Annotated in this window: 36 protein-coding genes; 16 read left to right on the top strand and 20 right to left on the bottom strand. The window is 67.6% G+C overall.

Going from position 1 to position 40,608, the window contains the following annotated elements; all coding sequences use genetic code 11:
- Nucleotides 1-1,606 (top strand): VWA domain-containing protein (locus V7702_RS06755; protein WP_335649376.1); only part of this gene is annotated, 1,606 nt, incomplete at its 5' end.
- On the top strand, nt 1,600-3,690 hold the full coding sequence (locus V7702_RS06750; protein ID WP_335649375.1) for a BatD family protein: 2,091 nt from the start codon (nt 1,600-1,602) through the stop codon (nt 3,688-3,690). The genes V7702_RS06755 and V7702_RS06750, both read left to right, overlap by 7 nt.
- A gap of 22 nt (nt 3,691-3,712) precedes the next feature.
- Here V7702_RS06750 and V7702_RS06745 read toward each other — a convergent pair whose 3' ends face one another.
- The 8 genes from V7702_RS06745 to V7702_RS06710 all read right to left on the bottom strand — a co-directional run bounded on the left by V7702_RS06745 (nt 3,713) and on the right by V7702_RS06710 (nt 11,636).
- Nucleotides 3,713-5,023: a dicarboxylate/amino acid:cation symporter gene (locus V7702_RS06745; protein WP_335649374.1), complete on the bottom strand. Its 1,311-nt coding sequence runs from the start codon at nt 5,021-5,023 to the stop codon at nt 3,713-3,715.
- A gap of 57 nt (nt 5,024-5,080) precedes the next feature.
- Complete coding sequence (gene dgcA / locus V7702_RS06740) at nt 5,081-6,094, bottom strand: N-acetyl-D-Glu racemase DgcA (protein ID WP_335649373.1); 1,014 nt, start codon at nt 6,092-6,094, stop codon at nt 5,081-5,083.
- Nucleotides 6,052-7,089: an N-acetyltransferase DgcN gene (dgcN, locus tag V7702_RS06735; protein ID WP_335649372.1), complete on the bottom strand. Its 1,038-nt coding sequence runs from the start codon at nt 7,087-7,089 to the stop codon at nt 6,052-6,054. The genes dgcA and dgcN overlap by 43 nt, the downstream gene beginning before the upstream one ends.
- An 85-nt stretch (nt 7,090-7,174) precedes the next feature.
- Nucleotides 7,175-8,113: a LysR family transcriptional regulator gene (locus V7702_RS06730; protein WP_335649371.1), complete on the bottom strand. Its 939-nt coding sequence runs from the start codon at nt 8,111-8,113 to the stop codon at nt 7,175-7,177.
- A gap of 45 nt (nt 8,114-8,158) precedes the next feature.
- A complete protein-coding gene (locus tag V7702_RS06725; protein ID WP_335649370.1) occupies nt 8,159-8,689 on the bottom strand; it encodes a cupin domain-containing protein in 531 nt (176 codons plus the stop codon).
- 20 nt (nt 8,690-8,709) lie between these two features.
- On the bottom strand, nt 8,710-9,930 hold the full coding sequence (locus V7702_RS06720) for an FAD-dependent oxidoreductase (protein WP_335649369.1): 1,221 nt from the start codon (nt 9,928-9,930) through the stop codon (nt 8,710-8,712).
- A gap of 93 nt (nt 9,931-10,023) precedes the next feature.
- Nucleotides 10,024-10,734 (bottom strand): GntR family transcriptional regulator, encoded by a 711-nt coding sequence (locus V7702_RS06715; protein WP_335649368.1) that lies wholly within the window; start codon nt 10,732-10,734, stop codon nt 10,024-10,026.
- An 80-nt stretch (nt 10,735-10,814) separates the two neighbouring features.
- Entirely contained in the window at nt 10,815-11,636 is an 822-nt protein-coding gene (locus V7702_RS06710; protein WP_335649367.1) for an aspartate dehydrogenase, read from the bottom strand.
- 102 nt (nt 11,637-11,738) lie between these two features.
- Between V7702_RS06710 and V7702_RS06705 the strand changes: the two genes are divergently transcribed.
- Genes V7702_RS06705 through V7702_RS06695 form a run of 3 tightly spaced genes read left to right on the top strand, consistent with a single transcriptional unit; the run spans nt 11,739 to nt 14,375 of the window.
- Entirely contained in the window at nt 11,739-12,692 is a 954-nt protein-coding gene (locus tag V7702_RS06705; RefSeq protein WP_335649366.1) for an acetaldehyde dehydrogenase (acetylating), read from the top strand.
- The gene (dmpG, locus tag V7702_RS06700) at nt 12,689-13,720 is read left to right on the top strand and encodes a 4-hydroxy-2-oxovalerate aldolase (RefSeq protein WP_335649365.1); all 1,032 of its coding nucleotides are present in this window, start codon (nt 12,689-12,691) and stop codon (nt 13,718-13,720) included. Before V7702_RS06705 ends, dmpG begins: the two co-directional genes overlap by 4 nt.
- A 52-nt stretch (nt 13,721-13,772) precedes the next feature.
- On the top strand, nt 13,773-14,375 hold the full coding sequence (locus V7702_RS06695; RefSeq protein ID WP_335649364.1) for a class I SAM-dependent DNA methyltransferase: 603 nt from the start codon (nt 13,773-13,775) through the stop codon (nt 14,373-14,375).
- A gap of 10 nt (nt 14,376-14,385) precedes the next feature.
- Here V7702_RS06695 and V7702_RS06690 read toward each other — a convergent pair whose 3' ends face one another.
- Nucleotides 14,386-15,051 (bottom strand): GntR family transcriptional regulator, encoded by a 666-nt coding sequence (locus V7702_RS06690; RefSeq protein WP_335649363.1) that lies wholly within the window; start codon nt 15,049-15,051, stop codon nt 14,386-14,388.
- Between the two features lie 198 nt (nt 15,052-15,249).
- Between V7702_RS06690 and V7702_RS06685 the strand changes: the two genes are divergently transcribed.
- Nucleotides 15,250-16,065, top strand: coding sequence for a TauD/TfdA dioxygenase family protein (locus V7702_RS06685; protein WP_335649362.1), 816 nt, complete (start codon nt 15,250-15,252; stop codon nt 16,063-16,065).
- Nucleotides 16,066-16,167: 102 nt separating this feature from the next.
- Here the strand turns inward: V7702_RS06685 and V7702_RS06680 are convergent, their stop codons facing one another.
- The gene (locus tag V7702_RS06680) at nt 16,168-17,436 is read right to left on the bottom strand and encodes an MFS transporter (RefSeq protein WP_335649361.1); all 1,269 of its coding nucleotides are present in this window, start codon (nt 17,434-17,436) and stop codon (nt 16,168-16,170) included.
- Nucleotides 17,433-18,779 (bottom strand): metal-dependent hydrolase family protein, encoded by a 1,347-nt coding sequence (locus tag V7702_RS06675; RefSeq protein ID WP_335649360.1) that lies wholly within the window; start codon nt 18,777-18,779, stop codon nt 17,433-17,435. The genes V7702_RS06680 and V7702_RS06675 overlap by 4 nt, the downstream gene beginning before the upstream one ends.
- Nucleotides 18,780-19,136: 357 nt before the next feature.
- Between V7702_RS06675 and kynB the strand changes: the two genes are divergently transcribed.
- Nucleotides 19,137-19,787, top strand: a complete 651-nt coding sequence (kynB, locus tag V7702_RS06670; RefSeq protein WP_335649359.1) for an arylformamidase — start codon at nt 19,137-19,139, stop codon at nt 19,785-19,787.
- A gap of 59 nt (nt 19,788-19,846) precedes the next feature.
- Here the strand turns inward: kynB and kynA are convergent, their stop codons facing one another.
- Both kynA and kynU read right to left on the bottom strand, forming a co-directional pair.
- A complete protein-coding gene (gene kynA / locus V7702_RS06665; protein ID WP_335649358.1) occupies nt 19,847-20,689 on the bottom strand; it encodes a tryptophan 2,3-dioxygenase in 843 nt (280 codons plus the stop codon).
- Entirely contained in the window at nt 20,686-21,927 is a 1,242-nt protein-coding gene (gene kynU, locus V7702_RS06660; RefSeq protein ID WP_335649357.1) for a kynureninase, read from the bottom strand. The genes kynA and kynU overlap by 4 nt, the downstream gene beginning before the upstream one ends.
- A 126-nt stretch (nt 21,928-22,053) precedes the next feature.
- Between kynU and V7702_RS06655 the strand changes: the two genes are divergently transcribed.
- The 5 genes from V7702_RS06655 to V7702_RS06635 are packed head-to-tail and all read left to right on the top strand — an operon-like array spanning nt 22,054 to nt 28,230.
- The gene (locus V7702_RS06655) at nt 22,054-23,685 is read left to right on the top strand and encodes an AMP-binding protein (protein ID WP_335649356.1); all 1,632 of its coding nucleotides are present in this window, start codon (nt 22,054-22,056) and stop codon (nt 23,683-23,685) included.
- Nucleotides 23,682-25,118, top strand: a complete 1,437-nt coding sequence (locus V7702_RS06650; RefSeq protein WP_335649355.1) for an amidohydrolase family protein — start codon at nt 23,682-23,684, stop codon at nt 25,116-25,118. The genes V7702_RS06655 and V7702_RS06650 overlap by 4 nt, the downstream gene beginning before the upstream one ends.
- Nucleotides 25,115-26,308 carry a dipeptidase gene (locus V7702_RS06645; RefSeq protein ID WP_335649354.1) on the top strand — a complete coding sequence of 398 codons (1,194 nt, stop codon included), beginning with the start codon at nt 25,115-25,117 and terminating at the stop codon, nt 26,306-26,308. Before V7702_RS06650 ends, V7702_RS06645 begins: the two co-directional genes overlap by 4 nt.
- A gap of 32 nt (nt 26,309-26,340) precedes the next feature.
- The gene (locus V7702_RS06640; protein WP_335649353.1) at nt 26,341-27,252 is read left to right on the top strand and encodes a bile acid:sodium symporter family protein; all 912 of its coding nucleotides are present in this window, start codon (nt 26,341-26,343) and stop codon (nt 27,250-27,252) included.
- Nucleotides 27,253-27,255: 3 nt separating this feature from the next.
- On the top strand, nt 27,256-28,230 hold the full coding sequence (locus V7702_RS06635) for an ornithine cyclodeaminase family protein (RefSeq protein WP_335649352.1): 975 nt from the start codon (nt 27,256-27,258) through the stop codon (nt 28,228-28,230).
- On the opposite strand, the gene V7702_RS06630 is transcribed toward V7702_RS06635, so the two are convergent.
- The gene (locus V7702_RS06630) at nt 28,227-29,549 is read right to left on the bottom strand and encodes an amidohydrolase family protein (RefSeq protein WP_335649351.1); all 1,323 of its coding nucleotides are present in this window, start codon (nt 29,547-29,549) and stop codon (nt 28,227-28,229) included. The genes V7702_RS06635 and V7702_RS06630 overlap by 4 nt on opposite strands.
- A 54-nt stretch (nt 29,550-29,603) precedes the next feature.
- Nucleotides 29,604-31,799 carry a TonB-dependent receptor gene (locus tag V7702_RS06625; RefSeq protein WP_335649350.1) on the bottom strand — a complete coding sequence of 732 codons (2,196 nt, stop codon included), beginning with the start codon at nt 31,797-31,799 and terminating at the stop codon, nt 29,604-29,606.
- A gap of 433 nt (nt 31,800-32,232) precedes the next feature.
- Here V7702_RS06625 and V7702_RS06620 point away from each other — a divergent pair, with 433 nt between their 5' ends.
- Nucleotides 32,233-33,030, top strand: coding sequence for an enoyl-CoA hydratase family protein (locus V7702_RS06620; protein WP_335649349.1), 798 nt, complete (start codon nt 32,233-32,235; stop codon nt 33,028-33,030).
- On the opposite strand, the gene V7702_RS06615 is transcribed toward V7702_RS06620, so the two are convergent.
- The 5 genes from V7702_RS06615 to V7702_RS06595 all read right to left on the bottom strand — a co-directional run bounded on the left by V7702_RS06615 (nt 33,017) and on the right by V7702_RS06595 (nt 37,601).
- The gene (locus V7702_RS06615; protein WP_335649348.1) at nt 33,017-33,466 is read right to left on the bottom strand and encodes a RidA family protein; all 450 of its coding nucleotides are present in this window, start codon (nt 33,464-33,466) and stop codon (nt 33,017-33,019) included. The genes V7702_RS06620 and V7702_RS06615 overlap by 14 nt on opposite strands.
- Nucleotides 33,463-33,918: an acyl-CoA thioesterase gene (locus V7702_RS06610; protein WP_335649347.1), complete on the bottom strand. Its 456-nt coding sequence runs from the start codon at nt 33,916-33,918 to the stop codon at nt 33,463-33,465. Before V7702_RS06610 ends, V7702_RS06615 begins: the two co-directional genes overlap by 4 nt.
- Nucleotides 33,915-34,415: a MarR family winged helix-turn-helix transcriptional regulator gene (locus V7702_RS06605; RefSeq protein WP_335649346.1), complete on the bottom strand. Its 501-nt coding sequence runs from the start codon at nt 34,413-34,415 to the stop codon at nt 33,915-33,917. The genes V7702_RS06610 and V7702_RS06605 overlap by 4 nt, the downstream gene beginning before the upstream one ends.
- A 2-nt stretch (nt 34,416-34,417) precedes the next feature.
- Nucleotides 34,418-35,179 carry an SDR family NAD(P)-dependent oxidoreductase gene (locus V7702_RS06600; protein ID WP_335649344.1) on the bottom strand — a complete coding sequence of 254 codons (762 nt, stop codon included), beginning with the start codon at nt 35,177-35,179 and terminating at the stop codon, nt 34,418-34,420.
- A gap of 100 nt (nt 35,180-35,279) precedes the next feature.
- On the bottom strand, nt 35,280-37,601 hold the full coding sequence (locus tag V7702_RS06595; protein ID WP_335649343.1) for a bifunctional salicylyl-CoA 5-hydroxylase/oxidoreductase: 2,322 nt from the start codon (nt 37,599-37,601) through the stop codon (nt 35,280-35,282).
- A gap of 156 nt (nt 37,602-37,757) precedes the next feature.
- On the opposite strand from V7702_RS06595, the gene V7702_RS06590 reads away from it, so the two are divergent.
- From V7702_RS06590 to V7702_RS06580, 3 genes are all read left to right on the top strand, one after another.
- On the top strand, nt 37,758-39,425 hold the full coding sequence (locus V7702_RS06590) for an amidohydrolase (RefSeq protein ID WP_335649342.1): 1,668 nt from the start codon (nt 37,758-37,760) through the stop codon (nt 39,423-39,425).
- On the top strand, nt 39,422-40,033 hold the full coding sequence (locus V7702_RS06585) for an FMN-binding negative transcriptional regulator (protein ID WP_335649341.1): 612 nt from the start codon (nt 39,422-39,424) through the stop codon (nt 40,031-40,033). Before V7702_RS06590 ends, V7702_RS06585 begins: the two co-directional genes overlap by 4 nt.
- Before the next feature lie 178 nt (nt 40,034-40,211).
- Nucleotides 40,212-40,608 (top strand): TonB-dependent receptor plug domain-containing protein (locus tag V7702_RS06580; protein WP_335649340.1); only part of this gene is annotated, 397 nt, incomplete at its 3' end.

The following is a 40,608-nucleotide window of genomic DNA, read 5'->3' as shown; positions in this document are numbered from 1 at the left end:
GCGGGGCGTGGCCGCGGGGGGGCGGGTGCGCTTCGATCATCGCCGACGCGGGGGCGCGCGGGTCGCCTGGCGCTTCTGGTTGGCGCTTCTGCTGCTGGTGCTCGCCCTGGCGCGACCGCAATGGGGCCAGGCGCCCCCGGCTGAGGGCGACCAGGCGCCCGGCGAGGTGATCATTGCGCTGGACCTCTCGCGCAGCATGCTGGCGGCCGATGTATCGCCAAGCCGGCTCGCCCGGGCGCGCAGCCTCGCCACCCGGCTGGCCGACGATCTGCCCGACCGGCGCATCGGCTTGATCGGCTTTGCGGGCACGGCCCACCTGCTGGCCCCGGTCAGCGAGGACCGGGCGATCCTGTCGGCCTATCTGCCGCAGATGGCGCCTGAGCATATGCCGGTCCCGGGTAGCGACTTTTCGGCCCTGCTCGACCTCGCCCTGGCCAGTTTCAGCGACGCCGACCAGGGCCGCGTCCTGGTGATCCTCACCGACGGCGAGGCCGAGCCCGGCGCTTGGCGCGAACGGCTCGCCGACCTGCGAGCCCGCCATGTGCGGGTCATCCCCGTGGGCCTGGGGACCGAGGCCGGCGCGACGCCGCCGGGGCCGGATGGCCAGCCCCTGGCCCTGCCCTCAGGCGCGCCAGTGGTTTCCCGCCTGACGCCGGCCGCCCTGAGTGACCTGGCCAGCGCGACGGGGGGCCAAGTGGTTCCCCTGGCCGAGGCCGCCGGCCTGACCGAGCTTGTCCGCACCGCGAGCCTCACCCCGCCCGACAGCGCCGGCGCCATCGAGGGCCGGCCCACAGCCAAGGCCGACCAGTTCGCCTGGTTTGTTCTGGGGGCGCTCGTCCTGCTCGTCTGGAGCGCAGCGGTGGAAGTTCCCGCCCGGCCCAGGTTGCGGCGACGGCGCGCCCTGGCCGTGGCGCAGGCGGCCCTGGTCGGCCTGCTGGCGCTGGCCCTCCTGCCCCCGGACCGCTCCCTGGCCCAGGCGCCCCTGCTGACCGAGGCCGACCTGCAGGGGGAAGAAGACCCGCTGGTGCAGATGCGCAACCTGGCCGAAGAACTGATCGCCAAGCCGCGGCTGGGCGCGCCCGACCATCTGCGTATCGCCGAGGTGGCCACCCGCTATGGCGAGATTCACCGGGGCCACGGCCACGCCCTGGAGGACGGCGTCATGCGCGACGGCTTGATGGCGGCCAGGCGCGGCCGCGCCCAGGACCCCGACCTCGCCGACTGGGCGGCCATCGAGGCCAAGCTGGAGCGCCTGCTGGTCCCGCCGCCGCCGGTCCCCATGGAGGATCCCGGTCCCGCCGACCCGGCCAATGAGCCCATGGGCGCCCAGGGCCAGCAGCCTGTGGCCGGCGAGGACGCCCGCGACAGCGGCGGCGACGGACCGCCGGAGGACGAGCAGGAGCCCACCGCCGGCGAGCAGGGCCTGCAGAATGTCGGCGGCTCTCAGGAGGACGTCTACGATCCGTCCGAATGGAGCAACCCGGCGCTCGTCCAGCCCCTCGATGAACTGCGCCGCCTGCGGGCCGCCGATTCCCCGGCCGAGCTTTTCCAGCGGCTGCGCAGCGCCACAGCCGAGCCCCGGCCGCCGGGAGCCCAGACATGGTGAGGCTCAAGCCCGCCGCCGCGCTCATGGCCCTGGCCGCCCTGTGGGCCGCCCCCGCCATGGGCCAGAGCGTCACCGGCGCCTTCGAGGCGCCCGACAAGCCGCTGTGGGCCGGGGAGGTGTTCGACCTGACCCTGGCCTGGACGGTGGACTGGGCGACCTTCGGCAATCTGGAGGGCGAGCTGGAATGGGCGTCCGAGCCCCTGGTCGCGGAGCCCTGGGGGGAGCCGGCGCTCCGTAACCCACCTGCGCCGGGCGCCTCCCGGGCGGTCATCGAATTCAAGACCCGCGCCATGGCGCTGCAGCCTGGCGAGATCAGCGTCGCACCGGCCAGCCAGGTCATGCGGCTGCAGACCGGGGTGGTGGACATGGACGAGTATCAGCGGGCCATCACCGAAACCCGCACCATCCAGAGCGCGCCTGGCCTCTTCAACATCCGCCCCCTGCCGCCTGCGCCGGAAGGCTTCACCGGCGCTGTCGGCCAGTTCACCGTCACCTCCGAGGTCGAGGCCGAGGAGATCCGGGTCGGCGAGAGCCTGACCTGGCGGGTCACGCTCTCCGGGACCGGCAACTGGCCGGCCATTCGCGGCCTCAGCCCCCGCCAGGTCTCCCGCGATTTCGAGGTTGTCGGCGCGCCCGAGCTTGAGGAGGCCGAGGGGGCGGGCCTGTTCGAGCGGGACCTGAGCGAGACCGTGACGCTGATCCCCCAGCGGGCCGGCCAATATGTGCTGAGCGACTTCGAGATGGTGGTGTTTGATCCGCAGGCCGGACGCTTTGAGCGGCTGCGGGCAGAGGCGATCACCCTGGACGTCCTGCCTGGCCCCAATGGCGACCTGCTTCCGCCCGAAGACACGACGCCCCATGAGGCCGAGGATGAGGCCCGCCTGCCCCCCATGCTGAAGGGCCAGGGTTCGGCCCTGGCCCCGCCGACCGGGGGCCTGTGGATCGGCGCCCTGTTGGCCCTCCCGCTCATGCTGGCGGCCCTGTGGGGCCTGCTGGCCCTGTGGCGCGCCCACCAGACCGACCCCGATCGCATTCCCCGGGCCGCCCATCGCCGGCTGACCGCCACCCTGTCCCGACTGGCCCTGAACCCCGAGACGCCCGAGCGCCGGCGCCTGGTGCGGGCCTGGCAGGCCGACGCCGCCCTGCGCTGGCGCCTTGGCCTGGCGGCGCCGGCCCCTGACGCCTTCCCCGATCCCCAATGGCGGGACCTGTGGGCGCAGGCCGACCAGTTCCTCTACGCCCGCTCCGGCGTGCTTGCTGACGACTGGACACAGCGCGCCCAGGCCGCCCTGGACGCGCTTGGCCCGCCCCCGCCCTTCAAGCCGGCCACGGCCCTGCGCCGCGGCAATCTGCTGCCCGCCGCCGCCATGGCGAGCCTCGCCCTGTTGGTGTTGAGCGGCCAGGCCGTGGCCCAGGACATGACGGCCGAGGCTCTGCGCCAGAGCGTGGCCGAAGCGCCCCTCGACTGGCGGGCCCGCCATAACCTGTCCATCGCGCTCGCCGCCCAGGACCAGTGGGAAGAGGCCGCCGGCCATGCGGCGATCGCCTGGGTGCACAACCCCGCCGATCCCCGGACCCGCCAGCTCTGGATGACCACCGGCGCCAAGGCCGGCTACAGCCTGGAGCCCGGCGCCAGCGTGCCTCGCCCCCGCGACTGGCGCGGCCGGGCCATCGCCATGGCTTCGCCGGCGACCTGGCGTTGGTTGCTGATCGGGTTCGCCTGGGTTGCAGCGGCGGGGCTCGCAGCCGCGCTCTACGCCCGCTACCGGCCAAGGCGCCACCTCGCCCGGGCGGGGCTCACCCTGGCGGGCGTGGCGGCGGTCGGCGTCTTGATCAGCGCCACGGCCCTGAGCGGCTATGGGGTTCTGGCCAGCGACAAGGCCGTGCTGGTTTGGGGCGCCGGTCCCTTGCGCCCCCTGCCGGTGGACACGCCGGCCGAAGAGGCCGAGATTCAGCTGGCGGGCGGCACGGCGGGGCGTGTCGACAAGGCCTATCTGGGCTGGCGGCGCGTGAGGCTGGCCGATGGCCGGTCCGGATGGACGCGGGCGGAACGGCTGCTGCCGGTCTGGGACAGCCCGAACTAGCCAGGCCCGGTGCGGCTCGCCCCTACTCGACCGGCTTGGCGCGGTAGGCGACCTCGTCCAGCTCGCCTTCCCACTTGGCCACGGTGACGGCCACCACCAGGTCGCTGGTGGCGTTGGGCACGGTGCGGGTCATGTCGAGGATACGGTCGAAGGGCAGGATGAAGCCGACCACCAGGGCGGTCTGCTCGGCGCTCAGGCCGATGACCTGCAGCACGGCGGCCAGCATGAACAGCGAGGCCGAGGGCACCGGCGCTGTGCCGACGGCCACGATCACGCAGACCAGACCGACCATGAAGTACTGGGCCACCGTCATGTCGACGCCGAAGGCCTGGGCCGAGAACACCGCCAGCAGCGCCACATAGAGGGCTGTGCCGTCCATGCTCAGCGTCGCCCCCAGCGGCAGGGTGGTGGAGGCCACGGTGTGGCTGACGCCCAGATTCTTCTCCGCCACCCGCATGGCCACGGGCAGGACTGCTGCGCTGGACGAGGTGGAGAAGGCGACGATCACCGCATCGGCGATGTCGCGGAAGAACGGGACCACCGGCAGGCGGGCGATCAGGCCGATGACGCCGCCGTGGACGATCAGGCTCTGGATCACGCAGCCCAGCACCAGGGCGCAGGCCAGCAGGAAGACGTGGACGAAGGTCTCCGGTCCCGAGGTCCCCATCACCCAGGCCACCAGGGCGAGAACCCCGAAGGGCGCCAGCTCCATGATCACCCGGACCAGGACGAGCATGATGTCGGAACCGATCTGGAACAGCCGCGCGACCGGCGCGGCCGGCTCGCCGATGATCAGCACGCCCATGCCGATCAGGATGGCGAAGAAGATCACCGCCGGAATGTCGCCATTGGTGAGGGCGGCGAACGGATTGAGCGGGATGATACTCATCAGATAGGCGCCGAGCGTCGGCGCCTCGCCCAGCACCTGGGGGATCGTGCCGGCGAAATCCATGCCGGCGCCGGGCTGGAAGAGCACCCCGAGCGAAAGCCCCACCGAGACCGCCACAGCCGTCAGGGCCAGGTACATGAACAGCGTCTTGGCGCCGATGGAGCCCAGCCGCTTCACATCACCCATGCCGGCGATGCCCGAAACGATGGAGAAGAAGACCAGCGGGGTGACGATCATGCGGATCAGCCGCACGAACACGTCGCCGATCCACTTGAGGCCCACGGCCTGCTCGCCGATCACCAGTCCGAGGATCGTGCCCAGGACCAGGCCCAGCAGGATCCGCTTCCACAGGGTGACCTCGAGCCAGTAGCGCCGGACGAAGCCGCCGACGCCCTTTCGGTCGGGCGTGGCGGGGGTCGCGGGCTCAGGCGCGAGGTCGCTCATCGGCAGATCTCCAGGACGAAATGGCGGGCGATCCTTTGGCGCGGCGACCCCTTGGGATCAGGCCTCGGTCTCCGGTGTCGCGGTGTCAGGCACGCCCCAAAGGGCCTCGGGCGGCAGCAGCTCAGCGCCACGCTGGACCGCGCCGCCGGCATAGTCATCAGCAATCCAGGTCGGGCCGTCGAGATCGACGAAGTCGGCGTGTCGGGCCACATGGAAGGCCGGCGCGATGGACATGGACGACGAGACCATGCAGCCGACCATGACCCCGAAGCCCATGCGCCGGGCCTCGGTCAGCAGGTCGAGAGCCTCGGTCAGGCCGCCCGTCTTGTCGAGCTTGATATTGACCACCTGATAGCGGTCCTTCAGCCCCGGCAGGTCGGCGGACACATGGCAGGACTCGTCAGCGCAGATCGGGGCGCAGCTTTCGAAGCCCAGCAGGTCGCTGTCCTCGTCGGCCGAGAGGGGCTGTTCGATCAGGGCGACCTTCAGGTCCCGCAGAACGGGCTGCAGCTGCGCCAGGGTCTCGATCGTCCAGCTCTCATTGGGATCGACGATCAGGGCGGCGTCCGGCGCGGTGGCGCGGACCGCCTCCAGGCAGGCGGCGGGATTCTTCCGGTCGACCTTGACCTTGATCAGGGTCACGCCGGTCATCCGTGCGGCCGCCTCACCCATCGCCTGTGGGGTATCCAGGCTCACGGTCAGCGCACTCACCAGGGGATGGAGCGGGGGCTGGCCGAGGGTGTCGGCGACCGCACGGCCGGCCAGGCGGGCTTCGAGATCCCACAGGGCGCAGTCGATAGCGTTGCGGGCGGCGCCCGGACCCAGCCGGCCGGCCAGGTCCGCGCGCGTCATCCCGTTGGCCAGTTCCGTCGACAGGCTGTTCACCTGTTCCAGGACCGACTCGATGGTTTCGCCGTAGCGGGCGTAGGGCACGCCCTCGCCGCGGCCCTGCCGCCCGTCCTGGACCAGGGTCACGGCGACCACGTCAGCGGCGGTCTTGACCCCGCGGGAGATGCGGAAGGGCGTGCTTAACGGCCAACGCTCTGCTCGGACTGCAACGGTGCGAAGCATTCAACTAACCTGTCGACGATCAGGTCCACGCCCATGGAGACGGGGTCCTGGCAAGGGAGGTTGAAACGCGCGGAGGTCTCGTCGCAGAGACGGCGCGCCTCATCGGGGGCGAGGTTGGAGGTGTTGAACGCAATCCCCACCGGCGTCACGCCCGGATTGGTCAGGGCGGCCGAGGCGAGATTGGCCTCCAGGCAGGCCTTCAGGTCCGGCAGGGTGCGGCCAGGAATCCCGCGCATGTGCGGCCGGCCAGGCTCGTGGCAGAGCACGATGGCGTCCGGCTGGGCGCCGTGCAGCAGGCCAAGCGACACACCGGCGAAGGACGGATGGAACAGGGAGCCCTGCCCCTCGACCAGGTCCCAGCCGCCATCAGTGCGGGCCGGGGTGATGGCTTCGATGCCGCCGGAGATGAAGTCGGCGATCACCGCGTCGATCGGCACGCCGGACTGGGCGATGAAGATGCCGGTCTGGCCGGTGGCGCGGAAGTCGGCGCGCAGGCCGCGGCCGCGCATCTCCCGCTCGATGGCCAGGGTCGTGTACATCTTGCCGACCGAGCAGTCGGTGCCGACGGTCAGCAGGCGATGGCCCGCGCGGGGTCGGCCATTGCCGACATCCATCTTCTTCGGCGGCTCGCGCACATCGAACAGGGACAGGCCGTTGCGCTGGGCGGCGGCGACGATCTCGGGATGCTCGGTCAGGCGCTCATGCAGGCCCGAGGCCACGTTCAGGCCGGCGTCCAGAGCCTTCACAGCGTCGGAGACGATCTTGGGGCCCAGCACACCGCCGGCGTTTGCGACGCCGATGATCAGGGTCTTGGCGCCCTTGGCGGCGGCCTCGGCGAAGTCCAGGTGCGGCAGGTTCAGGGTGACCGTGCACTCCGAACCCCGGTGCTCACCCAGGCTCCATTCGGGACGCCAGTAAGCCACCCCGCGGGAGGTCTTCACGGAAAGCTCGTTCTGGGAGTCCCCAAGATAGAGCAGGTAGGGCGGCGGGATCATAATGCCTCACTTCGGGCCGGCGCAGCGGTGTTGCGCAATCATCGCGCAACCAGGGCGCGCGCGAAGCTCGAAAGAAAGAGGAGTGTTATAGCCCGGGGTTATGCGCCTGCTGCTGGTCCTGGATATCGGCCTTCAACGTATTCACGAACGCCTTGGCGATCTTGGAAAGCGGGCGATCTTCCAGGTATATGCAATAGACGCCAAAGCTTACTGGATGCTCCAGGGGCCTGAAATCAAGATCAGGGCCGAGGTTCTCCCGAGCGGTGAACTCATCGACAATCGCCACGCCCGCGCCATGGCGCACCAGGGATGCGGCCACGTAATAGGTCTGCACGACGATGCCTTCGGGACCGCTGCGCTTTCCTTGCACCACCTCGCTGGCATAGAGGGCGCCCACGGGGCCGCTTCCGGTCAGGCTGATCAGTTCGTGGCCGGCGAAGCGGTCGAGGCTGACCCGGGGCGGCGCGTCGGGCAGATACTCGCGCCGGTAGAGCACCACCAGTTCGCCCGTGCCGATGCGGGTATGGGCCAGGCGGGGGTGGCGCGGGGCGTCATAGGCCACCGCCAGGTCGGCCTTGCGCTCATAGAGGGCGCGCAGCACGTCCTCGTCATGCAGGGTCTGCAGCCCGAAGGTGACGCCGGGATTCTTCTTGCGAAACTGGGCGACGGCCCGTGGCGCGACGCCGAGGCCCAGGGACGGCAGCACCGCCAGGCCGATATGGGCCGAGCCGCCCTTCAGCAGGTTGCGGGTCGTCTCCTTCAGCGACTCGATCTTGGTGTAGATCTCGTCCACGTCGCGGAAAAGGGCGTGGGCCTCCTCGGTCGGGGTCAGGCGGCCCTTGACCAGCCGGAACAGGGGAAAGCCCAGCCGCCCCTCGGCGTGCTTCAGCACCTTGCTGACCGAGGGTTGCGACACATAGAGGGCGCGGGCCGCAGCGCTGATCGAGCCCGCCCGATAGACCGCGTGGAAGACCTCGATATGCCGGAGGTTCATGGAGGGTAGGTTGGCGCCGGTCGGTTCCATGCCCTTCTCAGACCATACCGCCATTGGCGCCGCAAGCGGCCGGGATCAGCCGCCGCCCAGGTGCGCGTCCCGGCGCTCGAACAGGCTGGCGTCGGCGAAACCCGCAGTTTCCGGGCGCCCGCGGCCCAGCATCACCTGCAGGTAGCAGTCCTCCTCGGTCTCGTTGACATAGCCGTGGATGACGCCCGGCGGACACGAAATCATCTCCCAGGGACCCAGCTCCTGCGACAGGCGCCGGCCCTCCTCATCCTCGATGAACACCACGCAGCGGCCCTGCAGGATGAAGAACACCTCCTCCACCTCGTGGGTGTGGGGGGCGTTCCCCTGGCCTGGCGGCACCAGCATGATCGACAGGGTAAAGCCGGTGGCCGGGATCACACTGGCGTCGTCATGCTTGCCCGAGGCGCCAGCCCCGATGAAGCGGTGCTGGGCGCGGCGATAGCCTTCGATGCTGGCGTCGGAAAAGGCGTTCCAGTCGGGCGTGCGAGTTTCGAACCTGGCCACATAGCGGGCCATCAGGTCTTCGAGGGAGGCGTCGGCAAGTTCAGCGGGACGGGGATGTCGGGCGACGGACATGGGCGGTGTTCCTTAAGAGGCTAGAGGACGGCGTCGGCGACCTTGACGCTGTCGATCAGACAGGCGCGGCCGATGAAGGCGTCATGCAGGTCGGGATCGAGGCCGGCCTGGCGGATGGCTTCCAGGCCCTGGGCCCGGGCCTGTGGATCCTTTTCGCCGAGGGTCTTCTTGTTCTGGATGCTCTGGGCCTGGACGAAATCGGTCTGGGCCTTGCGCCGCTGGCGGGAGTAGCGGTCCAGCAGGGGTTGGGCCTCAGCGCCGCCGTTGAGGATGTCGTCCAGCTTGGCGGCCAGGTTGACCGCGTCGTGGATGCCGCCGTTCATCCCCATGCCGCCCACAGGGTTGTTCACATGGGCCGCGTCGCCGGCCAGCAGCACCCGGCCCTTGTTGAAGGTCGCCGCCACCCGCTGGTGCACCCGGTAGAGCGCCACCGTGGCGATCTCATAGGGGCCGTCCTTGGGGCAGAACTTCTGCAGGCGGGCCTCGATGGCGTCCGGCGAGAGAAGCTCCTCGTCGGTCTGTTCGGGCAGGGTCGGGCTGACCGCCCGCCACAGGCCGCCGCCATCCGGACCGCGGGCCTTGAACAGGTTCATCCACTCGTCGGGATCGGAGAAGTAGTTGCGGTTGCTGAGGTCGGGCCGCAGGGACATGAAGTCGAAATGGGTGTCGACCTTGAGGAAGCGCTCGGGCCAGGTGAAGCCCTCGAACTCGATCTCGGCCAGGCGGCGGACCGTGCTGCGGCCCCCGTCGCAGCCGACCAGATAGTCGCCCTCGATCTCGACCACGCCCTCGGCGGTTTCGAGCACGGCGCGAACCTTGTCGGCGTCCTGGATGATGTCGGTGAGGCGGGCGCCCATCATCACCTGACAGCCCGGATCTGCCTCCAGGCGCTCCAGGATGGTGGCGGAAATCTTGTACTGCTCCCACTGCAGCACATAGGGGTGCTCGGGCGGGATCTGCATTTCGCGGATGTCGAAGCGGGCGATCCGCTGGCCGGTCGGGCGGTCCATATAGTGGAAGACCGGCGAGACCAGGCCCTGCTCCAGGCCGGCCTCCAGCAGGTCCAGCTCGGCCAGCATGGCGATGGTCGGGGGATGGCAGGAGGCGGCGCGGCAGTCGATCTCCGGCGCCAGCAAGGCTTCCACCAGCACCACCGGCACGCCCCGGCGGCGAAGAGCGTAGGCGGCGATGGTCCCCACGGGGCCAGCCCCGACCACGATCACGTTCGACCCAGACGCCATGGTGCGCACTCCTCTTGAGAGGGGCGACGCTAGCGACCGCGAGTTTGTATGACAATATTAGATATTGGAGCTGAAGGCCCGTTTGACTGGCGCCTAGGAAGCAGCCTTCCGTTTCGATGAAGTGGCGGTTTTTTCATCGGCCTCCAGGCGCGCCACGATGGCCGCCCGGGCGTTGCGCAGGTGGACGGCCATGGCCTCGGCCGCGCGGTCGGCGTCGCCGGCCTGCACTGCATCCATCATGGCGTCCCATTCCTTGAGGCCGCCGTCGAGCCGGCCGGGCTCGGCCATGGAGCGGATGCGCAGATAGTTGACCCGCGCCAGCAGGGGCCGGGCCACCTCATAGATCACCCGGCTCTTGGCCCCGATCAGCACCCGCTCATAGAACTCGCTGGCGATGGCCGAGAGCTGGGCCATGTCGTTCTTGCTGAGCGCCTTGACCAGCCGCTTATGCACAGCGGCCAGAGCCTTGCGCTCAGCGTCGTCGGACAGGGCGACGAACCGGCGAATGGCCTGGGTCTCCAGCATTTCCCGGATCATGTAGATGTCGGCGGCGTCCTGGGCGGTGATCACCGCCACATTGATGCTGCGCCGCCGGCCCACCTCGACCAGGTTTTCGGACTGCAACTGGCGCAGGGCCTCGCGCACCGAGGTGCGGCTGACCCCCAGGGCCTCGCACAGTTCCCGCTCCACCAGACGCGCCCCGGGGGGATAGAGGCCAGAGCTGATGGCGTTGCGGAGCTTCGAGATCGCATGGTCGCGCACCAGCGACGGCGTATCGACAATCCTCAGGTCTTCGTATTCCAAGTCAGCCCCTTGTCACGCGGACCTCTGGTTCGCCGCGTCGCGATTCCGTGTCCGACAATCCTATCTGCGATTTGGCCCGGTCACGGCTCAGGAAACAAGCCCGCCTGCAGGCGCGAAGCCGGCAGGCCGATGCCCAGCCGGGCGCATTGCAGCAGGCTGTGGGCGGTCAGGGCCGAGGTCTTGGGGTTGTCCGGCGCGGCCACCGCGAACACTTCGAACAGGAACCGACCGAAGTCGCCCTCTGCGGTGATGACGCCCAGGGGGTCGGTCACCTTGCGCGAGGAGATCAGCCGCACCCGGGTACGGTCCAGCCCCAGCCCGGCCAGGGAGACGGCCACCGAGACATTGGCGTTCTTGGGATAGGCCGCCGCGGCCGCCCGGGCCGAGCCCTCGAAGAAGACCTGTTCCTCAGCCGGATCGTCCAGATCGATGGCCTGCGCGGCGGGCGTGGCTCGCCAGGCATGGGGCGGCTTGTGGGAGTTGTAAGTAACGGCGCTCAAGCCTGCGAGGCTCGCGGCCACGAGGCCGTCGAGGCCCGCTACCGCGCCAGCCGGAATCAGCAGCCGCCCGCCCCCGGCCTGCTCGGCGGCCAGCAGGCGCCGCGCCAGGTCGGCGTCCGTCAGGGCGCCGACAGAAGAGACCACCAGGTCGACGCCGGCCGCCAGGACCTGGACCCCGAATTCGCTCACCGCGCCATGGCCGGCGCATTCCAGCACCACGTCGGGGGACGCCGCCAGCAGGCCCGCCAGGTCATGGACGCAAGGGACCCCGGCGGCCTCGCGGCCTGGTCGCACCAGCACCGCGCAGACGTTGTCGTCCTCGCCCAGGCGCCCGGCCGCGGCGATGATTTCCTGGCCGATCGCCCCAAGGCCGATCAATCCAATGCGTTTGTCGCTCGCCATTCTCAAACTCCGCTGCGCGCCCTTGACTTATAATATTGTATGACAAGATTGCCACTCGAATTGAGGGCGCTTCGGGCGCCTGTGAACCTTAGGAGCAGCGCCGTGGAGTCCCCATCCTCGCCGGTCAAGGTGGCCATCATCGGCTCGGGCAATATCGGGTCGGACCTGATGATCAAGATCATGCGGCTGTCCAAGACCCTGGCCATGGGCGCCATGGTCGGCGTCGATCCGGCCTCCGATGGCCTGCAGCGGGCCCAGCGGATGGGCGTGGCCACCACCGCCGGCGGCATCGACGGCCTGGTGGCCATGCCGGAATTCCAGGACATCCAGATCGTCTTCGACGCCACCTCGGCCAGCGCCCACCAGCGGCATGACCAGGTGCTGCGCGCCCATGGCAAGACGGTGATCGACCTGACGCCGGCGGCCATCGGCCCCTATGTGATCCCGCCAGTGAACGGCGAGGCCAATCTCGAACAGCCGAACCTCAACATGGTGACCTGCGGCGGCCAGGCGACCATTCCCATCGTGGCGGCGGTCAACCGCGTTTCCCCGGTGATCTATGGCGAGATCGTCGCCTCCATCGCCTCCAAATCCGCCGGCCCCGGGACGCGGGCCAACATTGATGAGTTCACCGAGACCACCTCGCGGGCCATCGAGCAGGTCGGCGGCGCCCGGCGCGGCAAGGCGATCATCGTGCTCAATCCGGCCGAGCCGCCGCTGATCATGCGCGACACGGTCTATTGCCTCTGCGAGGGCGGCGATCCGGCCGCCATCGAGGCCTCCATCCTGGAGATGGTCGCCGAGGTGCAGACCTATGTGCCTGGCTATCGCCTGAAGCAGGCGGTGCAGTTCGAGCCCATCACCGACAACGCCCGCCTGCTGATCCCAGAAATGGACGAGGCCTTCACCGGCCTCAAGGTCAGCGTCTTCCTCGAGGTGGAGGGCGCGGCCCACTACCTGCCGGCCTATGCGGGCAATCTCGACATCATGACCTCGGCGGCCCTGCGCACCGCCGAGCGCATCGTGGAACGCCGCGGCGCAGGAGTTTCCGCATGAGCGCCCCCGCCCCCGCCCGCAAGCTCTACATCCAGGACGTCACCCTGCGCGACGGCATGCACGCCATCCGCCACCAGTATGGGCTGGACCAGGTCCGGGCCATCGCCCGCGCCCTGGACGAGGCCCGGGTGGACGCCATCGAGGTCTCCCACGGGGATGGCCTGTCGGGCTCGTCCTTCAACTACGGCTTCGGCGCCTGCACCGACTGGGCCTGGATCGAGGCGGTCGGCGAGGTGCTGGAGTACGCCGTCCTCACCACCCTGCTCCTGCCCGGCATCGGCACGGTGCATGACCTCAAGCGCGCCTATGAGCTGGGCGTCCGCTCGGTTCGCGTAGCCACCCACTGCACCGAGGCCGACGTCTCGCGCCAGCACATCGAAGCCGCCCGCAACCTCGGCATGGACGTCTCCGGCTTCCTGATGATGAGCCATATGAGCGCGCCCGAGGCCCTGGCGAGCCAAGCCCTGCTGATGGAAAGCTACGGCGCCCACTGCGTCTATGTCACCGATTCCGGCGGGGCCCTGACCATGGAGGGCGTGGCTGAACGGCTGCAGGCCTATGACTCCGTGCTGCGCCCCGAGACCGAGCGGGGCGTCCACGCCCACCACAACCTCTCGCTGGGCGTCGCCAACTCTATCGCTGCGGTCCAGAACGGGGCCATCCGGGTGGATGCATCGCTGGCCGGCATGGGCGCCGGGGCCGGCAATGCGCCGCTGGAGGTCTTCATCGCCGCGGCCGATGTCTATGGCTGGGACCACGGTTGCGATCTCTTCAAGCTGATGGACGCGGCCGAAGACCTGGTGCGACCGATCCAGGACCGTCCCGTCCGGGTGGACCGCGAGACCCTCAGCCTGGGCTATGCTGGGGTCTATTCCAGCTTCCTGCGCCACGCCGAAAAGGCCGCCGAGACCTACGGCCTCGACACCCGCGCCATCCTCATCGAGCTCGGCCGCCGCCGCATGGTCGGCGGCCAGGAAGACATGATCGTCGACGTCGCCCTCGACATGGTCCGCGCCCGGGAGGCGTGAGGGACCTTTGATTGTCATGAAGGCGTCGAAACCAAGTCGCTAGGCTGATGGCATGAACAGCAGCGCGCGCGATGTCATCGACCTCTACCAGCGCCACGCAGCCGCCTGGGTGCGCAACCGCGGCGACCGGCTGACCGAAGGCGTCTGGCTCGGCCGGTTTCTGGGGCTGCTACCGGAGGGCCGCCGCGTGCTCGATCTCGGCTGCGGGTCCGGAAGCCCGATCGCGCGCTACTTGATCGGCCAAGGGTGCGCAATGACCGGCGTCGATGGGTCTGCTGACCTGATCGCGGTCTGTGAAGCGGCCTTTCCCGAGCACGCCTGGGGCGTCGGGGACATGCGCCTCACGGACCTGGGCCAGAGGTTCGACGGCGTGCTCGCCTGGGACAGCCTGTTCCACCTGGATCACGAAGATCAGCGGCGCATGTTCGACGTGTTCCGGCGCCATTGCGGACCCTACGCCGCCCTGATGTTCAACAGCGGGCCGGCCCATGGCGAAGCGATCGGCGCCTTCGAGGGCGAGCCCCTCTATCACGCCAGCCTCGAGCCCTCCGAATACAGGTCCCTCCTGGCGGACCAAGGGTTCGAGGTGGTCCGGTTTACGCCGGAGGACCCGGAGTGCGGTGGACGTTCCGTCTGGCTGGCCAGGCTTCGCTGATTCCCCGCCCCTAAACCCGCGGCGGGTCGGCTTCGAAGTGGGCCAGGAGGGCGTCGATGAAGGCTTCGACGGCGGCCTCGGCGGCGTCGGGGTCGCGCTGCTCGAGGGCCTGCAGGATGCGGCCGTCACAGACGAGCGTCAGCTCGCGGTTGGCGGCGGTTTCGTGCAGGCGCCCGCGCATGGTCTGGAAGACGTCGTCCACCATGGCCGCGCAGCGCCGCAGCAGGGCGTTGCGGCAGGCCTCGCGCAGGGCGCTGCGGAACTCGCTGTTGCGCTCGACGAAGACCCGGGCGCGGCCGGCCTCGTGGGCGGCCCGCTGACGCTCCAGGGTTTTGCGCAGGGCGGCGATCTCGGCCTCGGTGGCTTCCAGGGCCGCATGGCGGGCGATGCGGGCGTCCAGCAGCCGGCGGACCTCCAGCCGGTCGACCACATCCTTCTGGGTGTCGACCGGGACCAGATAGCCCCGCTCCTGCGGAGTCAGCAGGCCTTCCCGGGCCAGTTGCAGCAGAACCTCGCGCACCGGGGTGCGGGAGACGCCATAGGCCTTGGCCAGTTGCAGCTCCACCAACCGGGCGCCCGGCTCCAGCAGGCCCGACTGCAGCTCTTCGCGCATGCGCCGATAGACCTGGTCGCGCAGGCGCTCGGTCGGGGCGACGGCTCGCGAACTTCCCGGCAAGGCGCTGGATTCCCTTAAGTGACGCAAGATCAGTCCGTCCCTCGACTAGGCCATAGATGCGCCCACCGCAACGGCGCCCCCTCAACGGGCGCCTGACAAGGAATACGGGATACTGTATACAATGATCTTGAAGCCGAGGCGCGCCTCCTTCCAGATGGCGCAGCGCTCGCGCACCTTGTTTCGATCAATGGGATTTCAATGTCGTACAGGACCCTCCAGGCCCAGCCGCTTACCCCCACCATCGGCGCCGAGCTTTCCGGCGTCGACCTGACCCAGCCCCTGAGCGACGAACAGGTCGCGGACATTCGTCAGGCCCTCCACGATCACGGCGTGATCTTCTTCCGGGACCAGCCCCTGGATCCTGAGTCGCTCAAGAGGGTCGGCCAGTATTTCGGCGAGCTGCAGATCCATGCCCTGAAGGGCCTGCCCGAGCACCCGGAGGTGCGCAAGCTGCACGCCGACGCCACCTCCAAGCATGTGGCCGGCGAGGAGTGGCACACCGACATGTCGTGCCTGCCCGTCCCGCCCATGGGCAGCGTGCTCTATCTGCACACCCTGCCGCCGATGGGCGGCGATACGGCCTTTTCCAGCATGTATGCGGCCTATGACGCCCTGTCGGCGCCGATGAAGGCCTATCTGGAAAAGCTGACCGCCACCCATGACGGCAAACTGGCCTTTGGTCGTTTCGACCCCGACGGCAAGTATCCGGTGGCCGTCCATCCGGTGATCCGCACCCATCCGGCCACGGGCCGCAAGCTGCTGTTCGTCAACCGCGGCTTCACCTGCCACATCAACGACGTACCGCAGGACGAGAGCGAGGCCATCCTGCATTACCTCTTCAAGCATGCAGAGAACGCCTACTTCCAGGTGCGCTTCCGCTGGACGCCCCATGCAGTGGCCTTCTGGGACAATCGCTGCACCCAGCACCTGGCGATCTGGGACTACTTCCCGCACGAGCGCTCGGGCTTCCGGGTGCAGATCGAGGGCGATAGGGCCGACTACGCCGCGGCCTGATCGCCGCCTTCACGCCTGAAACGACAAAGGGCCCGCGCCAGGGGATGGCGCGGGCCCTTCCTTTTCCGCTGCGACGACCGGGGAGAGCCGCGCAAGGAAAGCTCAGGTCACCGAGACCGGCCCGCCGCGGCGGCGCTCCTGATAGGGGCGCAGGGTCAGAACGAGGCTGGAGGCCAACAGGCAAAGGCCTGCGCCTACGGCCAGCATGGCCTGGTAGGAGCCGGTCAGGTCGAAGACGAAGCCGAAGGCGACGGGGCCAAGCCCCATGGCGATCATCACCGCCCCGAACAGGACGCCGAAGATCTGGGCGAAGCACTTCAGGCCGAAATAGCGGCTGGCCAGATAGGCCAGCATGTCCACCTCGGCCCCCAGGCTGCCCCCCAACAGAAGGGCTGGGAAGATCATCGCCCAGGCCGGCAGCGGCGCCCACAAAAGGGCCAAGCCCACCGCCGAGAGGCTGAAGAACACCAGGCCGATGTGCCGGGCGTCGAACTTGTCCAGCAGGAAGCCGATCAGGATCCGCCCCCCGAAGGTGGCCAGGCCGAAGATCGAGGCGACCCCGGCGGCGGCTTCCGGGCTCATGCCCCGGTCGCCGAGCAGAGGGACCATGTGCGGGATCAGGCCATAGAGGACGAAGGCGAGCACGACGAAGATGGCGATCAGCATCCAGAAGTCGCGCTTGGCCATGGCCTGCTTCAGCGTGTCGCCCAAGGCGGCGGCGGGCGGGGCGTCCGCCCTCTCCCCGGCCGGCGCGCCCGGCTGCTCCTGCAGCAGGAAGACCACCATGGGCAGGGCGACGCACAGCAGGATCAGGCCCAGCGCCACATAGCCGCCCTGCCAGCCGAACTGTGAGATGGCGCCCTGGCCCACCAGGGGCACATAGGCGAAGCCGAATCCCGTGCCGCTGCCGGCGATGCCGATGGCCAGGCCCCGGGACTTGTCGAACCAGGTGGCCAGGACGCGCATATAGGCCACGCTGTTGGAGCCGGCCGCCACCGTACCCATGGCGATATAGATGGCCATGAAGTGCCAGAGCTGGGTCACCTGGGTCAGGGCCAGCATGCAGGCGGCCAGGATCGCGAGCGAAGGTATCAGCATGCGGCGCGCGCCGAACCGGTCCACCAGGCGCCCCACCAGGGGCATTGAGACCGCCGAGCACAGCATCATCAGCGAGGCCGCGGCGCTCATCTCCGCCCGGCCCCAGCCGAACTGCTGCTCGAAGGTCCCGATGAACAGGCCGAGTGAGGCGATGCCGAAGGCGGCCGGCCCGGCCGAGATTCCCACCAGGGAGACCGCCACGATCAGCCAGCCGCGGATCGTCGGCCTTGCGGCGCCGGGCTCGCCGGTTTCGGCGACGGAAACCGCGGTCACGGATTCACCATCGGAACGTAGAGGTTCTCGCCGCCGGCCTTGTAGACCACCCCGCCCTTCATCACGAACTGGACGCGCTCCAACTCGGTGATATCGCTTAGGGGATCGCCGGCGACGGCCACGATGTCGGCGTAGCGACCAGCCTGCACGGCGCCGATCTCGGTTGAGCCAATCAGGTCGGCGGCGCTGGCGGTGGCGGCCAGGATCACCTCGGCCGGCGTCATGCCGGCCTCGACCATCAGGGCGGCCTCCTGCAGGTTCTCGCCCAGCCCCGTGTCGCTGCCGAAGGCGATCTTGACCCCGGCGCTGTGGGCGCGGGTCAGCTTGGTGAGGCTCGGCCCCATGGCCAGAACCTTGGCCACGGTGGAAGGATTGAGCGCTTCGGGCGAGGTCTTCGCCAGGTCGTACAGCCGCTGGGTCGTCAGCAGGGTCGGCACGAAATAGGTCCCGGCAGCCTTCATCAGTCGCCAGCTCTCATCGTCGGCATAGGTGCCGTGCTCGATGGAGGCGGCCCCGAGACGCACGGCGATGTCGATGGCTGCCTTGCCATGCCCGTGGGCGGCGACCTTCATGCCCATGGCGCGGGCGGTGTCGATGGCCGCCTTGATTTCGGCCTCGGTCATCAGCTGGGCCTTGGGATCGTCCCCCTGGCTGACCACGCCGCCGCTGGGCATGATCTTGATGATGTCGACGCCGAGCTTGTGCTGGGTGCGCGCCAGGCGGGTGACGGCGTCCGGGCCATCGGCGAGCCCTGCCCCCCAGTCGCGGCGGGACATGTCCTCGGCATAGCCATGACTCCAGTCGGTGTGGCCGCCGGTCGGGCCGATGGCCTCGCCGGCCACCCACATGCGAGGGCCGGCCACCTCGCCCAGCTCGATCGCCTTCTTCAGGGCGATGTCGGTCCCGTAGTTGCCGCCCAGGTCGCGCACGGTGGTGACCCCGGAGCGCAGGATCGCCTCGGCGTTGACCGTGGCGGCCAGGGCCATGTCCAGCGGGGAATAGGTCACGCTCTTGGCGATGCCATTGCCCGTCCGGCGCAGGGAGGTCACATGGGTGTGGCCATCAATCAGGCCCGGCAAGACCGTGGCGTTCGACAGGTCGATCACCTCGGCGCCGGGGGGCGAGACAAAACCTGGCTCCACCGCCGTAATCCGGTCATCACGGATCAGGATGGTGACCTGGCTTTGTGGATGCGCCGAGAGGCCGTCGATCAGCCGACCGGCGTGGATTGCGGTGGTCTTCGGGGTCGGCGCAGGCCCCGGCGTCTGGGCGAGGCTTGGGCCAACGCCAACGGCGCAGGCCAGGGCCACCCCGCCAACCAGGGTTCTGAACAAGCTCGCCATACAAACGCCCTCCACAAGATTTCCGTATGATTGTCATACATCAATGCGGAGGTGGACGAGCCCGTTTGCGCCCGGGCGGCGCGCGGGGCGCCAGGCGCCCTGGCTGATGGCGGCCGAGGCGGCCGGCGCCGCTTTCCTGGGCGCCGGCTTGGGGCTTTGGCCTGGAACGCGTCCGACGGACGGCGCCGCGCCTGACACGCGTCCCGTCACAGAGGACAGAGGGCTGAAGCGGGTCCCATGACGGAGTGACGCGCCTTGTTCGGCCTGTCCGTCGGCCTAAGCTGCGGCCGGGCCTCTATCGGCGAGGCGCTGCAGACCGCCTTCTTTTCCCGAACTGCTCAGCATGAGGACGTGGCTTTGACCCAGACCGATGAGACCGGCCGCCGAATCTGGGACATCAGCCAGGACCTCCGCAATGGCCTACCCGTATGGCCAGGCGACACCGCCTATGACGAGACCAGGACCTGGGTGCTGGAGGGCGGCTGTCCGGTCAATGTGAGTCGCTTGACCCTCTCGACCCACAGCGGCGCCCATGCCGATGCGCCGCTGCACTACGACCCGGAGGGGCCAACAATCGGTGCGGCCAGGCTCATGCCTTATCTTGGGCCGGCCCAGCTGATCAGCGTCGTTCAAGCGGACGGCCGCATTTCGCCCGAGGCGGTGGCCGACCGCCTGGCGCCTGGCGTCAGGCGCCTGTTACTCCGGACGTTCGAGACTTTTCCCACCGACGCCTGGCCGGCCGGCTTCGCCTGCCCCAGCCCAGAGCTCATCGATATGTTGGGCGAGCGCGGCGTTGTCTTGATCGGCCTCGACGCCCCGTCCCTGGACCCTGAAGACGCCAAGGATCTGGTGTCGCACCTGATGGTCCGTCGCCATGGTATGGCTATTCTTGAAGGTCTGGTCTTTGACGGCGTACCCGATGGCCACTACGAGCTGATCGCCCTCCCGCTCAAGCTGACCACCGCCGACGCCTCGCCCGTCCGCGCCATCCTCCGCGCTTTGGACTGAGTCTCGGGCCGCAGGACAAGCTTCGTCCTTGGCCGCCGCCAAGCCCATGCCTCGGGATGCTATAGAGCCGTGCGTAGATCGATCAATTCTGGGAAGAAAGACCGTTGAAGCGCCCGGTCCAGGTAGGCCACCCCGGAACTGCCGCCGGTTCCGCGCTTGAATCCTATGATGCGCTCAACCGTTTTCATGTGGGAGAACCGCCATTGCTGGAAGCGGAACTCCAGGTCCACCAGTTTCTCGGCCAACTCATAAAGATCCCAGTACCTGTCCGGGTCGCGATAGACCTCTAGCCAAGCGGCTTCAACGGCGGCGTCGGCGGCCCGAGACGCTGTCCAGTCGCGTTCCATCTGCTCTGTGGGAATCGCAAAGCCCCGGCGTCCAAGCAGTCGGATCGCCTCATCATACAGGCTGGGCTCAGCCAGCGCGGCGGCCAGACGGCCGTGGACAGCAGGGGTCGAGACGTGGACCGCCATCGCCTGGGCGTCCTTGCCTCCGAGCAAGAACTCCAGAAGCCGGTACTGGTGCGATTGGAATCCCGAGCTCTGGCCCAGCGAGGGCCTTATCCGGTTGTACTCCGTGGGCGTCATGGTCGCGAGCACGTCCCAGGACTGGATGAGCTGCGCCTGGATACGGCTGACCCGGGCGATCATCTTTAGGGCCGGGCTCAGGTCATCGCGCCGAATATGCTCGCGCGCCGCCCGCAGCTCGTGCAGCGACAAGGCCAGCCAGAGTTCAGACGCTTGGTGGACCACAATGAACAGGAATTCGTCGTGCTCGCCCGACAGCGGGGTCTGGGCGCTCAGCAGCCGATCAAGGCCCAAATAGGTGGCGTAGCTGATATCCGGGCGCTCATGCACGCCAGCCAGCGCCTCGTCAGAGGAGGATGTGTCGGTCTTGCTCATGTCACCGCAGCCTTCAGATTGAACCTCGGCTCACGCCAGGTTTCGCTCGCCATCACGTCGCGCAGGATCTCCACGGCGTCCCAGATATCGACGAAGCGAACATAGAGCGGGGCGAAGCCAAAGCGCAGAATGTCCGGCGCCCGGAAGTCGCCGGTGACGCCCCGCTCGATCAGCGCCTGAACGATGGCGTAGCCGTCGGGGTGGCTGAGGCTTACCTGGCTGCCACGCAGCGCCGAGTCCGTTGGACAAGCCAAGCCCAAGCCCGCGTCCGCGCAGCGCCCTGCGACAAGATGCAGAAAGAGGTCGCCCAGGGCCTGGGACTTGGCCCTCAGGTCGGCCATAGCCACGCCGTCAAAGACGTCAAGCGCGGCGTCCAGGGCCGTCAAGCCCAGGATCGGCGGAGTTCCGCAAAGGCCGCGCAGCACACCTCCGCCGGGCTCATAGGTGTCGACAAACTCGAACGGCCGAGCATGACCCATCCAGCCGGTGAGCGGCGAACGCAAGTCGTCATGGTGACGCTCGGCCACGTAGAGGAAGGCCGGCGCCCCTGGCCCACCATTGAGGTATTTGTAACCGCAGCCTACAGCCAGATCGACGCCGCAGCCGTTGAGATCCAGCTCCACGGCGCCGGCGCTATGACTGAGGTCCCAGAGCGCCAGTGCGCCGACCTCGTGGGCCCGTTGGGTGATCGCGGCCATGTCATGCAGGCGGCCGGACTTGTAATGCACATGGGTCAGCACCACCGCGGCGACATCCTCGTCGAGGGCGCCCGCGACCTGCTCGGGCTCCACCACCCGCAACGAGATCAGGTCGTCCCCCAGGAGGTCGCGCAGGCCCTGCAGGATGTAGAGGTCGGTGGGAAAGTTGCCTGACTCGGTGACAATGACGCTGCGCTCCTTCCGCATAGCCACCGCGGCAGCGGCCAGCTTGAAGAGGTTCACCGAGGTGGAGTCAGAGGCGATCACCTCGTGGGGCCTCGCGCCGATCAACCGCGCCAGACGTGCGCCGACGCGAGATGGCAGATCGATCCAGCCATGGACGTTCCAGCTGCTGATCAAATCCTTTCCCCAGGCCTGGCTGACGGCCGCCTCTAGCCGGGGACCCACCGCACGCGGCAGAGCGCCCAGGGAATTTCCATCGAGATAGATAACTCCATCGGGCAGGTCGAACAGGTCTCGCCGCCCACTGAGGGCGTCGGCGGCGTCCCGCGCCGCGCACAATTCCCTGCTCAAATTCACGGCAGCACTCCCTCGCACCGGTCGGCTCTGGTGCGGCGACTTTACAGCCATATTAATTTAGGCTTCAAATAATTTCCGAGGGGCGTGAAGGACTGTCAGCCGGTCGATCCCCTCGCGGAGCGCCGAATGCCCACGGCACATACCGACCGATTCGTTCTTGAGCGTCTGCCCCACGGCGACGCCCTGCCGGACTTTCGTTTCGACCATCCCACCCTGCATTTCCCCGAGCGGCTGAACGCCGCAAGCGCGCTGCTGGCGGGCGGTGATCGACACGCCATCGCCCTTCGCTGGCCAGGCGGTGCCTGGACCTATGCTGAGCTGGCGCAGACCACCGATCGCATCTGCGGCGGCCTGCGCGACCTGGGCGTCGTCCCCGGCGGCCGCATTGTGCTGCGGGGCAAAAACGGCCCCATGCTGTGCGCCCTCTGGCTGGCCGCCGTGAAGATCGGCGCAGTGGTGGTCGTCACCATGCCGATGCTGCGGACGCGGGAGCTAGCCTTTGTCCTCCGCAAAACTCAGCCAGCCCTGTGCCTGGTGGAGGCTGACCTTGAGCCGGAGCTCATGGCCGCCGCCGAAGAGGTCGGTCATGGCCGCACGATCATCGGCTACAGCCTGGACGGCCGGGGCGATCAGGAGCTTGAGCGGCGGTTGCGGCATCAGCCCGACCAGGCCGAGGCGACCGACACCTACGCCACAGATCCCGCCTTGATCGCCTTCACCTCAGGCACCACCGGCGACCCGAAGGCGACGGTGCATTTCCATCGCGATGTCCTGACCATCGCCGATGGCTTTCCCCGCAGTCTGCTGGACACCCGCGCCGACGATATCTTCCTATGCAGCGCGCCGATGGGATTCACCTTCGGTCTCGGCGCCCATCTGGTCTTTCCGCTCCGGCACGGCGCCTCCGCCCTCCTGTTGTCGAACGCCGCGCCCGACAAGCTGTTCGACGCCATGGAAGAGCACCGTCCCACCATCGTCATGACGGCGCCGACGGCCTATCGCGCCATGACCGCCCGCGCCGCGACCGCGGACCTCAGCAGCGTGCGGCGCTTCGTATCCGCCGGCGAGCATCTGCCCGCCGCGTCCTGGAATGCATGGAAGGCGGCCACCGGCGCTTCCATAATCAATGGCATCGGCTCAACGGAGATGTTGCACATCTTTGCGTCGACCCAGCCTGACCGCGATGAACCTGGCGCCACCGGGCGCGCTGTGCCGGGCTATCAGGTCTGCGTCCTGAGGCCGGACCTACGATTGGCCCTGCCAGGCGAGATTGGCCAGCTGGCGGTAAAGGGGCCAACCGGCTGCCGCTACCTGGAGGACGAACGTCAGGCCAACTATGTTCGCGGCGGATGGAATTTGACCGGCGACGCCTATTCCATCGACGAAACCGGCTGTCTCTGGTTCGCTGGCCGGGCTGATGACATGATCATTTCGTCTGGCTACAACATCTCCGGTCGGGAGGTGGAAGAGTCGGTGCTGCGCCACGAGGCTGTGCAGGAATGCGCTGTGGTCGCGTCCCCCGACCCCGACCGCGGGACAGTGGTGAAGGCCTATGTGGTCCTGACCCCCGGGCAAACCGCCGACGCCGCATTGGCCCGAAGCATCCAGGATTTCGTCAAGGTCGACATCGCGCCATTCAAGTATCCGCGTGCGGTGGAGTTCCTTTCCGCCCTGCCCCGCAACGCCTCGGGCAAGGTCCAACGGTTCGTGCTTCGCGACCAGGCGGCGATGCGCCCCGAACATTCAGAGGGATCATGATCCGAGCTTCAAAACTCATGTCGGCTGGCGCCCTCACCCTGGCGATCGTCTTGGGGGGCGCGGCCCATGGCCACGAGCCTGGAGGCGCCGGAGACGAGGCCTTTGGAAGCTGGCAGGGGCCGGTCACGCCGCCCGACCCTGGCGCCGCGCCCAAGGGGGAGGTGGTGGTCTACCGCGACGCGACCCTGATCGACGGCGCCGGCACGCCGGCGCAGCCGGGCATGAGCGTGGTCGTGGACGGCGCGGAGATTGTCGCGGTCGCGCCCAGCGACTCTCCCGCAGCCAATCCGACAGGCGCCCGGGTGGTCGACGCCAGTAGCCTCTATGTTCTGCCCGGCCTGATCGACACGCACGTTCACCTGGCCACGCCACCCAACGCCCGCAAGGCCGAGGGGCAGATGCGCCGCCAGCTCTACAGCGGGATCACCGCCGTGCGCGATATGGCCGATGACCTGCGCTCCGTCGCGGAGTTGCAGCGCCGATCGCGTCTGGGCGAAATCCCCGCGCCGGACATCTACTTCGCCGCGCTGATGGCCGGGTCGAGCTTCTTCGACGATCCGCGAACCATTGCGGTCTCCCAGGGCGATATCCCCGGCAAGGTGCCCTGGATGCAGGAGATCACGGACGAGACCGACATGCCTCTGGCGGTCGCCATGGCCCGCGGCACCTATGCGACGGCGATCAAGATCTACGCCAACCTGCCTGGCCATCTGGTGAAGAAGATCACCGCCGAGGCCCATCGCCAGAACATCGCCGTCTGGGCCCACACCGCAGTCTTCCCGGCCACGCCAGAGGAGGTGATCGACGCCGACGTCGATGTCACCTCCCACGCTTGTCCGATCGGCTATCAGGTGATGGCCGAAATGCCGGGCAGCTACCAGGACCCTACGCCGGTGGACGTCGGCGCTCTCGGCGACGGCGACAATCCGGTAATCACGGCGCTGTTCGACAAGATGAAGGCCAAGGACATCATTCTCGACGCCACGGTGCGGGTCTATGCCGAGGGGGACGCCCGCTACGCCAAGACGAAAACGGGCCGGCCGCCTCGCTGCAGCGCCGACCTCGCCTATCGCCTCACCTCCCAGGCCTATCGTCGCGGCGTGCTGATCTCGAGCGGCACGGATGGCGAGACCGACTGGGAGGCGGCCTATCCCGCCCTGCACGAAGAACTTGAGCTTTTGAGCGACAAGGTGGGCATGCCGCCCCTGCAGGTGATCCGATCAGCCACTCAGATTGCGGCCATGACCATCGGCCGCGAGGCGGAGATGGGCGTGGTCGAGCCCGGAAAGCTGGCCAACCTGGTGTTCGTCTCAAAGGACCCGACGCAGGACATCAGCGCCCTGCGCGAGGTGGCCTTTACTGTCAAACGCGGCGTGATCTACCAGCGCGCCGCCTACACGCCGATCACTGAGGCCGAGGGGGCCAGCCAATGAGCACCGAAGACCAAGAGACCGTTCGCGGCGCCGGCGCCAGCCGCCGCGCCATCCTGGGCATGGCCGTCGCGGCCCCGGCCCTGATCGCCGTCGCCGGACCCGTCTCGGCGAAGACGGCTGACCCATGGGCGGATGCCATCATCGTCAACGCCCTGGGCGGCCTTTCGAATCCGAACACCCGCGACGAAGACAACGAGAGCAGCATCGCGCGCGGCGTGCGCAAGCCGCGGCGGCTCGATGCGCGGACCATCCAGGACGCTCGCCTCTCGGGCGTCACAGCGGTCAACTGCACGCTTGGCTATGTGGCCGGCGATGGCGATCCCTATGAGGTCTCGGTCGCCTCTGTCGCCCAGTACGACCGGATGGTGCGCGAGCAGTCGAGCGATCTGATCAAGGTGCTGTCGGCCGCCGACATCCTGAGGGCCAAGCGCGAGAACAAGATCGGACTGATCTACGGTTTCCAGAACGCGGTCATGGTCGGGGACAGCCTGGAGCGGATCGACGTCTTCAACGACCTGGGCGTGCGGATCATCCAGCTCACCTACAATCCCGCCAACCACCTGGGCGATGGCTCCATGGCCCCTGAGAACCGTGGGCTGACACCGTTCGGACATGAGGTCGTGGCGCGGCTGAACGCCAACAGGATCATGGTGGACCTGTCGCATAGCGGCCAGCAGACCTGCCTGGACGCCGCCCGCGCCTCCACACAGCCAATCTCCATCAACCACACCGGCTGCCGCGCCCTCACCGACCTGCCGCGCAACAAGACCGACGAGGAGTTGAAGCTCGTGGCCGACAAGGGCGGCTTCGTGGGCATCTACTTCATGCCGTTCCTCAACAAGGAGGGTAAGGTCCGCGCCGTCGACATTGTCGAGCATATTGAGCACGCCCTGAAGGTCTGCGGCGAAGATCATGTGGGCATCGGCACCGACGGCCCCATAACCCAGATCGACGACATGGAAACCTACAAAAGCGCCCTCGCCAGGGAAGTCGCTGATCGAAAAGCGCGCGGCATCGGCGCCACCGGTGAAGGGCCGGAGACCTACCCCTTCGCCATCGACCTGCGGGGGCCCACCCAGTTCCGAGATCTGGCTGACAGGCTGAAAGCCCGGGGCCACTCCACGACCCGGATCGAGAAAATCCTAGGCGGCAATTTTGTGCGCTACGCCAAGGATATCTGGGGCGCCTGAGCCCCAGACACCTTTGAACGAGAGGACGCTTCATGCCGCCTGAGGTCGTGACCCTGGTCAACACCGTCATTGTGCCGATCGGCCTTGCGGCGATCATGTTCAGCATGGGGCTCTCCCTGACGCTCACCGACTTCAAGGAGGTGGTGCGCAATCCCAAGGCGGTCTTCGGCGGTCTGTTCGGCCAACTTGTCTGCCTGCCGCCCCTGGCCATGGCCATCGCCTGGGCCTTTCAACTGCCGCCCGCCATGGCCATGGGCCTGTTCATCCTGGCGGTCTGTCCCGGCGGCATCACCTCCAACGCGATCACCTATGCGGCCAAGGCCAATGTCGCCCTGGCCGTGGTGATGACGACGCTCTCCAGCCTGATCACCGTGTTCACTATTCCGCTTCTGGTGAGCTGGGGCCTCGGCCACTACTATCTGGCCGGCGAGGCGCCCCAGATGTCGGCCCGGCAGACCACCATGCAGCTGGCCCAGATGACCATGATCCCGGTCCTGTCAGGTATGGCTCTGCGCCGCCTGAACGCGGACTGGGCCGACCGGATGAGCGTCTGGCTGCGCCCGGCCTCCCTGGTGGTGCTCGTCGCGGTCATCCTGTTCTCGGTGCTGGTGAGCCTGGAGCTGGTGGTCCAGAACATCTTGCGCGCCGGTCCCGCCGCTATCCTGCTGAACGTGCTGGGCATGGGTCTGGGGCTTGCCATCGCCACGGCCCTTGGCTTGGTTAGGCAGGACAAGCTGACGGTGGGCATCGAGGTCGGTATCCAGAACGCGACCATGGCGACCTTCCTGTCGCTTTCGATCCTGAAGGACGTCTCCCTGGCGATCACCCCGACCATCTACGGCATCATCATGGTCGTGAACGCGGGCCTCCTAGTTCAGTGGTTCAAGCGCCGCGCGGCGCGGCAGGCTGCCTCCGAGCCCGTCGCCGCCGACAGCGCCGCCTAGCGCATGATCGTCATCGGCCGAGAGGCGGTCCGGGCGCATCTCACCTGGGACGTCAGCATCCCCATGGTCCGCGATGCGATGATCGCCCTATCGCGGGGCGTCACGCGGCAACTTCCCCGCGGGATCATCGACCTGGACGAGGGTCGGGCCTTCGGCGTCATGCCGGGGTCCATGGGCGCCGGCGAGGTGTTCGGCGCCAAGATGATCAGCGTCTATCCAGAGAATTTCGCCCAAGGCCTGCAGTCGCACCAAGGCCTGGTCGCGGTGTTCGACCCTGCCACCGGCGCCCTAGCGGCGGCGGTGCATGCCGGAGAGATCACCGCCATTCGCACGGCTTCGGCCTCGGCGGTCGCCACAGACGCCCTCTCCCGTCCCGACGCCTCGCGGCTGGCCATTCTCGGCTATGGCGAACAGGCCGAGGCGCACGCCATGGCCATCGCCAAGGTCCGCTCAATCGAGGAGATCCGCGTCTGGGGACGCTCGCCCGAACACGCCCACGCCTTCGCCCAGCGGATCGGCCAGGCCCTGGGCGCGCCGGCCACGGCGTGTGATAGCGTCGAGGCCGCCACGGCCGGCGCCGAGATCATCTGCACCACCACCGCCGCGGTCGAACCTATCCTGTTCGGCCGCTGGGTCTCCGAGGGCGCCCACCTCAACCTGGTGGGTTCCAGCCGCGCGGGTCCCGCCGAGGTGGACGACGAGCTGGTGGCGCGCTCAAGGTACTTCGCCGACCATCGCCAGGGCGTCCTGTTGCAGGGCGCGGAATTCCTGAACGCCAAGCGAAATGCGCTGGTCGATGATGACCACATCCTGGGCGAGATCGGCGCCGTGCTCGATGGGATCCTGGAAGGTCGCCGGAGTCCGGCCGACATCACGGTCTACAAGTCCCTGGGCAGCATCGTGCAGGACCTGTCGAGCGCCTGGTGGCTCTACCAGGCGGCGCTGCGCGAGGGCTTCGGCACGCAGGTCGACTTTTAGGGCTGGATCAGAAAGTCGGACCGCTGATAGCGCACGCCCCGCTTCACCGTCAGGGTGATTGAGCGCAACGCGCGTACGTCCTTCGTAGGGTCCTCGCGCACGAACACCAGGTCAGCCAGCTTGCCAGGCTCAATCACGCCCATCTGCGCCTCCTGGCCGATCGCGCGGGCGCCGTTCAGCGAGGCGGCGCGCAGCACCTCCAACGGCGGGAGCCCTGCCCGAGCCAGATGTTCGAGTTCGTCATTGAGAGCAGGGAACGGCGCACCGGCCGTGGTCTCGCCGTCAGTGCCAGCGGAGATCGCCACCCCGGCGCGGAACGCCCATTTGGTGATCTCTGCGGCCCGATCGAGTTTGCAAGTCAGTACCTTGTTGGGCGATCCCTCCGTCTCGAACCCGCCCTGGCCGTAGGCGAACAGGGTGGCGTCCAGGATGGTCCCGCGCCGGCGCATCTCATCGAACATCGGCTTGAACCGCGCCTCTGGCGAGTTGAAGCCGGCGCTCGGCGAGCTGGCATAGCGGCCAGGCATGGCGGCGGCGAACTCGTAGTCCAGCAGGCAGGCATGGGAGATAACATCCACACCGGCCCTGATCACGTCGCCGGGCCGCGTCGGGAAAATCGCCGCATGCGACCAGACCTTCATACCCTGGCGATGGCTTTCGGCCACGATGGGGGCGATCAGCCCCAGCGGAAGGTCGGTGTAGATCTTGATCCCGCTGGCTGAGGTTCCTTCCGCCCGAGCCACCGCCCGCGGCAGATTGGTGGCGACGGTCACCGCCTGCATCCAGGGGGCCTCGCCGGCCTTGGCTCCCTGGGCGGTCGCCTGAGGTCGCGGGTCATCAAAGAAGCTCGGACCCGCCATCAGGGATGCGTAGTGGATATCGGGCGCGGGGATCAGGCCCAGGCGCGCTGACCGAGCGAGGTCAGCGAGGGCTCGCCCGTCGCCGGCCATGTCCCGCACCGCTGTCACGCCACTGTAGATCTGCCGCCTGAGGGTCGCTTCGGCCCGCTTCCGCTCTGGCGCGGTGGCCAGGTGGACATGGCTGTCAATGAGCCCCGGCAGGACGTAGAGCCCATCAGCCTCGACGACCTCAGCCCCCGGCGGCGCGGCGACGTCGGCGGCGGGCGCCACCGCCACGATCCTTTCGCCCTGGACCAGGATCGCCATGCCTGGGCGCGGCGGGCCGCCCTTTCCATCGATTAGCGTGGCGCCGCGATAGAGGATCACCGCCTCATTCGGCTGGCTGGCAGCCGGGCATGTAAGGACGAACGCCGCCAGGGCGACGGAGGCGCCGCCGATCGAGAGGGTGCGAGAGCGCATGAGCGATCCCTATGGGCCAGGGACGCGCGATGCGCCCCTGGCCATTGAGGCTGGCTAGAAATTATAGCCCAGTTGGATGCCCAGTTCGCGCGGCTCGGTTGTCCGGACCAGGTCGGGGATGCCCGGCCGCGACTGGACGTTCCACCCGGTCAGCGCCCGTTCGTTGAACAGATTGCGGACGTAGATCGAGGCTTCCCAGGTGCCGGTCTGCACGCCGCTGCGAAGATCGACCAGGGTGTAGTCGCCGAACGCCCGGCGGATCGGATCGTTGGGGCTGAAGGTCGTGAAAGCCTCGCCCGTATAGGAGGCGTCGGCGCGGGCGTAGGCGTCCAGCCCGAACATGGTGAAGGTCTGCTCGACCCCCAGATTACCGCCCCACTTCGAGGTGTTGGGAATCCGTTCCCCCTCAAGGCCTGCCAGCGGGTTGGCCGGCGGGCCGGCCACCAGCGGATTGTCCTCGGTCAGCTTCTGGTCCGAGCGGCGCACGGCGAAGTTGGCCGAGAAGCCCGGCAGGGCGTTGGGCCGCAGACGGCCCTCCAGTTCGATCCCCTTGAGTTCGGCCTTGCCGGCGTTGGACGTGTAGTTGAAGGCGCCGGTGGGATCGCGCTGGGACACCTGGATATCGTCCCACTTCATCAGATAGACGGCGCCATTGAGCTGTAGCTGGCGGTCCAGGACCGTGGATTTCCAGCCAAGCTCATAGTTCTTGACGAAATCTGGGTCAAAGCTGAGCGGGTAGTTCCCCAGGAGACCTGGCGCATTGGGGCCACCTTCGCGGAAACCTTCCGAATAGATGGCGTAGCCCAGAATATCGTCGGTGAACTCGTATGACGCCTGCGCCTTGAGGGCGTTACCGTCAGACACGGCGCTCTGCGAGGGCTGCGGTCCGAGTGGCCGGCCGAAGACGTCAAAGATCAGGCTGGTTTCGTTCCGGCGCTGCATCTTGAAGTAACGGACGCCGCCTTCGATCGACAGCTTCTCCGTCACGTCCCACATGGCGTTGAAGAACGCCGCCCGGTTGAGGACGTGTTGATCGCTGGGTTGGGCGAAGAACGGCTCGGCCGGCACGTCAATCAGGCCGTTGGGATCGTTCACAAAGGCGCCGAGGCTGATCGCATCGGAATCGCGATTTTCGTAGAACAGGCCGGTGACGACCTGCACCGGACCATCAAAGTCTGAGGCGAAGCGCAACTCCCCGGTCAGGGCGTTGGTCTTGGTGGTCTGATTGATCGACCCGAACCGTGGCGAGACAAACTGGCTCTGGTCGAAGACGAAGCGCGTCTTGCGGTCGTAGCTGGAGACCGTGGCGGTGATCGTACCGACACCCACCTCCTGCTCCACCGTCAGGTTGTAGAGGCGCAGTTCGTCAAGATAGGGCTCTAGCGCACGGAGGGGACGGCTGTCGGTGTCGCGGAGGGTCTGGCTCGAGTCATCCATCCGGGCGCGCTGGTAGACCATGGAGCCGAGAATATTTGTGCGGGTCGGCAGGTCGAGCATCGCCTGGAACCGGCCGCCCTCCACCTTTTCCTTGTCCGAGCCCTCAATCTCCAGCAGCGGCATATCGACAAAGCCGTCGACGGTGCGTCCATAGGCCAGGGCGCGCACCGCAAACATATCCTCGACGATCGGCACGTTGATCACCGCGTGGCCTTCCAGCCGCTCGCCGCCGTCACGCGCCCGCGTGGCGATCTTTGTGCCCACCGCGCCGGAGAGGCCCCCGGTCGTCTCAGGCTTGTTGGTGATGTAGCGCAAGGTGCCCCCTTGCGAGCCGGCGCCGTAGAGCGTGCCCTGGGGTCCGCGCAGGACTTCGATGCGTTCGATGTCGTAGAGGCCGATGTCGCTCTGGCGGACATTGGTGCCGCCGATGCCGGTCAGCGGGGTTTCGTCGAGATAGATGCCCACCTGCGGCGCGCCGGCGGACGCCGCCAGGCCACGGATGATCACCGTCTTGTTGCCCTGACCGCCCATCGTGGAAATGCCGGGCACCTGACGGACAATGTCATCCAGTGTGGCCGCGCCGGTCTTCTGGAGCTGCTCCTCGCCCACCGCCGAGATGTTGTACGGAATTTCCTGGACGCTGGCGGCGCCACGCTTCGAAGCGGTGACCACGACCTCATCGAGGTCGACCGGGCCGGACGAGGCCTGGGCGAGGGCCGCGCCGGCGACGCCGGACATGGCCGTGACGAGCAGTGCGGTGCGCAGCGGCATGGCGATACGACGGCGATGGCCGCTCGGCGTTGTAGATTTCATATGTAGCTCCCCCTTGTCCGGCCGCCGACTTGGGTCGGCTGACGCGGTTGGCGCAGAATTGCGCAGCAAACTGAAAACCCGATAAAGATCCGCGGCGCCAAGCAACGGCGGCTCACAAGGACCTAGGAGCGGAAAGGCCGAGCGTTTCGACGCCGTCAGCTTTTGATCGCGCCATTGATGGACCTCCGATCACTTCACGAGGAAGGAATTGCTTTAGGTTTAAAGTAGTGGTCGTAAAACTGTCAATGCGCCTCCCTCGCGCGCCGCCTCCTGCGGCGCGTTTGGAAAGACCGCTTAATTCTCAGGCGCCACTTGGATTAGTTTAGGTTTGAAATTATGCTTTTTGGCAGGACAGCGGCGCCTGCCGCGCCTGTTCGTCCCGTGAGGTTCAAGCCTGATGACGTCCAACTCGCCTTCCTCTGACGCCCCCTTGATGGCCGAGCCGCGACATTTCCGACTCGCCGTGGACGGCGCGGTGGCGACCGTGACTCTGGACCGCCCGGATAGAAAGAATCCTCTGACGTTCGACAGCTATGCCGAACTACGAGATTTCTTCAGGGACCTTGTCTATCAGGATGACATCAAGGTGGTGATCATCACCGGCTCGGGCGGAAATTTCAGCTCAGGCGGCGATGTTCACGACATTATCGGGCCGCTCACGGGCATGTCCATGCGCGAGCTCCTGGCCTTCACGCGGATGACCGGCGATCTGGTCAAGGCGATCAAGGCCTGCCCGCAACCGGTGATCTCGGCCATTGACGGGGTCTGTGTCGGCGCCGGCGCCATCCTGGCCATGACCTCTGACCTTCGCCTGGCGACACCGAGGGCGCAAGCCGCCTTCCTTTTCGTGCGCGTGGGCCTGGCCGGCTGCGATATGGGGGCTTGTGCGATTCTGCCCCGCCTCATCGGCCAGGGCAGGGCCGCCGAGCTGCTTTACACCGGGCGGGTGATGACAGCGACTGAGGGCGCCGAATGGGGCTTTTACAACCGGCTGGTCGAGCCCGAAGCCCTCATGGCCGAAGCCATTAAGCTCGCCGGACGCCTGGCCTCCGGCCCGACCTTCGCCCACATGATGACCAAGACGATGCTGAACCAGGAATGGAGTATGAGCCTGGAGACCGCCATCGAGAGCGAGGCCCAGGCCCAGGCCATCTGCATGCAGACCGAAGACTTTCGGCTGGCTTTTCAGGGCTTCGTGGATAAGGCTCGGCCAACCTTCACGGGCGGCTAGGGGGAACCATCTCGCTGGGCAGGACGGCTGTCGCCTCGATCTCGACCACCGCCTGGGGCTCCACCAGCCGCACCACCTGCACCAGGGCCATGGCGGGATAGTGCGGACCGATCAGTTCCCGATAGACCGCCCCGATCTCCTTCAGAGCGCCCAGATAGGCGTTCATATCGGTGACGTACCAGGTCATCCGCACCAGGTGCTCGGGCCCGGCCCCCGCCTGGACCAGAATATCGCAAATATTGGCCAAGGCCTGCCGCACCTGGGGCACGAATCCATCGGGGAACCGACCCGCCACGTCCCAGCCGATCTGGCCCCCTATGAATACTGTGGGGCCGTAGGCCAGCATACCGTTGGAAAAGCCCTTGGGGCGCGGCCAACCCTCCGGCAGCACGCTCCGCTGGCTGGTCAGCGACGGAATGGGCTTGGCGACGGTCATAGGCTTTCGTCCTGGAAACGGGTCAGCGCGGCGCGCAGCGAGGGCGGCAGCGGGATGGCGGCGTGGGTCACCAGGTCGGTAGTGACGATCACCAGTTCAGTGTGCATCAGGGCCTCGTCGCCACGCAGGGCCTTGACCTTCAGGCCGATGGAACTTCGCCCGATGCGGTTCAGGCTGACCGCGAACTCGAGGTCGTCTCCCATGAAGCCCGGGCGCATGAAGTCCGTGGCGTAGCGCACATAGCCCAGCCCCACCTTTTCGTCCGTGATGAAGCCGTAGTAGTCGAGCCCCAGCGCTCGGCCGAAGAAGTCCTCGATCGCGCCATTGACCATGTCCACATAGGCCCCGGTGTAGATGATGCCGGCAGGATCACAGTCGGCGAACCGCACCTTGCGGCCAGTGGTGAAGCCGCGCTTGTTGACAGCAGCCTCGGCCATGGATGGGAGGGTCACGTGGGATCCTCGATCGCCTTGCGCACCGAACGCTTCAGGTCGCCGAGCAGGTCCAGAAGCATACCGACCTTACGCGGCGATACCCCGGCGAACATTTCAGCGATCCACGCCTCGTGTTCGATCGCCATTCGCGCGAACTCCGACCGCCCCTCCGGCGTCAGCGAGATCACCTGGACGCGCTTGTCAGCCGGCAGGGCGCGGCGAGCCACATGGCCGTTCTCGACCAAACGGTCCACCAGACCCGTAACATTGCCGTTGGACACCATCATCCGGCGGGACACCTCACCCAGGGCCATGCCGTCAGGCGCCTTCTCCAACTGCGCCATGAGGTCGAAGCGCGGCAGGGTCACCTCAAACTGCACCCTCAGCCGACCGCGAATCTCTGTCTCCACCAGGGTGGTGCAGGTCAGCAACCGCAGCCATAGCCTCAGTTCGTCCTTGTGATCGTGCGGCGCCTCGAGCGCCTTGGTCTCAGCGTCCAGCGGCAGATTGTCCATGGTCACACCTCTCCACCGGCGACCGGCAGGGCCACGCCGGTGATGGCCCCCGCGCCTGGGCCGCAAAGAAATAGCACAGCGGCCGCGACCTCGGTCCGATTGACCAGCCGTCCCTGAGGGTTGCCGGCGGTGAGCTCCGCCCGCGCCGCCTCGGCGGTGCGCCCGGTCTTGGCGACGATCTCATCGACGCTACGGGCCACAAGATCGGTGTCGGTGAAGCCAGGACACACCGCATTGACCGTCACGCCGGAGCGCGCTGTCTCCAGGGCCAGGGCCCGGGTCAGGCCCAGCACCGCGTGCTTGGCCGCGACATAGGCCGAGACGTAGGGATAGCCCTTCAGGGCCGCAGTAGAAGCGACGTTGACAATCCGTCCGTAGCGCCGGTCGACCATGCCCGGCAGCACAGCGTGGGCCGTATGAACGCAGCTCATCAGGTTGAGGTCGAGCATAGCGCGGACATCGGCTGTAGTCGTGCGTTGGAATGGCGCGCTGAAGGCGCCTCCGGCGTTATTGACCAGCAGGTCGATGGCCCCGCCCCGCCCGGCGGCCTCGCCAAAGGCCCGCGCGACGGCCTCACCGTCGGTGACGTCGCATACGGCGAATTCATCGGCGTCCCCGGCGGCTACGGTCTGGCGTAGAGCCTCCTCTGTGCGACCTACAATAGTCACGCGGGCGCCGGTGGCGCGCAGGGCCGAGGCGATCGCTGCTCCGATCCCCCGCCCGCCGCCGGTGATGAGCGCGTGCCGCCCCGTAAACTGCGCCAAGCCCGTCTCCTGCTGCGCCAAATTAGTTCATATCCAAAGTATTTTGTGAACCAGGTCAACTCAGGGTTGTCGACGTCTGCTCCCCGACCAAGGTCTCGCCTCATTCATCGGTGGCGTTGCGACGCCCGGGACGAGCACGCCGACGAAGCTCTGCCAGATCGTCGCGCTCTCGGCGCATCTGGGCCCGCAAGGCCTGCTGGCCTGGCCCATACTGCGGCGGGCATTCGACATCGACACCGTACCAGACCGCCGCCCGCATGGTCAGGAACGGGTCCGTCAGGTGGGCCCGGCCGATGGCGACCAAGTCTGCGCGACCGGCCGCGAGGATCGTGTTCACCTGATCGGCGGTGGTGATGGCGCCCACGCACATGGTGGCGATCCCCGCCTCGTTGCGGATACGGTCCGAGAAAGGGGTCTGGAACATCCGCCCGAACACCGGCTCGGCGTCATGCACTGTCTGGCCCGCGGAGACATCGATCAGGTCGCATCCGAGGGCGGCGAAGGCGCGGGCGACCTCAACGGAGTCGTCGCCGCTAAGGCCGCCCTCTTTCCAGTCGGTGGCCGAGATGCGCACCGACATGGGTTTTTGCGCGGGCCAAGCCGCGCGCAGGGCCGCGAAGACCTCTAGCGGATAGCGCAGCCGACCGGCCAGGTCGCCGCCATAGGCGTCGGTACGATGGTTGGTGAGCGGCGAGATGAACGAGGCCAACAGATAGCCGTGGGCGCAGTGAAGTTCGATCATGTCGAAGCCGGCCCGGTCGGCGCGCTTCGCGGCGACGACAAAGGCGTCGCGCACCTCGTCCATATCCTCGCGGGTCATCTCCCGGGGTGTCTGACTGTGGGGATAGTAGGGCAATGGCGAGGCCGAGAGGATCGGCCATGCCCCCTCCTCCAGCGGCTGGTCCATGCCGTCCCACATCAGGCGCGTCGCGCCTTTGCGGCCGGCATGTCCGAGTTGCAAGCAGACCTTGGCCGAGGCGTTGGCGTGGATGAACCCAACCACCCGCGCCCAACCAGCCTCATGCTCGTCTGTATAGAGCGCTGCGCAGCTCGGGGTGATCCGACCTTCCGGAGAAACGTCCGTCATTTCGGTGAAGATCAGCCCGGCGCCACCGATCGCGCGGGCGCCCAGATGGACAAGATGCCAGTCATTCGGCGACCCGTCCGGCGCGGAATACATGCACATGGGAGAGACGGCGACGCGGTTGGGCAGGACCAGATCTCGCATCCGGAAAGGTTGGAACATCGGCGGCCGCGGCGTGGCGAGGTTTACCGGATGCCCCGAGGCCTGCTGTCGTTCTGCAAAGGTGTGGCTGACGGTTTTGACGAACTCCGGCGCCCTGAGCGCCAGATTGTCGTAGGTGATCGCCTTTGAGCGCGTCATCAGACCGAAGCCGAAGGTCACGGGGTCGAAGTCCCAAAACCGCGCCAGCTGCTCGAACCAGACCAGCGAGACATCTGCCGCATGCTGGGTTTTCTCGACGTCCTCCCGGCGGTCCCGCTCGAAGCCGACGAGGGCGGGCGCCACAGCGCCCTCACGCCGGAATGCCTCGTAGAGGGCGATTGCGTCCTCCATGGCGAGCTTGGTGCCCGAGCCGATGGAAAAGTGCGCGGTGGCCTTGGCGTCGCCCAGCAAGACGACGTTGTCCTTCACCCAGCGGGCGTTGCGGATCATCGGAAAGTTGCGCCAGATGGAGCGGTTGGCGATCAGCCCATGGCCGTCAAGGTCGGCGGCGAAGACCTGCTCCAGGAAGGCGACCGTCGCCGCCTCATCTGTCGGATGTAAGCCCGCACGGGAGAAGGTCGCCGCGTCCGTCTCGACGATCCATGTCGAGCGACCGGCCTCATACTGGTAGCAATGGGCGATAAACACCCCGTGCTCGGTTTCCCGGAACAGGAACTGGAAGGCGTCCAGTGGCCGGGTGGAACCGAGCCAGACGAACATGTTAGGCCGCACGTCGACCACCGGCCTGAACCAGTCGCTCTCGGCCTCGCGGATCGCGCTATTGGCGCCGTCGGCGGCCACAATGAGATCGCTGTCGGCGAAGGCCGACAGGTCTCCGACCTCAGTGTCGAAGGCGACCGTCACGCCCAGGCTGGTGGCCCGGTCCTGCAGGATGCCTAGCAGGGTCCGTCGCGAGCAGCCGCAGAAGCCATTGCCCCCGATGCGCATTCGCTCGCCCTTGAAGCTAATCTCGACATCGTCCCAATAGGCGAAGCTGTGGACGATCTCAGCATAGCTCTCGGGGTCGTACTTGCGGAAGATGTCGAGGGTCTGGTCGGAGAATACGACGCCGAATCCAAACGTCTCATCGGCCCCATGGCGCTCGACCACATGGATCGCCGCGGCAGGCGCCCACTGCTTCATCAGAATCGCGAAATAGAGTCCTGCCGGGCCCGCGCCTACGATCGTGACCTTCATGTCTGCACCTACGATCGCCCCGCCAGGATAATATTTTAGATTTAAAATTGTTTGCTTTGGTCCGTCAAGACGATGTGGCGGGACGCGCCGGGGCGCGCTAAGGGCCGCCGGGCGAAACGACAGACTCTCAAGGACGAAGGCCAGGAGGATCGCACCATGATTGATCGTCGCCATCTGCTGGGGGCGGGCGCCCTGGCCCTGCTGTCGGCCCAGGCCCTGACGGCCCGCGCAGCCGAAACCGGCCTCGACCTGGCGCTCGTGAACGGCCAGGTCTGGACTGGACAGACCGCGGCGTCCCTCGCCGAAGCTGTAGGTGTGTCCGCCGGCAAGATCGCGGCTGTGGGGGCAGGTCAGGTCCGCGCCCTGACGACCTCGCGAACCCGCGTGATCGACCTGGCCGGCGCCTTCGCCATGCCCGCCTTCATCGACAACCACACCCATTTCCGACTGGCCTCGACCATGCTGGCCCAGCCCGACCTGCTGGGGGCGGCTGACCGCGCCGATTTTGTGAACCGCGTGGGCCAGGCCGCCGCGCAGCTAAGACCAGGGCGCTGGCTTCGGGGCGGCTCCTGGGACGAGCAGCGCCTGGGCGGCCGGCTGCCCGACCGCCACTGGATCGATGCGGCGACCCCGGACACGCCGTTCATCGCCCCGCGCACCGATCTGCACATGTATCTGGTCAACAGCCTGGCCCTGCGCCTGGCCGGCATCACCCGCGAGACCCCAGATCCGGCCGGCGGCGTGATCGACCGCGACGCCTCGGGCGAGCCCACGGGCATCTTGCGCGACAACGCCAAGGACCTCGTGGACCGGGTCATCCCACCGACGAGCGAGGCCGAAACGGACGAGGCGATGCGCGCCGGGATCGCCCACGGCCTCAGCCGCGGCGTCGCCCAGGTCCACTGCCCGGAGATCGACTGGAGCGTCCAGGACTCGCTGCTGCGCCTGCGCCGCGGCGGCGAAACGGACATGCGCTTCTACTCCTTCGTGCCGCTGCAGGACTGGGAGAAGATGGCTGGCTTCGTCGCCCGTAATGGCCGCGGCGACGACTGGGTGCGCTGGGGCGGCGTCAAGGGTCTGGCGGACGGTTCGCTCGGCTCGCGCACGGCGCTCTTCTACGAGCCCTATTCCGACGCCCCAGACCAGCACGGCACGCGGGTCATGGCCCTGAACGACCTGCGTGAGGCGGTGATCGCCGCCGATCGCCACGGCCTGCATGTGACCGTTCACGCCATTGGCGACCGGGCCAATGATGATGTCCTCGACATCTTCGCCGAGGCCGAGCGGCTGAATGGCGCGCGCGATCGCCGCTTCCGCATTGAGCATGCCCAGCATGTTCGACCGCAGAGCATTCCGCGCTTCGCCCGCCAGAAGGTGATCGCCTCGGTGCAGCCCTTTCACGCCATCGACGACGGGCGCTGGGCGGTCGAGAGGATCGGACCGGCGCGTCTGGCCGGAACCTACGCCTTCGCCTCGTTCCTGCAGGCCGGGGCGCGGACAACCTTTGGCTCTGATTGGCCGGTGGGACCGATCGATCCGATCACGGGCGTCCACGCTGCGGTGACCCGCCAGACGATCGACGACGCCAATCCCGACGGCTGGATTCCGGAGGAACGGATCACCGTCGAGCAGGCCCTGATCGCCTACACCGCGGCGAACGCCTATGCCGGCTTCCAGGAAGACCGGCTGGGCGAACTGTCCGTCGGCCGGCTGGCCGACATCGCCGTGCTGGACGCCAATCCGCTGACCGCGCCCCTTGATGGGCTAAACAAGATCAAGGTGCTGCAGACCATCGTCGATGGCCAGCCGAGGTATGAGGCATGAGCGACAGACCGCCGCCGATCTCTCCGTTCGACCCCGCCCACCCATCTGATGTCGGCGCCTTCGTGCGCGATCAGATCCTGGGCCTGGTGAGCACCAGCGGGCCACCGGCCCATGTCACGCCGCTGCCGCTGCTGGCCCAGTTGAACGCCGAGGGCGGCGTCACCGAGTTCTTCGGCCATTTTGGCCGGTCCAACCCCCAGATCGAGGCGTTGCAGGCTGATCCCCGAGCTCTCGTGACCTTCATGGGGCCGCACGCCTATGTGCCGACCGCCTGGGTCAGTCCGACCGGCTGGGCGCCGACCTGGAACTATGCCCTGGCCTATTTCGAGGTCGAGGTGCGTTTCGACGCCGGCGAAAATGATCGCGCCCTGGCCGAGCTGGTCGAGACGATGGAGCAGGGCCAATGGACGACCGACCGGATGGGCGCGCGCTATGAGCCCCTGGCCCAGCGCATTCTCGCCTTCCGCGCCCGGGTGATCCGTCAGGTCGGAAAGTTCAAGCTGGGCCAGGACGAAACGCCGGAGACCTTCGAAAAGATTGTCCAGCATCTGTCGCCGTCCCCCCTCGCCGAGCTGATGCGGCGGACCCGCGAAGGGGCCGACACATAGACGATCTGCCGGGGTCGCGCAGGCCCCCGGGCGGACCAGGCTCGCCTTACCCATCTTTGGGCTGACTTACCCTGAAAACCCCGCGGGCCTGCGTTCGGCCTGGTGTTCAATGGCTTTGGGGATGCCTCGCGCCGCTGCTGCGGGTCGTCGAAACGAACACAATACGGGGGTGTATGTGATGCATAAGCTCATCAAACGACCGAAGACCGCCAGGCGCCTGTGCGTCGCGCTGATGTCCAGTTGCGCCCTTGCCGCCCCGATGGCGGCCCTGGCCCAGACCGAAGCCAGCAATGTCGATGAAGTGGTGGTGGTGGGCGCCCGGGCCGTGGCCGCCACCAAGACCGACACCGCGCTGACCGAAGTGCCCCAGGGCATCAGCGTGATCACCGCTCAGGAGATCGAGGACCGCACCGTCGTCGATCTGCAGGATGTGTTCCGCTACACCGCCGGCGTCGCCTCGCCCGGCAGCGTCGATTCCCGGGGGGACTTCGTCGTGTCCCGCGGGTTTGACGCCGCGCAGTACCTCGACGGCCTCAAGCGCATGCCCGACTTCATCTATGGCGCCCGCCTGGAGC

The sequence above is a fragment of the Phenylobacterium sp. genome, from assembly GCF_036963605.1.
In the GTDB taxonomy this organism is placed as follows: domain Bacteria; phylum Pseudomonadota; class Alphaproteobacteria; order Caulobacterales; family Caulobacteraceae; genus Phenylobacterium.
The sequence above is the reverse complement of the archived record's forward strand: the minus strand, read 5'-3'. Positions and strand labels throughout refer to the sequence as shown.

Bases quoted from the DNA above. Each gene is read 5' to 3' on its own strand.
- V7702_RS06750 (WP_335649375.1), top strand. From the start codon at position 1,600: ATGGTGAGGCTCAAGCCCGCCGCCGCGCTCATGGCCCTGGCCGCCCTG.
- V7702_RS06710 (WP_335649367.1), bottom strand. From the start codon at position 11,636: ATGGCGAGCGACAAACGCATTGGATTGATCGGCCTTGGGGCGATCGGC.
- V7702_RS06630 (WP_335649351.1), bottom strand. From the start codon at position 29,549: ATGCGCTCTCGCACCCTCTCGATCGGCGGCGCCTCCGTCGCCCTGGCG.
- V7702_RS06650 (WP_335649355.1), top strand. From the start codon at position 23,682: ATGATCCGAGCTTCAAAACTCATGTCGGCTGGCGCCCTCACCCTGGCG.
- V7702_RS06730 (WP_335649371.1), bottom strand. From the start codon at position 8,113: ATGGAACCGACCGGCGCCAACCTACCCTCCATGAACCTCCGGCATATC.
- dgcN (WP_335649372.1), bottom strand. From the start codon at position 7,089: ATGATCCCGCCGCCCTACCTGCTCTATCTTGGGGACTCCCAGAACGAG.
- V7702_RS06675 (WP_335649360.1), bottom strand. From the start codon at position 18,779: ATGGCGAGCTTGTTCAGAACCCTGGTTGGCGGGGTGGCCCTGGCCTGC.
- V7702_RS06640 (WP_335649353.1), top strand. From the start codon at position 26,341: ATGCCGCCTGAGGTCGTGACCCTGGTCAACACCGTCATTGTGCCGATC.
- V7702_RS06635 (WP_335649352.1), top strand. From the start codon at position 27,256: ATGATCGTCATCGGCCGAGAGGCGGTCCGGGCGCATCTCACCTGGGAC.
- V7702_RS06620 (WP_335649349.1), top strand. From the start codon at position 32,233: ATGGCCGAGCCGCGACATTTCCGACTCGCCGTGGACGGCGCGGTGGCG.
- dgcA (WP_335649373.1), bottom strand. From the start codon at position 6,094: ATGCTTCGCACCGTTGCAGTCCGAGCAGAGCGTTGGCCGTTAAGCACG.
- V7702_RS06695 (WP_335649364.1), top strand. From the start codon at position 13,773: ATGAACAGCAGCGCGCGCGATGTCATCGACCTCTACCAGCGCCACGCA.
- V7702_RS06655 (WP_335649356.1), top strand. From the start codon at position 22,054: ATGCCCACGGCACATACCGACCGATTCGTTCTTGAGCGTCTGCCCCAC.
- V7702_RS06625 (WP_335649350.1), bottom strand. From the start codon at position 31,799: ATGAAATCTACAACGCCGAGCGGCCATCGCCGTCGTATCGCCATGCCG.
- V7702_RS06595 (WP_335649343.1), bottom strand. From the start codon at position 37,601: ATGAAGGTCACGATCGTAGGCGCGGGCCCGGCAGGACTCTATTTCGCG.
- V7702_RS06590 (WP_335649342.1), top strand. From the start codon at position 37,758: ATGATTGATCGTCGCCATCTGCTGGGGGCGGGCGCCCTGGCCCTGCTG.
- V7702_RS06645 (WP_335649354.1), top strand. From the start codon at position 25,115: ATGAGCACCGAAGACCAAGAGACCGTTCGCGGCGCCGGCGCCAGCCGC.
- V7702_RS06725 (WP_335649370.1), bottom strand. From the start codon at position 8,689: ATGTCCGTCGCCCGACATCCCCGTCCCGCTGAACTTGCCGACGCCTCC.
- kynA (WP_335649358.1), bottom strand. From the start codon at position 20,689: ATGAGCAAGACCGACACATCCTCCTCTGACGAGGCGCTGGCTGGCGTG.
- V7702_RS06615 (WP_335649348.1), bottom strand. From the start codon at position 33,466: ATGACCGTCGCCAAGCCCATTCCGTCGCTGACCAGCCAGCGGAGCGTG.
- dmpG (WP_335649365.1), top strand. From the start codon at position 12,689: ATGAGCGCCCCCGCCCCCGCCCGCAAGCTCTACATCCAGGACGTCACC.
- V7702_RS06745 (WP_335649374.1), bottom strand. From the start codon at position 5,023: ATGAGCGACCTCGCGCCTGAGCCCGCGACCCCCGCCACGCCCGACCGA.
- V7702_RS06585 (WP_335649341.1), top strand. From the start codon at position 39,422: ATGAGCGACAGACCGCCGCCGATCTCTCCGTTCGACCCCGCCCACCCA.
- V7702_RS06685 (WP_335649362.1), top strand. From the start codon at position 15,250: ATGTCGTACAGGACCCTCCAGGCCCAGCCGCTTACCCCCACCATCGGC.
- V7702_RS06720 (WP_335649369.1), bottom strand. From the start codon at position 9,930: ATGGCGTCTGGGTCGAACGTGATCGTGGTCGGGGCTGGCCCCGTGGGG.
- V7702_RS06605 (WP_335649346.1), bottom strand. From the start codon at position 34,415: ATGGACAATCTGCCGCTGGACGCTGAGACCAAGGCGCTCGAGGCGCCG.